The organism is Nonomuraea rosea, assembly GCF_039539705.1.
Taxonomy (GTDB): Bacteria; Actinomycetota; Actinomycetes; order Streptosporangiales; family Streptosporangiaceae; genus Nonomuraea; species Nonomuraea rosea.
The window spans coordinates 1-56,882 of sequence record NZ_BAABDQ010000057.1; the positions used below are offsets into that span (position 1 = coordinate 1).

Annotated in this window: 53 protein-coding genes and 7 pseudogenes (1 of these 60 running past the window's edge); 38 read left to right on the forward strand and 22 right to left on the reverse strand. The window is 67.4% G+C overall.

Going from position 1 to position 56,882, the window contains the following annotated elements; all coding sequences use genetic code 11:
* Positions 1-802: 802 nt before the first annotated feature.
* Complete coding sequence (locus ABEA43_RS61400) at positions 803-1,357, reverse strand: hypothetical protein (RefSeq protein WP_345577964.1); 555 nt, start codon at positions 1,355-1,357, stop codon at positions 803-805.
* Between the two features lie 373 nt (positions 1,358-1,730).
* Between ABEA43_RS61400 and ABEA43_RS61405 the strand changes: the two genes are divergently transcribed.
* Positions 1,731-2,720, forward strand: coding sequence for a WD40 repeat domain-containing protein (locus ABEA43_RS61405; RefSeq protein WP_345577967.1), 990 nt, complete (start codon positions 1,731-1,733; stop codon positions 2,718-2,720).
* Between the two features lie 90 nt (positions 2,721-2,810).
* Here the strand turns inward: ABEA43_RS61405 and ABEA43_RS61410 are convergent, their stop codons facing one another.
* Positions 2,811-3,203, reverse strand: coding sequence for a hypothetical protein (locus ABEA43_RS61410; protein ID WP_345577971.1), 393 nt, complete (start codon positions 3,201-3,203; stop codon positions 2,811-2,813).
* 9 nt (positions 3,204-3,212) lie between these two features.
* A complete protein-coding gene (locus ABEA43_RS61415; RefSeq protein WP_345577974.1) occupies positions 3,213-4,148 on the reverse strand; it encodes a tyrosine-type recombinase/integrase in 936 nt (311 codons plus the stop codon).
* Between the two features lie 289 nt (positions 4,149-4,437).
* Between ABEA43_RS61415 and ABEA43_RS61420 the strand changes: the two genes are divergently transcribed.
* The 3 genes from ABEA43_RS61420 to ABEA43_RS61430 are packed head-to-tail and all read left to right on the forward strand — an operon-like array spanning position 4,438 to position 5,933.
* Positions 4,438-4,989 (forward strand): RNA polymerase sigma factor, encoded by a 552-nt coding sequence (locus tag ABEA43_RS61420; protein ID WP_345577977.1) that lies wholly within the window; start codon positions 4,438-4,440, stop codon positions 4,987-4,989.
* Positions 4,990-4,998: 9 nt separating this feature from the next.
* Positions 4,999-5,505 (forward strand): hypothetical protein, encoded by a 507-nt coding sequence (locus ABEA43_RS61425; RefSeq protein WP_345577980.1) that lies wholly within the window; start codon positions 4,999-5,001, stop codon positions 5,503-5,505.
* Positions 5,502-5,933, forward strand: a complete 432-nt coding sequence (locus ABEA43_RS61430) for a hypothetical protein (protein WP_345577983.1) — start codon at positions 5,502-5,504, stop codon at positions 5,931-5,933. Before ABEA43_RS61425 ends, ABEA43_RS61430 begins: the two co-directional genes overlap by 4 nt.
* Before the next feature lie 91 nt (positions 5,934-6,024).
* On the opposite strand, the pseudogene ABEA43_RS61435 reads toward ABEA43_RS61430, so the two are convergent.
* A pseudogene (locus ABEA43_RS61435) lies at positions 6,025-6,223 on the reverse strand (hypothetical protein); the annotation flags it as partial.
* 161 nt (positions 6,224-6,384) lie between these two features.
* Between ABEA43_RS61435 and ABEA43_RS61440 the strand changes: the two are divergent.
* From ABEA43_RS61440 to ABEA43_RS61460, 5 genes and pseudogenes are all read left to right on the forward strand, one after another.
* Positions 6,385-6,792 carry a hypothetical protein gene (locus ABEA43_RS61440; protein ID WP_345577986.1) on the forward strand — a complete coding sequence of 136 codons (408 nt, stop codon included), beginning with the start codon at positions 6,385-6,387 and terminating at the stop codon, positions 6,790-6,792.
* Positions 6,793-6,944: 152 nt separating this feature from the next.
* Positions 6,945-7,763 (forward strand): annotated as a pseudogene (locus ABEA43_RS61445) (HARBI1 family protein); the annotation flags it as partial.
* 59 nt (positions 7,764-7,822) lie between these two features.
* Positions 7,823-8,329, forward strand: coding sequence for an SRPBCC domain-containing protein (locus tag ABEA43_RS61450; protein ID WP_345577989.1), 507 nt, complete (start codon positions 7,823-7,825; stop codon positions 8,327-8,329).
* 153 nt (positions 8,330-8,482) lie between these two features.
* Positions 8,483-8,881, forward strand: coding sequence for a transposase (locus ABEA43_RS61455; protein ID WP_345577992.1), 399 nt, complete (start codon positions 8,483-8,485; stop codon positions 8,879-8,881).
* Between the two features lie 51 nt (positions 8,882-8,932).
* A complete protein-coding gene (locus tag ABEA43_RS61460) occupies positions 8,933-9,070 on the forward strand; it encodes a hypothetical protein (RefSeq protein WP_345577995.1) in 138 nt (45 codons plus the stop codon).
* Between the two features lie 379 nt (positions 9,071-9,449).
* Here the strand turns inward: ABEA43_RS61460 and ABEA43_RS61465 are convergent, their stop codons facing one another.
* The 8 genes and pseudogenes from ABEA43_RS61465 to ABEA43_RS68505 all read right to left on the reverse strand — a co-directional run.
* A complete protein-coding gene (locus ABEA43_RS61465; protein ID WP_345577998.1) occupies positions 9,450-11,711 on the reverse strand; it encodes a WD40 repeat domain-containing protein in 2,262 nt (753 codons plus the stop codon).
* 241 nt (positions 11,712-11,952) lie between these two features.
* The gene (locus ABEA43_RS61470; protein WP_345578001.1) at positions 11,953-13,455 is read right to left on the reverse strand and encodes an nSTAND1 domain-containing NTPase; all 1,503 of its coding nucleotides are present in this window, start codon (positions 13,453-13,455) and stop codon (positions 11,953-11,955) included.
* A 688-nt stretch (positions 13,456-14,143) separates the two neighbouring features.
* On the reverse strand, positions 14,144-14,689 hold the full coding sequence (locus ABEA43_RS61475; protein WP_345578004.1) for a carcinine hydrolase/isopenicillin-N N-acyltransferase family protein: 546 nt from the start codon (positions 14,687-14,689) through the stop codon (positions 14,144-14,146).
* Complete coding sequence (locus ABEA43_RS61480) at positions 14,673-14,936, reverse strand: hypothetical protein (RefSeq protein WP_345578007.1); 264 nt, start codon at positions 14,934-14,936, stop codon at positions 14,673-14,675. Before ABEA43_RS61480 ends, ABEA43_RS61475 begins: the two co-directional genes overlap by 17 nt.
* 5 nt (positions 14,937-14,941) lie before the next feature.
* On the reverse strand, positions 14,942-15,400 hold the full coding sequence (locus ABEA43_RS61485; protein ID WP_345578010.1) for a hypothetical protein: 459 nt from the start codon (positions 15,398-15,400) through the stop codon (positions 14,942-14,944).
* Positions 15,401-15,433: 33 nt separating this feature from the next.
* Positions 15,434-16,087, reverse strand: coding sequence for a hypothetical protein (locus ABEA43_RS61490; protein WP_345578013.1), 654 nt, complete (start codon positions 16,085-16,087; stop codon positions 15,434-15,436).
* A gap of 5 nt (positions 16,088-16,092) precedes the next feature.
* Entirely contained in the window at positions 16,093-16,296 is a 204-nt protein-coding gene (locus ABEA43_RS61495) for a TetR-like C-terminal domain-containing protein (protein ID WP_345578140.1), read from the reverse strand.
* 1 nt (position 16,297) lies between these two features.
* Positions 16,298-16,483: pseudogene (locus tag ABEA43_RS68505) on the reverse strand (IS701 family transposase); the annotation flags it as partial.
* Positions 16,484-16,733: 250 nt separating this feature from the next.
* On the opposite strand from ABEA43_RS68505, the gene ABEA43_RS61500 reads away from it, so the two are divergent.
* Both ABEA43_RS61500 and hemE read left to right on the forward strand, forming a co-directional pair.
* Entirely contained in the window at positions 16,734-16,997 is a 264-nt protein-coding gene (locus tag ABEA43_RS61500) for a hypothetical protein (protein ID WP_345578016.1), read from the forward strand.
* 191 nt (positions 16,998-17,188) lie between these two features.
* Positions 17,189-18,349 carry a uroporphyrinogen decarboxylase gene (gene hemE, locus ABEA43_RS61505; protein WP_345578018.1) on the forward strand — a complete coding sequence of 387 codons (1,161 nt, stop codon included), beginning with the start codon at positions 17,189-17,191 and terminating at the stop codon, positions 18,347-18,349.
* A gap of 470 nt (positions 18,350-18,819) precedes the next feature.
* On the opposite strand, the gene ABEA43_RS61510 is transcribed toward hemE, so the two are convergent.
* The 4 genes from ABEA43_RS61510 to ABEA43_RS61525 all read right to left on the reverse strand — a co-directional run bounded on the left by ABEA43_RS61510 (position 18,820) and on the right by ABEA43_RS61525 (position 22,431).
* A complete protein-coding gene (locus tag ABEA43_RS61510) occupies positions 18,820-19,137 on the reverse strand; it encodes a hypothetical protein (protein WP_345578020.1) in 318 nt (105 codons plus the stop codon).
* Positions 19,138-19,210: 73 nt separating this feature from the next.
* The gene (locus tag ABEA43_RS61515; RefSeq protein ID WP_345578023.1) at positions 19,211-19,942 is read right to left on the reverse strand and encodes a transposase domain-containing protein; all 732 of its coding nucleotides are present in this window, start codon (positions 19,940-19,942) and stop codon (positions 19,211-19,213) included.
* A 609-nt stretch (positions 19,943-20,551) separates the two neighbouring features.
* A complete protein-coding gene (locus ABEA43_RS61520) occupies positions 20,552-21,724 on the reverse strand; it encodes a sensor histidine kinase (RefSeq protein ID WP_345578026.1) in 1,173 nt (390 codons plus the stop codon).
* Positions 21,725-21,777: 53 nt separating this feature from the next.
* Entirely contained in the window at positions 21,778-22,431 is a 654-nt protein-coding gene (locus ABEA43_RS61525) for a response regulator transcription factor (RefSeq protein ID WP_345578029.1), read from the reverse strand.
* A 134-nt stretch (positions 22,432-22,565) separates the two neighbouring features.
* Here ABEA43_RS61525 and ABEA43_RS61530 point away from each other — a divergent pair, with 134 nt between their 5' ends.
* From ABEA43_RS61530 to ABEA43_RS61590, 13 genes and pseudogenes are all read left to right on the forward strand, one after another.
* The gene (locus ABEA43_RS61530) at positions 22,566-23,840 is read left to right on the forward strand and encodes an alpha/beta hydrolase family protein (protein ID WP_345578032.1); all 1,275 of its coding nucleotides are present in this window, start codon (positions 22,566-22,568) and stop codon (positions 23,838-23,840) included.
* Positions 23,841-23,875: 35 nt separating this feature from the next.
* On the forward strand, positions 23,876-25,273 hold the full coding sequence (locus ABEA43_RS61535) for a S41 family peptidase (protein ID WP_345578035.1): 1,398 nt from the start codon (positions 23,876-23,878) through the stop codon (positions 25,271-25,273).
* A gap of 15 nt (positions 25,274-25,288) precedes the next feature.
* Entirely contained in the window at positions 25,289-25,834 is a 546-nt protein-coding gene (locus ABEA43_RS61540; RefSeq protein WP_345578038.1) for a hypothetical protein, read from the forward strand.
* Positions 25,831-26,886, forward strand: coding sequence for a peptidoglycan-binding protein (locus ABEA43_RS61545; RefSeq protein ID WP_345578040.1), 1,056 nt, complete (start codon positions 25,831-25,833; stop codon positions 26,884-26,886). The genes ABEA43_RS61540 and ABEA43_RS61545 overlap by 4 nt, the downstream gene beginning before the upstream one ends.
* Before the next feature lie 5 nt (positions 26,887-26,891).
* Complete coding sequence (locus ABEA43_RS61550) at positions 26,892-27,542, forward strand: ABC transporter ATP-binding protein (protein ID WP_345578142.1); 651 nt, start codon at positions 26,892-26,894, stop codon at positions 27,540-27,542.
* Positions 27,543-28,748 (forward strand): ABC transporter permease, encoded by a 1,206-nt coding sequence (locus ABEA43_RS61555; protein WP_345578043.1) that lies wholly within the window; start codon positions 27,543-27,545, stop codon positions 28,746-28,748. It abuts the gene before it with no gap.
* A 138-nt stretch (positions 28,749-28,886) separates the two neighbouring features.
* The gene (locus ABEA43_RS61560; protein WP_345578046.1) at positions 28,887-30,002 is read left to right on the forward strand and encodes a serine hydrolase domain-containing protein; all 1,116 of its coding nucleotides are present in this window, start codon (positions 28,887-28,889) and stop codon (positions 30,000-30,002) included.
* An 800-nt stretch (positions 30,003-30,802) separates the two neighbouring features.
* Positions 30,803-32,143 (forward strand): annotated as a pseudogene (locus ABEA43_RS61565) (Tn3 family transposase); the annotation flags it as partial.
* 648 nt (positions 32,144-32,791) lie between these two features.
* Positions 32,792-33,355 (forward strand): tyrosine-type recombinase/integrase, encoded by a 564-nt coding sequence (locus ABEA43_RS61570; RefSeq protein ID WP_345578145.1) that lies wholly within the window; start codon positions 32,792-32,794, stop codon positions 33,353-33,355.
* The gene (locus ABEA43_RS61575) at positions 33,348-35,603 is read left to right on the forward strand and encodes a tyrosine-type recombinase/integrase (RefSeq protein ID WP_345578049.1); all 2,256 of its coding nucleotides are present in this window, start codon (positions 33,348-33,350) and stop codon (positions 35,601-35,603) included. Before ABEA43_RS61570 ends, ABEA43_RS61575 begins: the two co-directional genes overlap by 8 nt.
* Positions 35,567-35,773, forward strand: coding sequence for a recombinase (locus tag ABEA43_RS61580; RefSeq protein WP_345578052.1), 207 nt, complete (start codon positions 35,567-35,569; stop codon positions 35,771-35,773). Before ABEA43_RS61575 ends, ABEA43_RS61580 begins: the two co-directional genes overlap by 37 nt.
* Complete coding sequence (locus ABEA43_RS61585) at positions 35,770-36,093, forward strand: Tn3 family transposase (protein ID WP_345578055.1); 324 nt, start codon at positions 35,770-35,772, stop codon at positions 36,091-36,093. Before ABEA43_RS61580 ends, ABEA43_RS61585 begins: the two co-directional genes overlap by 4 nt.
* A 214-nt stretch (positions 36,094-36,307) precedes the next feature.
* Positions 36,308-36,955 (forward strand): hypothetical protein, encoded by a 648-nt coding sequence (locus ABEA43_RS61590; protein WP_345578058.1) that lies wholly within the window; start codon positions 36,308-36,310, stop codon positions 36,953-36,955.
* A gap of 204 nt (positions 36,956-37,159) precedes the next feature.
* Here the strand turns inward: ABEA43_RS61590 and ABEA43_RS61595 are convergent, their stop codons facing one another.
* On the reverse strand, positions 37,160-38,050 hold the full coding sequence (locus ABEA43_RS61595; RefSeq protein ID WP_345578148.1) for a recombinase family protein: 891 nt from the start codon (positions 38,048-38,050) through the stop codon (positions 37,160-37,162).
* Positions 38,051-38,134: 84 nt separating this feature from the next.
* On the opposite strand from ABEA43_RS61595, the pseudogene ABEA43_RS68510 reads away from it, so the two are divergent.
* Positions 38,135-38,371, forward strand: a pseudogene (locus tag ABEA43_RS68510) (group II intron maturase-specific domain-containing protein); the annotation flags it as partial.
* A 314-nt stretch (positions 38,372-38,685) separates the two neighbouring features.
* Positions 38,686-39,501: pseudogene (locus tag ABEA43_RS61600) on the forward strand (transposase); the annotation flags it as partial.
* A gap of 148 nt (positions 39,502-39,649) precedes the next feature.
* Here ABEA43_RS61600 and ltrA read toward each other — a convergent pair.
* A complete protein-coding gene (gene ltrA / locus ABEA43_RS61605; protein ID WP_345578061.1) occupies positions 39,650-41,119 on the reverse strand; it encodes a group II intron reverse transcriptase/maturase in 1,470 nt (489 codons plus the stop codon).
* Positions 41,120-42,036: 917 nt separating this feature from the next.
* Positions 42,037-42,588, reverse strand: a complete 552-nt coding sequence (locus ABEA43_RS61610) for a helix-turn-helix domain-containing protein (protein ID WP_345578064.1) — start codon at positions 42,586-42,588, stop codon at positions 42,037-42,039.
* A 65-nt stretch (positions 42,589-42,653) separates the two neighbouring features.
* On the opposite strand from ABEA43_RS61610, the gene ABEA43_RS61615 reads away from it, so the two are divergent.
* From ABEA43_RS61615 to ABEA43_RS61640, 6 genes and pseudogenes are all read left to right on the forward strand, one after another.
* Positions 42,654-43,505, forward strand: coding sequence for an alpha/beta fold hydrolase (locus tag ABEA43_RS61615; RefSeq protein ID WP_345578067.1), 852 nt, complete (start codon positions 42,654-42,656; stop codon positions 43,503-43,505).
* A gap of 426 nt (positions 43,506-43,931) precedes the next feature.
* Entirely contained in the window at positions 43,932-44,093 is a 162-nt protein-coding gene (locus ABEA43_RS61620) for a hypothetical protein (protein WP_345578070.1), read from the forward strand.
* Positions 44,094-44,521: 428 nt separating this feature from the next.
* Positions 44,522-45,166: a transposase gene (locus tag ABEA43_RS61625; protein WP_345578073.1), complete on the forward strand. Its 645-nt coding sequence runs from the start codon at positions 44,522-44,524 to the stop codon at positions 45,164-45,166.
* A gap of 285 nt (positions 45,167-45,451) precedes the next feature.
* Positions 45,452-45,730 (forward strand): hypothetical protein, encoded by a 279-nt coding sequence (locus tag ABEA43_RS61630; RefSeq protein ID WP_345578076.1) that lies wholly within the window; start codon positions 45,452-45,454, stop codon positions 45,728-45,730.
* A gap of 12 nt (positions 45,731-45,742) precedes the next feature.
* A complete protein-coding gene (locus ABEA43_RS61635; RefSeq protein ID WP_345578079.1) occupies positions 45,743-46,312 on the forward strand; it encodes a site-specific integrase in 570 nt (189 codons plus the stop codon).
* A gap of 159 nt (positions 46,313-46,471) precedes the next feature.
* A pseudogene (locus ABEA43_RS61640) lies at positions 46,472-47,300 on the forward strand (DUF4158 domain-containing protein).
* A 76-nt stretch (positions 47,301-47,376) separates the two neighbouring features.
* On the opposite strand, the gene ABEA43_RS61645 reads toward ABEA43_RS61640, so the two are convergent.
* From ABEA43_RS61645 to ABEA43_RS61655, 3 genes are all read right to left on the reverse strand, one after another.
* Complete coding sequence (locus ABEA43_RS61645) at positions 47,377-47,700, reverse strand: TniB family NTP-binding protein (protein WP_345578082.1); 324 nt, start codon at positions 47,698-47,700, stop codon at positions 47,377-47,379.
* 270 nt (positions 47,701-47,970) lie between these two features.
* The gene (locus ABEA43_RS61650; RefSeq protein ID WP_345578085.1) at positions 47,971-48,549 is read right to left on the reverse strand and encodes a hypothetical protein; all 579 of its coding nucleotides are present in this window, start codon (positions 48,547-48,549) and stop codon (positions 47,971-47,973) included.
* Positions 48,550-48,562: 13 nt separating this feature from the next.
* Positions 48,563-51,931: a DNRLRE domain-containing protein gene (locus tag ABEA43_RS61655; RefSeq protein ID WP_345578088.1), complete on the reverse strand. Its 3,369-nt coding sequence runs from the start codon at positions 51,929-51,931 to the stop codon at positions 48,563-48,565.
* Between the two features lie 605 nt (positions 51,932-52,536).
* On the opposite strand from ABEA43_RS61655, the gene ABEA43_RS61660 reads away from it, so the two are divergent.
* From ABEA43_RS61660 to ABEA43_RS61685, 6 genes are all read left to right on the forward strand, one after another.
* The gene (locus ABEA43_RS61660; protein WP_345578092.1) at positions 52,537-53,124 is read left to right on the forward strand and encodes a recombinase family protein; all 588 of its coding nucleotides are present in this window, start codon (positions 52,537-52,539) and stop codon (positions 53,122-53,124) included.
* Positions 53,125-53,353: 229 nt separating this feature from the next.
* A complete protein-coding gene (locus ABEA43_RS61665) occupies positions 53,354-54,925 on the forward strand; it encodes a Mu transposase C-terminal domain-containing protein (RefSeq protein WP_345578095.1) in 1,572 nt (523 codons plus the stop codon).
* A 29-nt stretch (positions 54,926-54,954) separates the two neighbouring features.
* Positions 54,955-55,575 carry an AAA family ATPase gene (locus tag ABEA43_RS61670; RefSeq protein ID WP_345578098.1) on the forward strand — a complete coding sequence of 207 codons (621 nt, stop codon included), beginning with the start codon at positions 54,955-54,957 and terminating at the stop codon, positions 55,573-55,575.
* An 11-nt stretch (positions 55,576-55,586) separates the two neighbouring features.
* Positions 55,587-55,910 carry a TniB family NTP-binding protein gene (locus ABEA43_RS61675; RefSeq protein ID WP_345578101.1) on the forward strand — a complete coding sequence of 108 codons (324 nt, stop codon included), beginning with the start codon at positions 55,587-55,589 and terminating at the stop codon, positions 55,908-55,910.
* 142 nt (positions 55,911-56,052) lie between these two features.
* Entirely contained in the window at positions 56,053-56,220 is a 168-nt protein-coding gene (locus tag ABEA43_RS61680; RefSeq protein WP_345578104.1) for a hypothetical protein, read from the forward strand.
* Positions 56,221-56,312: 92 nt separating this feature from the next.
* Positions 56,313-56,882 carry the 5' portion of a hypothetical protein gene (locus tag ABEA43_RS61685; RefSeq protein ID WP_345578107.1) on the forward strand. Its footprint extends 231 nt past the window's final position, so the window shows 570 of its 801 coding nt (coding positions 1-570); the start codon lies at positions 56,313-56,315; the stop codon falls past the right edge of the window.

Here is a 56,882-nt window from a genome sequence, read left to right on the forward strand (position 1 = left end):
GCCTCATCCCGGGACCGGACCAGCAGCTCATCCAACAGCCGATCATCGATCAACTCCCGAATCGGACGACGTTCCTGCTGCTCACCGGCCACATCCCTCACCGTAGAGCGGATCTCACTCAGCGTGTCGACATGTGGCCGCCGACACCCTCGATTACCGTCATGACTCTCCCCCGAAGAAGTGGGCCCCCGCCCACCAATGGCTTGCTTCCCAGCAAGATCACTTCCCACACCTACAGGGATACCCCCCGGTGGTGCGCCAGGTCTGGCAGCAACTACTGCGCGAGGGGCATCGGGTGGCCCGCTGCGCCGTCAAGCGACGCATGCGCGCGCGGCCTGCAAGACGTCCGACGCGGCAAGAGGTGCGCACCAACGCGTCCGATCCAGGCACGAGCGGCCTCCCAACCAGGCTGCAGCGCGACTTCACCGTGACTGTATAGGTGGGTGCTTGAACGCCTCAGGAACACTTACAGCGCGTTTGTGCAGGTCAAAGGGATACGAGAAGAGGCGGTGTGCCCATCGCAGATACTCGATAGTTATCCGCAGTAGATCGTCACGGTGCGCACAAGCGCACGGTCCGGTTCCGATGTTCCCCAGACGCCGAACCGCCCCGTCAACCACGACCACGCCCCGAGTGTCAGGTGACATCCAGTCTGGCCACTGATCATGGCGTGACCTCGCGTTGGCCAGTTCCCCTGTCACGGGCGATGAGAGGCACGTGTCATTCAAAGTGGCCATTTTTCGGCAGGGTAGCGGTTGCCATGTCAGTCGCTGCTCGGCCAGGGGATCTGACCGATACGGGGTCAGTTGGTGAGCGCCCGGGCAACGGCGTCGCGGAGAATGTCGCCCGGAGTGATCACCCGATCTGCCACCTCCCTGTACTTCGCGTACTGCAGGGGGTCGTCACGCCAGGCGCGCAGGGCGGCAATGGTCGGCTCGCTGGTGTGCCAGCACGCGCGGTAGAGCCGCTCGGCGAGGTCACTCGGCAAGCGAACGGAGATCCGCTCGGGCCAGGAGTGGCTGCGGGTTCCCAGCCATTGGCCCGACCGGGGCGCGGTCGGGGGCGGGGCCGACCATGAATGGTCCCATCCTCGTTCGGCGAGTTCATCACGTACGGCGTGCGTCATGAGGACATCAATGGTGTCACACAGTGCCCCTGCCTCGCGCAGCTCACGCAGGTGGGCGTGGACCTGGGCTCGGATGCCAGCCCGCATCTCAGCCGACGCACGATTAGGGACCTTCCAGCGAGGATCGGCCAGGAGCTCGCGCCGCCTTGCCTTCTCCTCGCTCATCCGGGCGGCAAGGCGCTCCCGCGTGCCGTGCGGGACGCCAGTGCTTATCCGGGTTACGTCTGTCATGATCAGATGATCGAGGTGGAGCTCAAGTGGTGCAAACCAAGGCATATCCCTCCTTGGCGCACCCCGCCGACGCCTCGACGCCATCGGCAATGACGTAGGCCACCTTGAACTCGCCGATCACATTCCGTGACTTAGCGCTCACAAGTCACATCATGGCCACTTCCCCTGTCACTGGCCAACTCTCTGGCCACTTCGGTTGGCACGCGGCCAGATTGCGTGTCACCTGACACCGAGGCCCGGGACGCGGCGGGGATGCGAAACGACGCGACCGGGGGCGAACGCGGCATCCGAGAGCGCTGTTCTCAGTGCGCAACTCCGGCGAACCGGCAAGGATCGATCCATGGGGAAGAGAGGACGGGCCGGGGTAGGGGCCGTGCTGATACTGGCCGGGCTGGCCTTGGCCGGGACGGCGGCATTCTCCGGATGGGAGATTGCCGATCAGGTGAGTAGCGTGATCGCCGCAATGGCCGCACTGGCAGGGCTGTGGCTGGTCATCATCGGGCCTCCTGGCCCCGGATCGCAGTCTGATCCGGCGGCCTCAGCACCCGAAGTGTTCTCCTTGAGATCGGCGCTCACGCGCGAAGTCATGCCGAGCTCCGTGCTCACCCCCGAAGTGCTCTCCTCGACACCCGGCATCAGGGGCGGCGGTACCCGAAGGGGGAAAAGGGATCTGGTTGCTGTGCTGGCGGCGCTGGCCGTCATCGGCGTATCGGCGCTCTTCCTCATGCCAGGCCCTGCCACTCTGGACGCTCTCACCAAGCGCGAGACCCCGTACTCGCTGGTGTTCAGCCCGGACGGGCGGATGCTGGCCACCGGCGGCCAAGATGGTGACGGCTCGGTGCGGGTGTGGGACGTGGCCACCGGCAAGGCCGTTGCCACCTTCGACAGGGGCGAGGGAGGCATAGACCGTGTGCTCTCGGTGGCGTTCAGCCCGGACGGACGGAGGCTAGCCGCCGCCAGCGGTGAGCACACCGCGCGGGTGTGGGACGTGGCCACCGGCAAGGTCATCACCACCTTCACCGACCACAGCGTGCACGAGGTGGCGTTCAGCCCGGACGGGCGGACGCTGGCCATTGGCGTAAACGGCTCGGTGCTGACGTGGGAGGTGGCCACCAACAAGATCATCACCGCCCTTGCCAGTCCGCAGCGCCCTGCGGCCGTGACATTCGGCCCCGGCCTGAGGCGAGTGGTCACCGTCAGCGCAGGTGGCTCGGTGCTGGTGTGGGAGGTGGCCACCGGCAAGGTCATCACCGCCCTCAACGAAGACTTTGACGTCGCATATCCAGTGGCACTCAGCCCGGACGGGCGGACGCTGGCCGTCGGCGAGCAAGGTGGTCCCGTGTGGCTGCGGCGGCTGGGCTGATCGCGCGTTCCTCGGGCCCTGGGGTTCCATAAATCCGACCGCCCGTGAGGAGAGATCAGTTGGCACGGGGTGTCGGCGTACCCGTTGGAGTCACGGGCCGCGCTTCTTTGAGGATCTGGACGGGTGCTGACTTCGCGCTCTGGGCGCGGGCACGCTCCCTGGCGGAGCCAGGGTGGCATGCGCCGGCGCTGGAGGAGCGGCCAGTGGATCGCCTAGTCGCAGCGCTTTGATCAGACGTTCAACGCGTTCGATGGGGTTGTCGCTGTGGTGGAAGATCACTCCAGCCGCGATGGCGAGCACCCCAACTGCGAGAACGGCGAGGGCGATCGACCAGGAAGACGAGAGGACCGCCGCGGTGAGTGTGCCACCGCCGCCCAGCGCAGCCAGCAGCATCTTCATGGAGTCCTGGGGTGAGGAACCGGCGGACAGCCGTTGGCGCTGAGAAGGATCTTGGCCGCAGCGAGTGAGGTCGCTCTTGGTCATGAAGGTTCTTCAGCGCGTTGCCTGGTCGCGGCGTCGGCGTGCGGCGCGGATCTCGGCGTCGGCGACCTTATCGTCGAGCAACGCGTACAGCTGGGTGGTTTCGGTGGATGCATGGCCGAGGCGGCGGCGCACGGCCTCGATGGAGACGCCGGCGTTGATGAGTTCGGTGGCGTGGGCGTGGCGCAGCTGGTGGATGTCGATCTCGACGCGTGCGGCGGTGCAGCGGCTCTGCCAGCGGTGGTGGGCGGCGTCGTAGGACAGCGGTCCGCCGCGGCCGTTGATGCTGGCCCGGAACAGCGGCCCGGCGGTGTAGTCGGCGTGGGCCAGGTACAGCTTGAGCAGGGCGACGTAGCCGCGGTCGTCCAGCAGGACGGTGCGGACGCTGCCGCCCTTGCCGTGGATGCGGACGTGTTCGTCGTCCAGGCGCAGATCGAGATCCTCCACGTAGAGACGGCACACTTCGGAGGCGCGGGCGCCGCAGACGTAGGCGGTCTCGAACAGCACCCGATCGCGCAGCCGGTCCAGCGGCACGTCCTTGCACGGCCGCCGGGTGCAGATCGCGGCCAGGACCTTGGCTACGTCGGCGGCCGTGGCCGGGCGGGGCAGGGCCTTCGGGACCTTGACGGTGTCGATCCGGTCCATCGGGTTGGCCTGCAGCAGGTCGTGGCGGACCGCCCACTTGGCGAACGAGGCGATCGCGGCGCGCTTGCGCTTGCGACTGGCCGGAGACAGCTCGGTGAGTTCGGCCAGGTAGGCGCGGATCGGCGTCGCGGTCAGCTCACCGATCTCCTCGCCGTAGTGGGCGGCGAAGGCGATCAGGTCGCCGCGGTAGGCGCGCCGGGTGTGGGCGGAGGCGCCGGCGTTGGCCAGGTCGGTGAGGAAGTCGTCGAGATTGCGGGCGAGCGGGTGGGTGCGGCCGAGCTGCTCGGCGATGACCGGATCCATGCGGTACGCCTCCCCCATCCGCCGAGTTGCCAGATAACCGGGAAACGAAGTATCCGCGCCGTACGGCGGCTCTTCGTCAGGTGTCCTCACCGAATCTCGCGCAATCTCTTCCCGAAAGCTATCGCCGACCTGCACACCCATCCCTGCCAGCGGAACCAAAGGGATATCGCATATACCTGCCGTCTGCGGGCGGCGGCATCACCTTTCCCCCGTGTCACGGCTTTGGGGAACCCGGTGACGCCCTTCGGGAGACAGCACGGTGAAATACCTACTTCACGAAGGAGAGGCGTTGAGTGCTGAGACGGTCGAGATCGACGACGGAGAACTGATCCGTCGTTCGGCGCATCACCCAGAGCAGTTCGCGGCGCTGTTCGACCGCTACGCCAGGCAGATCCATCTGTACGCGGCCCGGCGGCTTGGCGCGCAGGTCGCCGACGACATTGTGGCCGAGACGTTTCCGGCGGCCTTTCGCCGGCGCGGGACGTATGACACGTCGTTCGCGCTGGCCAGGCCTTGGTTGTACGGGATCGCCACCACGTTGATCGCCAGACATCGGCGGCAGGAGGAGCGGCTGCTGCGGGCGCTGAGCCGTACCGGGGTGGACCCTCTGCCTGAGGCGCTGGCCGACACCGTGACGCGCCGGGTGACGGCGCAGGGCAGGGATCGTGAGCTGGCGGGGGCGCTGGCGTCGTTGCCCCGTGGGCATCGGGACGTGCTGCTGCTGGTGGCGTGGGAGGACATGTCGTACGAGGAGGTGGCGCGGGCGCTGGACATCTCGGTGGGGACCGTACGGTCACGGCTGCATCGCGCGGAAGAAGGCCAGGAACGTACTCGGGGATGAGGAGCTGTGATGAACGCGATCAAGGAGTTTCGCCGGGGCACCCCGGCGATGACCGCCGAAGCCTCAGACACGGCCAAGGCACGGCTGATGACGGCCATCCACGAGCCGGGGGCCGCACGGAAGCAGGCCGCGACCGGCGCGAGAAGGCTCGGCTGGCGGGTCGCGGTGGCTGCGGCGCTGGCCCTGGTCGTCGGCGGGACCGTCGTGACGCTCAGGGACCAGCCGGGCATGGCACCGGTGGCCAGCGTGGCCGAGCTGGGCGAGCGCGCCGCCCGTGCGGCCGAGAACGACGCTACGCCCGCCCCGGACCCCGCCCAGTGGCTCTACACCAAGGAACTGCAGCTGACCGGCGTCGAAGGGGACGTCGACCGAGACCGTCGCGACACCTGGGAACGGTGGACCAGCGTGGACGGCAAGCGGTCGGCCTGGTACCAGAACGGCAAACTGATGTTCCAGGGCAGCGCGGTGATGAACCCGGCCGAGCTGGCCAAGCCCCCTGTCACCCAGCCGGGGTGATCGCCAGGATCAAGGCGGCCATCCTCGACGAAGACCGCCGGAGGCAGCAGGAGCTGAACGGCCACGTCCCGCCGGCGATGCTTCTCATGGAGATCAACCAGCTCATCACCGATCAGTGGCTCGCCCCGGATGTACGGGCCGCGCTCTTCCGCGCGCTGCCCACGATCAAGGGCATCACGGTGACCCAGGACGTGCCCGTGGCCGACGGACGGCGAGGCGTGGCGTTCAGCCTCACCGACGCTGAGGCACGCAGCTACCTGATCCTGGACCCGGAGACCTTCCGCTACCTGGGCACCAACTCAACGCGGCTGAAGGACCGGACCTACGAGTGGGCCGACGGCAGTAAGGAGACCTTCAAGGCGGGCACAGTGGGCCTGACCGCGCAGCTGGAAGCCAAGATCGTGGACCAGTCCGGCCAACGCTCCTGATCGCAGCAGAATCAGGCCGACGACGATGACCAGGGCGGCGGTCCAACCGACGCCCTGGTGCACGGCACCCGCGATTCGAACGGTCCGCGCTTCAGACGCCGTCCTCGTCCACGACAGCGGTAATGGCGGGCGGCACTGGCCTCGGGCAACTCCGCCGCTTCGAGCGGCCGCAGACCCTTGTCCGGGGCCGAGGAAGCGATCGCGTAGCGGCCCAGGCAGTTGAGGTGGGCGTGGCCCAGCGGGGACAGCCGCGCCACGTCCTCGTCCTTGACCGGCACACCCTGGGCGCGATGACAGATGTGTCGTCAACCCGGTGACGCTCCCGGCGAATCTGAAGGGGACGTGACATGCGGCCGCCAGCTGGGTCTCCGTGATCGTGCACGGGTACGACAAAGCACCTCGCCCCCTGCAAAGGCCTTGACCAGCCCGTTGGCAGGGGTTCCTCGCGCACGTGACCGAGACCTGCCCCGGCGACGGCCCCAATGTGATCACGGACGTGGTCACCATGCCCGCGACCAGCGCTGACACCGAGGTCCTGCCCGGCATCCACGCCCGGCTGGAACGCCGGGGCCTACGGCCTGAGCAGCACCTAGTCGACGGTGGCTACACCTCCCTGGTCCTCCTCGAACAGGCCGAACGTGAACACCAGATCACCGTGGTCGGACCGCTTCCAGGCAACCCCACCCACCAAAACCGCCAGGGTGAGGGTTTCGCCCGCGCCGACTTTCGCATCGACTTCGACCGCCAGGAAGTCACCTGCCCGCAGGGCCAGATCAGCAAGGGCTGGCACGGCCCGTATCCGACATCCTCGCTGACCGCCGTCCCGTTGATCGTGGCCCGCTTCAACAAGAGCCAGTGAGCCATTCCGCGTAACGATGGGTGACGTTGGGTAGTCGGTCGCGCTTCTTGGAGCGACACGCCGGACCCGTTGTGCTGCAGCAAGAAGACGCAGAGCTCAGGTATGAAGGTGGCCCTCTCACAGATCAACTTCATAAGGGTTCTGCGTCGACGATGAGTGTCACATACACGGCGTTGCTGCCGGTACGCGCTGAGACGGTGGACTTCCTGGCCGGTCTACTGGCCGACGAACGGGTTCGACGGGGCACCCGCGCTGACACCCGCTCGCTGTGCTGCCACGAGCAGGCGATACCGATCCTGCGCTGGTTCTACGACGGCACCCGGATGAGCCAGCTGGCCCGGGACAACGCCATCAGCAAGTCCACCGGCTACGACTACCTGCACGAGGGTATCGACGTGCTGGCCGCGAAGGCACCTGGCCTGCATGGGGCGCTGCTGGCGGCGAAGTCGGCTGGCTACAGCCACGTGAACATCGACGGGACGCTGATGGAGACGGACCGGTGCCGCACCCCCGCGCCCACCCCGGGGGTAGATGTGTGGTGGTCGGGCAAGCACAACAACCACGGCGGCAACGTCCAGGTCATCACCGTTCCAGACGGCTGGCCGATCTGGACCTCGGACGTGCGCCCCGGTCGTGAGCACGACACCACCGCGATTACGCGCCCACACCGAAATCCTGCCCGCCCTCGCCCACGCAGCCGATGACCTGCGCGTTCTGGGCGACCTGGGCTACGACGGTGAGTCGGACACGATCACCGTAGCCTTCAAGAAACCCAAGAGCGGCCGGCTCACCCCCGTACAACAGCAACTGAACAAGGCCCACAACAGCGTCCGCGCCATCGGCGAACGAGGCAACTCCCTGCTGAAAATGACGTTCAAAGCGCTGCGCAACATCAGCCTCGACCCCTGGCGAATCGGAAAGATCGTCGCTGCGTGGCCCTCGTCATCCTCCACCACGACTACGCCCGCACCACATGCGCGGAATGGGTTAACGCCTACCGCCGTGCAGGGAACCCAGCACAATTGCATTCATGACCGGAGCACACGACAAGCTCGCCATCTTGGACGAGGCCCAAGACGGCTCGCTCGTACTGCGGTTCGACCGCACATACCCCTGCCCCCAAACCAAGGTCTGGCACACGATCACCGATACGAACGAGCTCAGCAGATGGTTCGACCCGTGGATCGACTACGAAGCCTCGAGCCTGCATTTCACGGAGGGAGCCCGCCTTTCCTTCGTGGCACACGACAGCCACATCCTGCACACCCAGTCCGGCGAGGTCACCCGCGCCGATCCACCGCACCTGCTCGAGTTCGCCCGGGCATCACAACTACTGCGATGGCAGCTGACGGCGGACGGCGGCGGCGCCTGTCAGCTCACTTTGACCATCACTGACGACTGGCGCACCGGCCTGACCGCCAACGCCCCACGCGTGCATGCCATGCTGGACGCCCTCCGCGCGAGGCTGTCTGGCACCCGACCCCCACCCCCCGATCTGGACAAACTACGACGGGCGTACGAGCACACGTTCCGCTGAGCCTTTCCACGTCCGAACCGCGGGTTCCTTCTCGCAGCACGAAGCCGACACATGGAAGGACCACTTCATGCCAGGTCTGCGTCTTCTTGCTGCACCACCCCGGACACATCGACGCAGTGATCGACTACCTGGCGTCACCCACCGTCACCCGGAATGGCTCAGTGCCAACCCTGCCCGGTCCGAGCCAAGTGCACCACCTGCCGCGATGGTGCGCGCAACGTGGGCTTTCCTCCGCGAGAACTACACGAGCTGCAGCTGCGCAACCGCGCGGAGCAGCGAGAACCGGACTGGCACAAGCGCTACGCGGTGCGTTCCGGCATCGAGGGCACCATCTGCGAGTTCGCCCATGGCCATGGCATGCGGCGCTGCCGCTGCCGCGGGCAAGCCAAGGCCCACCTGCAACACGTGCTCACCGCCATCGCCGTCAACGTCGAACGCCTTAGCCGGCACCCTCCTGGAGAAAGCGCGCCCCCACGACCGCCGACAGCCTTCCAGGACTACCTCGACCAGCAAGGCATCCCGCGCTTGCGTTCCTGGCATGCCGCCAGCTGACCCAACAGCGAACAAGATCCCCAACCGAGTCAAGCTCAGGGGCCTTCAGGCATGTCAGGTGCACTGCCTCGGTACTACCGGCCTGAGCGGGCGGTGGCCGCTGACGAGTCGGTGTTGTGGGTAGTGGTGGACGAGGATCGCCGGGGCGGCGCGACGGGGTCTGCGGAGGCGATGCTGGACGGGATCTGAGGGCAGGGCCGCGCATTCTTGATCACGAAGATAGCGGAGAGCTCAACCCGCTCGGCTCACCGGCCAGGCATGCTGCTGGGCTTCCCCGCGGTCAGTCCAGGACGTCCCAGTTCCAGGGAGCAGCGGCGCTCCCGTCAGGGTCACAGCCGAAGCGGTGGAACCGCTCTGGATGATCACCAATCCATTTGTGCTGATCGAACAGTTCCGCAGCAGATAACCGCCCAGTGGGCGCATAGCTCGGCTCCGGCGTGCCGAACCTGATCTTCGGCCCCGGCCTCCCGCAGGCGGTCCAGCAGCATGCCCACCCCGAGCGGGTCGTTCAGGGCGGCGTGCCAGCCATCGACCCGGCCGGCAAAAAGCTGAGACCGCGTCGGCGCGCTCAGGAGCGAGAGGACTCGGCGAGGCTCAAGCTGATGATTCCGATGCCGGTGCCCACCGCCAGTTCGTCGGGTCCGGTGGGGACCACGCCGGTCACCGGCACGCCGAGGTCGATGCATCGCCCCGACCGGTCAGGGTGACCGGCAGCGTCCCAGATCCGCACCGTGCCGTCCCGGCTGCCGGAGACGACGGCTGACCCGCCGCCCACCTCGCCGAAGGCCACCGAGGAGACCGTTGCGGTGTGACCACGCAAGGTCTCGCCGACCGGAGTACCGGTCATCAGGTCCCACACGCGGACCGTCTCGTCGGCACCACCCGAGACCAGCAAGGTGCGGCCTTCCACCTCCTTGACCGCCATGGCGACCACGCTGCCGGTGTGACCTCGCATGGCTTCGCCGATCGGGGACCCGGTCGCGGCGTCCCACGCACGCAGTGACTGGTCTTCGCGCCCGGAGACGATCAACGTGCGGCCCCCCACCTCCACCACGGTCAGCGACGCCACGCGATCCGGTACAACTCGGGGCTCACCTATCGGGGTTCCCGTGCCCACCTCCCACAGCTGCACCGCCTTCTTCCAGGTTTTGCCGGCGTCGTCATAGACGGCACCAACGGTGACGATCACCGATCGACCCGCCACAGTCCCCACCGCGATCCTGTTGACGGATTGATTCGGCAGCTCAGCGACAAGGGCGCCGGTGACCGCGTCCCATATCCGGACACTGCCCCATGTGAGAGCAACCAGCAGCACATGGCCATCACTGGTGTGCCCCACCGCCACCGAATGCACCGCGCCGATGCCATTGCCCAGCGGCTCGCCGACCGGAGCACCGGTCGTCGCGTCCCACATCCGTATCGTGCCGTCGTTCCCACCGGAAATGATCACGGAGCGGCCGTCGACGACGCCGGGCGCCAACGAGAGCACCTCGTCGAGATGACCCTGCGGGAGGTCCGCCGTCGTGTCCCACATCCGCACCACGCCGTCACCGCCGCCGGAGACGATCACCGCCCGGTCCTCGACCTGGCCGACCGCCACCGACTTCACCGTGTTGTGATGGAACGACTTCTCCGCGGTCAGGTGGCCGCGCAGGGGTCCGATCGGGGAACCGGTGACCGCGTCCCACACCCGGACCTTATTGTCCGCACCGCCGGAGACGATCACCGCTCGACCGTCGATCCGCCCGATCGCCACAGACTGAACGGCACCGGTGTGGCCTCGGAGAGGTTCATCGACCGGAGTTCCGGTCGCCGGATCCCAGAGCCGAATCGTGCCGTCGTCGCCCGCGGAGACGACGATCACCCGGCCGTCGACCTCCCCGATCGCCACGGACCGGACGGCACCGGTGTGGCCGCGCAGGGGTTCACCGATCGGGGAACCGGTGACCGCGTCCCACAGTCGTACCTCTCCGTCGCCTGTCTCTTTTCCTAACTCGTCGAATTCGACAGCGTGGCCGGAGACGATCACTCGTCGGTCGCCGACCAGCCCCATCGCCACCGAGTTCGCCGTCCTCGACTGGCACTCGATGGGCCTGCCCAGCAGGGCACCCGACGCGGCGGCCATACGCTCAATCGTGTAGTCGAAGCCACCACCTCGGACGATGACCGGCGGGACACGCTCATCATCGGGCCAGATCGTCACCGCAGCCCGGCCTTCGCACAGGGAACGCCAGACTCGGCGGCGGCGCGGGGACTCCTCAGCGAGGCGGTCCCACACGACTGCGGTCGTGTCGCCACAACCGGCCACGATCACCGATCGCCCATCGATGCGTCCGATGGCGACTGAATACACCTCATCAGTGCGCGCCCCGTACCCCGACGAGTACTCGTCGGTGGCGCAGTCGAGGGGGGCACCGATGGGAGCACCGGTGGCCGCATCCCACATGCGCACCCTGCAGTCGCTTCCACCAGACACGATCGTCGCGCGGCCTTCCACATCGCCGATCGCCACGCAGTTGGAGTGCACGAACATCCCGTCTTCACGAAGCGGTAGCTGAGGCGGCGGAAACGCCGCCCACCGGGTCACCCACGCCACCGGCAACCCGGAGGCCAACACCGACGAGGCCAGTTCCCCGGCTCCGGCCGCCCGAGCCGCGACCACCACCCACGCCGCCCGCTCCGCTCCGCCAAGCCGCTCCCAGCCGACCGATGAGGGCACTCCTTCGAACACCAACCGCGCCAGCCGTCCCCGCTTCGACCGCAACGCGGCCATGACGGCCGGTAACCGCTTCCGGTCCAGCGCCCGCAGGAACGCCGGCTCCGTCATCATCGCCCCCCGACCCTTAGGCAGCCATGCCACCTTCAACTCGTCTCGCCTGTCCGACCCGCCGATGCTGCCCGAGCCACGCACAACAGATCTCCGTCCATCCGATCTTGCCGGTCTGGGGGGACACCATAGACGTCATCGGTGACATTGGTGTCCCGAACGCGGGTCAACAATGTCAGTGGCGGCCCGCGCTCGTTGCCGTCGATGAACGTACGCGCAAGCCCGCCGGGTCGTGTGTTGCTGGTCAACTCCGCGACGAGCCACTCCCGCTCCGCAGGCGGTACGACCACCTCTCGGCCTCGGCCGGCCTCTCAGGGCCGGGTGGCGACCAGGGTCGGCGTACGGCGGCGTCGTGTGCCTCCTCCAGCCGTGATCCTCGATAGAGGAAGCTGGAGTTGCGGCCGCGCTGGTCCCATTCGGCGGCCTCATGCACGATCCGGCCGTGCATGATGCGGGCGGCCTGGTCGTCGGCGAGCCAGGACCGCAGGCGCGGCCAGGCGGTAAGCAGTACATCGTGAGCCAGTTCCACCGTCCCGGCCAATCCGCCCGCCGACGCTTGTTTCCGCGCTGGCGGTGGCGACGTGCGGGGCGGTGCTGCAGGAGAGTCCGGCTGCGCCGATCCGGTCCCGAGGTGGTGTGGCGGCCGGTCGGAGGTGCCGGCCGGGCCCATGGCCACCATGAGCCGGGCGCTGGTAAAGGCCTCCACAACCTGCAGCACCTGCCGGGCCGGGCCGCCGGAGTGGGAGGCGTGCTGGTCGTGGCCGTGATCGTGGCCGGGGGCGTGCGGCGGAGCGAGCACCCTCCTTTCGAGAGGGCCGGTCAGCTCAGCGAGTTCGGTGAGGGAAACACGGCGTCGGCTCACCTGCCCGCCGATTCCGGTGACGGCAAACGCCATCAGGATGCGCTGGGCGATCGGCCGCTGCTCAGGATCCAGGAGCCTCCAGGCCTCCTCGGCGGTGTCGGTGACGGCGGTGGCGACTCCGCCGCCGCGATCGTAGGCAGCATGGGTCAGCCGGTCACCTTCCCGGTTGGCCCAGGTGCGAGTCACGGCCCTCGACAGCAGCGGCAGCGCGCCGGCAACTGCCGCCCCGGCTGGGCTATCCCGCTGCAGGACGGCCGAGGTGCGCAGATGGTCGGCCAGGTCGGCGTCGATCTGCTCGGCCAGGCCTTCCTGCAGCCGCAGCTCGGCGGCTGCGGCCGGCCCGGTGATGGCTCGGCGCAGTTCGTGCTCGTTCATCGGGCTCAGCACGACCGCCCGTTCCTCCAGCGCCTGAGCCAACATTGTGCAGGCCGAGCATCGGTCCAGGAAGTCACCGCGCACCGCCAGCACCACGACCCCCGCCGGCAGCCGCTTCGCCCAGTCGGCGGGAGCCTGGTTGCGCATGCCGCCCGCCGCGGCACCGGGCTCCGCTGCGGCCGGATCGTCCGGGCGGGCAGCCAGAGCCTCCAGCGCGGCGAGGAATGTCGCGGCCTCCTCCGGCTTGTTCACATCCTCGTCTTGCCTCGCGTGCGCGCCGGGCCCGCCAGGACCGGCGGTGTCAGCCAGGGTGAACAGCTCCTCGAACTGGTCGACCACCACGATCAGCCGTTCTGCATACCCCTGTTCCCGCGCGCGTGCTCCGCGGGCGGGGACGGCGTGAATGTGTTCGGCGGCCGGGATATCCCGTCTCCAGGCGCGTTGGGCGGTGCAGATATCGCGGATGCCAGTCTCTCCCACTTGGAAGTCCCACAAGTCGGTCGCGACCACTTTGCCGCCACCGACTGGTGTCCCGCCGAGTGGTGGATCAACGATCTTCGCGTGAGGCTCCTATCAGGACGAATGGGGCTGCGTGGACTGAAGAAGTACACGGCTCTGCGGGACGGCGGTCGTCCGGGCTGCTGGGCGGCATGCCGAAGGCCTTTCCGAGTCGGCGGGGCTGGGCAGATTCGGAGCCTGTGGTCGAGCGCGACAGCCTCCAGGCCCTTCTTCGTGATCCTCTCGCTCCCTGCCAGGAGCGCGTCCAGGGCCGCGCCACGGATCAGGTGGGACAGCGAACCGATCATGCTGCCGGTGCGCTGGTGCGGGTAACGGTCCAAGGCGGTGAGGGTACCGGAGCGGTGCGCGCGCAGGCGGAGGGCGTTCTCCAAGGTGGCGAGCAGTTGGCGAAGTCCAACTGGGAGCTGGAGCCGCCACCCTGCAGCAGGCATAGACTGCCGAGGCCCGCGCTGCTGACCTGGTGCAACTATGGGATATCAGCGCACTTGAGTGCTATCCAAAATCGCGGAGGTCCCTCGCCAAACGCCTGGACCATCGTCGCCCGGTTCCCGTTCACGGCCGCCAATGAGGCCGAACAGGTGGCTGGCCCGGGCGAGCAGATCACCATCAGTTGCCCCAGAACGCGAACGGCACACGTTGCTGGAACGAGTCCGTCGCATCACGCACGTGACGCCGAGGGTCACGGCGCATGAGGTATCGCAGAGAGCCGGGTGCCGGAGTGGCCTTCAACGATCACTACGGAACCGTCAGAAAGATCAGGACGAGGACCGTCGGACAGGGCACCCGCAGACTCGCAGGGATTCCCCAGGAGGGCGAGCGCGACGCCGTCGTTGATGCGCATCGTCACTGAGTAGAGGGTTTGCGACTTGCCGTCCGGACCGGGGTGACGGCAGATCGACGACTGAGGATAACCGTCGTGATCGGCAGCGAGTCCAGCCAGCCCCTCGAACGTCCAGTCAGTGTGCTTATTCAGTAGTTGCGTGGCCCGCTGGTAGCGATGGTGAGTTGACGGATACTCATCCAGCGTCGGCGCGACATGCCGGAGTTCGGGAACGAGATTATGATTGGTTCGGACAGCTGTCCTTCCCGGCGAGGTTACGTACTCCCGATCAGGGGTGGCGTCGAAGACTCGGGTAGTCGATTTGTCGGCAGCGACGCAGATGAGCGGTATCAGCCAAGGTTGACGGCTGAGGTTGCGCGCGAATTCCTCAACCGACGTACTCACTCGAAGGAGCGGACCGATGTTGGCCGGGCGACTTGTCGGCGAAGCGCGGCGAGTCGAGCACCGCGAGGACCTGCTCGCGCTCGGCGTCGGACAGTTCGGCCGGGTGGTGGAACGGCCGGCGCGGCCCCTGCACGGGCGGGCGCGGGTTGCGCCGGCGGTGCACCGTGGCCCGGGATTTCCCGAACACCGCGCACGCCCGGACCGTCCCGACCGACTTTTCCAAAGCCGGGAAATACTCGTCCGGCACCTGGTTCAGTTCGTGTCGGAGTCCGCGCTGCTTGAGATGTCCTGAAGCAGCGCGAATGCTTTTCCCGCGATGTCCAGCGCGGTTTTGGTCTTGCCCAGTTCGCCGGCCAGTTTCTCGTTGCGGGACTCGAGTTTTGCGGTGTCGGCCTTGAGTTTCTTGTTCTCGGCTCGTAGCCGGGCCAGTTCCTCCGACTCGGCGCTCTTGTGCGGCTGGCCGGACGTGGCCGGGAGCCTTCCGTGCTCGGCCTGCTTCCTCCAATGCACGATATGGGAGTGATACAGCCGTTCCTTGCGGAGCAGGGCGCCTCGCTCGGGGCTGCCCTCGGGCAGCGCGTCGAAGGCAGCCAGGATACGTGCCTTGTATGCCTTGGTGAACGTCCGTCGTTTGGGCCGGGCCGGCTGCTCATCGGTCACTCGACCATCCTGCCCCGTTATGGCGCTCTGGTCGGCGAGGGTCATCGTCACTGTCTCGATCGTCCTGTCTCACCCTGCTTCACATCAGAAGGACCCATCTGTCCCATGTATCACAGCAGTCTGACAGAGAGGGCTCCGGCAGCCGGCCGTGGTCGCGGGGCATCGCTTCCATCCATCGGAGGTGATCTTCCGCCGTCGCTGCATGCCGATCCGCTCGTGCTGCCCCCGCATCGACCGCCTCCACCAGCGCGGACCTAGCCGGCCCACTGCGGTCGACCTCACCGACACCCGGCAACGAGCCGCCCACCCTGCGGCCAAACCTCGGCCGGTCGATCGCGGTCTTGGAGCGGGCGGGGTCTGGCTGCCGGGTGCCGCCAGTCGCTTGGCCCAGGCGGGCACGGCTGGTGTGGTGTGGCTTCGCTGTTGGCACCAGGCCAGCCAGGACAGTACGGCGGCGCGGCGGGCGTTCCAGGTGTTGACCGCCGCCCCGCCCCACAGTGTTTCCAGGACCTCGCCGATCTCGTCGTCGGCCACCGCCGCGAGCGGGCGGTGCTCGCCGAGCCGGAGCGCGATCTTGCCGACGCCAGCGGCGTAGGCGCGCACGGTGTTGGGGTTGGGCAGGGTGTCGAGGAAGGCGTCGGCCGCAGCGGGGACCGTCAGATGCTGGCCTGTCGGCAGTTGCGCCACGATGGGCACCACGTTGGCGGGCGTCATCTCCTCCTGCGGCACATCGTCCAAAGGGCTCAGGCCGAGGATCGCCGCGTCCCCGGGTGGCGTGCATGCTCCACGTCGAGCCCCAGTGATCTGAGCAGGTCGAGCAGTTCGGCGTGATAGAGCTTGGCGGGATCGCCGGTCTGCGTGCCGAGATGACCGTAGACCTCCAGGGAAATCAGACCGTGCATGCAGCCCCACATGCGCAGCGCGAGGGCGACGGCGGCCGGGGGCAGGTCGGTTCAGCAGCCGCTGGGTGGCGGCCTGGGAGCGGTCCCCGGCGTGCTTGGCGATCGTCCAACCATTGCGTTTGGGCAGGTCGGACATGACGGCACGGATGTACTTGGCGGCCTGCAAGCGGGGCTCGATCCGGGCGAACATCGGTGCCAGCGCGTTGAGCAGCTCGTCGGTGTTTCGTTGCACGCGCCGCGCTTCTAGGATGAGCGCGGCAGCCGCTCTCGATCTTGTACTCGTCACACAGGCATGATCACGAGCGGCTGCTCTCGTTGTGCCTGCTTCCGATCTCAAGATCGCAACGGACTATTGCCCATCCGCGCTGGTCACAACGTGAATGGTGACTGCCGTACCAGGGGAGTAAGAGCCGCCGCTCCCGTACTTCACGCCACGAGATTCCCGATGGTCTGCGCCCCACGGACACGTTGACCCTCAATGCGTGTTCGTTGCCTGGTGGGACGCCGGGCTGGTCAATTTCGATGGCGACATACCGGACTCCGTTAGCCAGGTTGCAGGCAGCGCAGTCAACCGGACCCCGGCTCAGTTTGTTACCGCACTCGGTGCGGATGAGCCGGTCGTAGGCGGCGTCCACCACTCGCCAGAGGCGCCTGTTGGGCTCGTCGATCACCGTCTCGGCGATGTCGCGCTCATCCAGGGCGGCCAGGGTGCCGAACTCCTGCGCGACGAACCCCCGCCATCCTGATTCGAGGGTGCCGCTGGGACGGCGTGACACAAGCCAGGTTCTCCAGCATTGGACCGATCCAGTACGGTTCGACGCCTGCCGGGCAGCCCTGGACCGTGCGCCACTACGATGGCAACGCCCTCCTTACCCGGGTTGGGGCCTGCTCACCGGACCGCCTCGAAGCGCGGGGCAGCTCAACAGGACGGAACAGCGTGGACATCGGCACACAGGAAGAGATGAGTCCGAAGCAGGCGCCTGGCCGCGCCCGGCCCAGGAAGCTGCTCCTGCGCGCGCTCGCGGGAGAACGGACCGAGCGGCCGCCGATCTGGCTAATGCGGCAGGCCGGACGCTACTTGCCCGAGTACCACCGGATCCGCGAGGCCGCCGGCGGCATGGTCGGGCTCTGCAACTCGCCCGAGCACGCTGTCGAGGTCACCCTGCAGCCAATCCGTCGTTTCCCGCTCGATGCCGCCATTGTCTTCGCTGACCTTCCGCAGGTTGCCGCCGCGCTCGGCCAGACCTTGGACTACCGCGCCGGCGATGGGCCGGTACTGACGCCTCCCGTCCGCTCGGCAGCGGACATAGCCGACTTCCTGGGCGTTTCCCGTCTCCATGAGGAACTGGCCCCGGTATACGAAACGGTCAGGCAACTTACCCGTGACCTGCCTCCCGAGGTGACACTGATCGGGTATGCCGGCGCGCCGTGGACCATCGCCACCTACATGGTCGAAGGACGCGGCGGCGGCCCGTCAGAGCACGCCGTCGTCAAGCAGTGGGCCCTGAGCGACCCGGAGGGGTTCCAGCCCCTGATCGACGTGCTCACGACTGCTGTCATCCAGTTCCTGGGCCGCCAGATCGAAGCGGGCGCGGAAGCGGTCCAGTTGTTCGACACCTGGGCCGGGATCCTCCCCGACGCCCTCTTCGAACGCTGGTGCGTCAAGCCAGTCGCCGCCATCATCGCAGCGCTGAAGGGCAAATACCCGGGCGTTCCCGTCATCGCCTTTCCCCGAGGCGCAGGACTCGCCTACGACGGCTTCGCCGAGGCGACCGGCGCGGACTGCATCAGCCTGGACGCCACGGTCCCCCTTAACTGGGCCGCGCAAAATCTACAGCGCGGCCTCGGCCGCTGCGTGCAGGGCAACCTCGACCCCCAGCTCCTGGCCGCCGGCGGCCAGGCACTCAACGCCGAGACAGACCGCATCCTGCGTGCCCTGAGCGGGGGGCCGTTCGTGTTCAACCTGGGACACGGCATCATCAAGACCACGCCCCCGGAGAATGTTGCCGCCCTTGCCGAGCAGGTGCGCTCCTGGACCACGCCCGTCCCGCCGCACCCGCTGGGTAATCACACGGGGCACCGGCCGCCCAGCGAGTAGACCGCTTCGCGGAACTGGCGACAACTCTCATTTTGGCAGTTGTCACTGTGCTAGGCACAAAACTGTTGCTCTGCGTATATAGAGCCGAACGTATCGTGATTTCTACCTGGCGCGATGATGCCACTGGGACGGCGTAACACAAGCGAGGTTCTCTCGCATGACTATGACCTCCCGGACCTGATCGTCGGAGATCCAGGGGCTGTGTCGTGGGCCGAGCTGGGCCGGAGCATGAGCCCGGACTGGTCCAGGAGATGGACAACGTCGATGCGGGTCAACGGCGCGGAAGTGGTCTGCCCCGTCCGTGACTTGACCTCGTTCGAGGTGCGTTGGGCCGAGCCAGTGCGCCGGTTCACCTGGCGGACGGGGCAAAGACATCGGCCCGGGCTGGCCTTCATGGTCAGTACGGGGTTGGCAGGCTGGATTTGAACAAGCGCCGCGCGTGGCCCCTCGCCCTGAGGTTCGGTTGCGTGTCAGCGCCTTCCCTGCCAGGAGTAGAAGGCGCCCTCCAAGTGCTCGAAATAGTGATCGACGTGATCCTCCGACCACTCCACGTCCTCGAGGATTGGAGCCGGATCGCCCTGCGGACTCCAGGCGTAGCCGTAGGGGCTGAACAACTCCTCCCCTTGCTGGAAGACGACGACGCCGTGCTCGCGGCGGATCTCCTCAAAGTCCATCCCGCCGACGGTGCGAGGGCTGACCCGGTCGCCTTCCCTCACTGTGCGTGCGAACGCCTCCATCCCTGCCGCCGAGCGGATGAATCGCTGGTCATCGGTGCCGCGAATGGCCACGATTGCCACTATCACCAGGACCGCAGCCCGGTACCTGTCAAGAACTTTGAGACAGTTTCCTGCTATTTGGACGCTATGAGCGCTTGTGGGGTTGGTGGGTTGATCCACGCAGTGGTCGGCAGCGGTGGCGGGCTGGGTGGACGGCCGAACCGAGTGGGATTGGCGGCGTAGGCAGCGGCCAAGACCTTGGCCCGCTGCTCTTGAATCTGCGCGGCCTGACCGAAGTAGGCCTCCCAGTCAGGCGCGGGGCGTAGGTGGTCTCACCCGAGGTGGTCGGGCCGAAAACGGCGTCGATGAGGGTGCGGGTGCCGCAGGCGACCAGGGCGAGCAGCCGGACTTGCGGGTATCCGGTGCCGCCGTGGTTGCCCGCCTGCTTGGTGAACCGGGTCAGAACCGCAGGGGTGTCGGCGACGGTCAGGGTGGTGCCGTCCAGCGCGACCACCAGCAGTCCCCGCCAGCGGGCCGCTGGTGGGTGCAGGGTGGGCGCCGGGCCCCTCAGCAGGCCGAACAGCCATCGCAGGGGCTCGGCACCGATACGTCGGCGGGCCTGGGCCAACGCGCTGGCTGTCGGCGCGGCCAGCGGCAGGCCCGACAGCGCGCCGGTGAGCTTGCGCCATACGGCGGGGTATCCCACCTCTGGGAACAGGCAGGCGGCCAGAACCAGGTACACCACGACCCGGGAGGGCAGATCCCGCAGCCGCGACTGCACGGTCCCGGTGGCGCTGAGCGCCTCATCGACCATCTCGAAAGGTATGAGCTGGGTGAGTTCGCCGAGATGACCGGGCGCGAACCGGCCTCCGGCCACCGTGATGACACGTGTGATGGCAGACTGTCCGGACAGCGGAGCCTCCGGTCTTTGTGAACGGCTTGTCTTGGTCGACTGCCAGTTCTACCGGGGCTCCGCTCCTCACGTCCGACGAAACCGCAGCTTGCGACCGCTGGACAACCCCACCCATCCACAAACTTCACGGCCTTGCTGCTAGCCGGGGTGAGGTCCGGTACGACCAGCGTGGCCGAGATGTTCGGCCGTAGCGGCGAGGAACTGGTGAAGAAGACGCGGGTGGCGCAGGTTCTTCGCGCGGTTCCTGGGCGGGCCGGCGAGGGTCGCGGCGCTGATGGCCGTGTCGGGGGTGGCTGAGAAGCGCCGGGTCGGCGAACTGACCAAGCAACAGCGGGAGCGTCTGCTGCAGGCATTGGCCGGCTGATCGCCGAAGATCAGCCGAGTGCGGGCCTCCTCTGCAGGGGTGAGGCCCACTCCTCGGTACCGGTTCAGCCTCACGGCGGTGCTGCAAGCGCGCGCGAAAGGCGTCGCCTTAGCGATCAGCCAGTCCCGCCACCATGCTGCCCGTTTCTGCCAGTGCGACTTACAGGGGGCGCTCAAGGCGGTGATGACGGTGGGGTGTCCAGAGGAAGGCTAGGTGTGCGCTGGAAACGTCACGGTGATGCGTATGCCGCCTTCCGGGTTTGGCCGGGCGTCGAGTTGTGCGCCGTGGGCGGCGGCGACAGCCTTGACGATGGACAGTCCGAGTCCGAGTCCGCTGTCGTGGCCGGCTCTGGCGGTGCCGGCGCGCTGGAACGGCTGGAACAGTCGGCCGAGCTCCGTTTCGGGGACACTGGGCCCGGTGTTGACCACCGTGAGCACGGCTTGTCCGTCCGCCTGGCCGGTGGTGACGTGGAGGGTGCCGGAGGGGACGTTGTGGCGCAGGCCGTTGTCCACCAGGTTGGTCACCAGGCGTTCGACGAGGCGGGGCGCGCCGGAGGCAGGAGCGGGATTGAGCGTCGTGGTGAGGCGAACGCCTCGGTCGGCGGCTTCGGAGGCGCGTGTGCGGATGATGTGATCGGTGATGTTGAATAGGTCGAAGGGTTCGTGGTGGTCGAGCCCGGTCTCGCTGCGTGCGAGGGTGAGCAGCGCCTCGATCAGCCGTTCCTGCTGGGCGTTGGCCGACAGCACCCGTTCGTGGGCGGCGCGCAGGGATTCGACGCCGGCGTCGGGGTTGGCCAGAGCCACCTGCACCATGGTGCGCTGCCGGGCCAAGGGGGTCCGTAGCTCGTGGGAGGCGTTGGCGATGAACTGGCGCTGGGCGTTGAAGGAGGCCTCCAGTCGGCCGAGTAGTTCGTCGAAGGTGTTGCCGAGCTCTTTGAGTTCGTCGTCCGGTCCGCCGAGTGCCAAGCGCGCGTGCAGGTTCGTCGCGGAGATCTGGCGTGCGCTCCTGGTGATCGTCCGTAGCGGGCTCAGGGCTCGGCCTGCGACGATCCAGCCCAGGACGATCGAGAGGACCGACATGATGGCCAGGGCGATCGCGGACTGGGTGAGGAGCTGGCGCAGCTCGGCCTCGTGCTGGCGCACGGCCTGGGCGCGCATGCGGCCCGCCTGCGCCTGGACCTGCTCGGGGGTGAGCCCTTCTGGCACGCTGAGGATGTGGGGGCTGACGTCGGCGGCGCTGCCGGGCTGGCCGATCAGGTGGCTGCCGTCCTGACCGTCGAAGACGACGGCGCTGGTGGCATGGGCTACCAGCACGTAGGTGATAGCGAGCAGGCCGGTGCCGGACAGCAGGAAGAGGGCGCCGTAGATCAGGGTCAGGCGCATGCGGAGGGTACGGCGAGGCGGGCGGGAAGGACTGGTGGCTGGCATGGGAACCTTCACACGCGGTAGCCGGACTTAGCCACGGTCTCGATGATCGGCGGATCGCCGAGCTTGGCCCGGAGCCGGCTGATCGTGGTCTTGACGGTGTGGCTGAACGGGTTGGCGAACTCGTCCCATACCCGTTCCAGCAGCTCTTCGGCGGACACGGTCCGCCCTTGGGAGGCGAGCAGCAGTTCCAGGACCCCGAACTCCTTGGGCGTGAGCTCCAGCGGCCGCCCGGCCCGGTAGGCCAGGCGCTGTGCGGTGTCCACCACGAGATCTCCATGGCGCAGGGTCGGCGGGACTGCGGGGTGGGCGCGCCGCGCCAGCGCGCCGATGCGAGCGACCAGCACCGGGAAGTCGAACGGCTTGGGCAGGTAGTCGTCGGCGCCGATGCCGAGCCCGTCGATGAGGTCCTCGTTGGTGGCCGCGGCGGTGAGCATGAGTACTCTGCTCCGGCATCCGGTGGTGATGAGTTCGGCGCAGATCTCATCGCCGTGCATGCCTGGCAGGTCCCGGTCCAGCAGGATCACGTCGTAGTCGTTGTCCAGGGCGCGGGTGAGCCCGCCGGGGCCGTCGAGCGCGACGTCCACGGCCATCCGCAAGCGGCGCAGGCCCTCGGCGATCGCCTCGGCCATCTCCTCGTCATCCTCGATCACGAGTACCCGCACATCGGTTCCTCCCTCGTTGTCCTGGGCGCAGGGTGGCGTGCCGGGGGTTACGGGAAGGTATCAGCGCCTGGCCTCCGGCGGCTCCGGCTCGACGATACCTTTCTGTAACCGCTGCCTCGGTAGACCTCTCTGCCATGGAAGATGACATGCACAGCGCCGCCTTCAGCCGGCGCGGACTCCTGACGGGGGCGGCGGGTCTCGCCCTGGGACTGGCGGTGGCGCCGTCCACGGCTGCGCGGGCGTCCGCTGGGCGGCTGAGGCTGCCGGCGCCCACAGGCTCCTACGACATCGGCACGGTGGCGCTGCGTCTGGTGGATCGTGGCCGGCGGGATCCATGGTGGCAGACCAAGCACGACCGCGAGCTGATGGTCACCCTGTGGTACCCCGCCAAAGGCGGCGCAGCGACCACTGTCTGGATGCAGCCGAAAGAACTGGCCCACTATCGGATCACGGTCACCAAGAACCTGCTGCAGACCGCCAAGCAGATGGAACTGGGCGAGGTGGACATCGATCTGAGCAAGGTGCGCTTCCCGCTCACCCACGCCCGTAGCAGCGCGCCGGTCAGGCCCTCCTCGTCCCGCCCCTATCCGGTGGTGCTCTACTCGCCGGGCGCCGGAGAGTCCCGCTGGCTGGGCACCACACTCGTGGAGGACCTGGCCAGCCGTGGTTACGTCGTCGTCGCGATCGACCACACCTACGACGCCGGCGCGGTGCAGTTCCCCGGCGGACGGGTCGAGACCGTCAGGCCCGGCCTCGACGAGAACGGCGCCTACAGCGTGATGAAGGTGCGCATCGCCGACACGAAGTTCGTGCTCGACCAGCTCATCGCGAACCGCTCGCTGCCGAAGGGACTGGCCGGCAGCTTGGACCTGGACCGGATCGGTATGTTCGGGCACTCCCTGGGCGGTTCGACCGCGGCCCAGGCCATGGCGAACGACTCACGGATCAAGGCCGGGATCAACCTCGACGGCCACGTCGTCCCGACCGTCTCGGTCGATCCGTCGAAGACGACACCGGAGCAGGCGGCCGAGTTGGTGGGCGAGGTCGCCACCAAGATCGGCAAGCGGCCCTTTCTGATCTTCAGCAGCAACGGCAAGGGACCCGAGGAGCTCGGCGTCCTGATGTCCGGCTTCTGGAACAAGCTGCGCGGTGAGCGGCACTACCTGTCCATCGTCGGCACGACTCACGCCAGCTACACCGATGTGAAGTCGATCATTCACCAGCTGGCGGCGATGAAGGTCATTCCCGAGGCTCTGACCCAGACGGTGGGCACGATCAGCGCGGAACGGGCGGCCGCCGCCGAGCGCGCCTACATCGCCGCCTTCTTCGACCGCCATCTCCGCGGCGGCGACGGCCGCTTGCTGAACGGGCCGTCCGAGAAGTACCCCGACGTTCGGTTCTTCCAGTGAAGACCTCTGTGCCGACGATCACACGTCTACTCGCCGTGTCCCTCGGAGCACTGCTCCTGGTGCCGGGCGCTGCGGCGCAGGCCGAGCAGGGCACAGCGGTGCGGGCCGTGCAGGACACGACGGCATGTGCCGCAGCCAACGGCCCGGGGCAGCCCGAACCGCTGAAGGCCACCACGATCACCACCATCGAACAGGTGTACCGCTGCATTTTCGACCACTACTACGGCAGCAAGGCTCTCGACGGCCGCAAGCTGTTGGTGGCGGCGTTCGCCGCGTTCGCCCAGGAGCTGCACCGTCGCGGACAGGACCGCCCCGAGGCGGTGATGCCCGCGCTGACGGGCGACCGCAGCGGTGACTGGGACGCCTTCGGCGCCGTATACCAGCGCGTGACCGGCTCGCTGCCGCAAGACGCCGTGCTGCGGCAGGCACTGGCTGCGGCGACCCTCGGCGGCATGATCCGCGCTTTGGGTGACAACCATGCCAGGTGGCAGCGCACCGAACTGCCGCCCGGCTACCAGCCGGGCCAGGAGTACGGCTTGGGCATGACCACCTTTCCCTCCAGCGGCTTGATGAACGGTGCGCCGCAACAGGCGCTGCCCCCCTTGTATGTCCGCAGCGTGCTCGGTGGAGCGGCCGCCGAGCACGACCTGCGCCCCGGCGACGTCATCGAGACGGTCGACGGCGACACGCCGTTCGCCGGCGGCGTCCTGTCGCCGGGCGTGGTGAACCTGCTCTACCCGAGCTACCCGCGCACCTCCGCGGTCCACCTCAAGCTGCGCCGTCCGGCCACGGGCCGCACCTGGACGGTGGCGCTGAAGCCCGCCTTGTACGAGCCCGCCGCCAAAACCGTGGCCGCCAAGCTCCTGAACGGCGACATCGCCTACGTCAAGCTGACCGGCTTCGCGCCGAAGGCCGCCGACGCGGTGCTCAAGGCGATCACCGACCTGGGCACGCCGAAGGGCGTCGTGCTCGATGTGCGCGGCAACCGCGGCGGCTCCTCGGCCGAGGTCGACCGGCTGCTCGGCGCGTTCGCCCACGGCAAGGTCACCGCCTACCTGTGCGACGGCGCGGGTGCGTGCACCGCGAGCCGCACCGACGACACCGTCCCGCTGCTGAACCTCCCCCTGGCCGTGCTCACCGACCGTGACTGCGCCTCGGCCTGCGATCACTTCACCTCCGCGGTCAAGGCCAACGGCCTGGGCGCTCTCGTCGGCACACGTACCGCCGGCATCGTGTCGGGCCCGGCCACCGCATACGCGCTGGACGACGGCAGCGCGCTGCTCCTGCCCGCCCTCTACCACCTCGGGCCCGGCCGCGAGGTCATCGACCGCAGCGGCACGCCGCCCCACCACTACGTGCCGACGACCGCGAAGGACATGTCCACCGGGCGCGATCCCGTGCTGGCCAGGGCGCTGACTGTGCTCGCCGGCTAGAGAAGGAGACGTTTCATGCGTATCACCACGGTCATGGCGTACGGCTTGCTGACCCTGGTTCTGGCTGCTTGCGGCCAGAACCAGGAGACCGGCGCCTCAGTCGCCTCGGCGGGAAGCCCCGCCGCCACGACGAGCGCCGCCAGTACCGCCTCGGGCAATGACGGCGGGCTGAAGTTCGCGCAGTGCATGCGCGAGAACGGCATCGAGATGCCCGACCCGGAAGGGTCCGATGGGCGGATCCAGGTCAGGCTCCCGGAGGGAGCCGACCCTCAGAAGGCCAAGACGGCGATGGAGCAGTGCAAACAGCACCTGCCCAACGGCGGCGAGCCGGAGCAGGCCGACCCGCAAAAGCTGGAGCAGCAGCGCAAGTTCGCCCAGTGCATGCGGGACAACGGCGTGCCCAAGTTCCCCGACCCAGACGCGAGCGGCGGCTTCAAGATGGGCCCCGACACCGGCATGGACCCCAACGACCCCAAGGTTCAGGCGGCCCGCCAGACGTGCGCCAAGTTCCAGCCGGCCGCGCCATCGGGCGCCCCGACCGAGACTTGGAGCGGCGGGTGAGCAGATGGCTGTTCGCGGGTCTGGCCGCGGCGGTGCTCGCCGCCGCGGCCTGGCTCTGGCTGGGCGGCGCCACGGCAGGCGCACCGCAGCAGACGGCGGCGGGCGGCCTGCCACCGGCCACCACGAAGGTCACCCGGCAGACCCTCGTGGACACCCAGACCAAGGCGGGCACCCTCGGTCACGGCCCGCAAACGGTCCTGTCGAGCAAGCTGGCCGGGACCCTGACCCGCGTGCCCGCCGTGGGGGCCACCGTCAAGCGCGGCAAGACCGTCTACCGCGTCGACGACACCCCGGTCATGCTCCTGTACGGCTCGCTGCCCGCCTACCGCGCGCTGTCGCCCGGCGTCGAAGGCACCGACGTCGAGCAGTTCGAGCGCAACCTGCGCGCACTGGGCTACGACGGCTTCACCCTGGATGAGACCTACTCCTCCCAGACCGCCACGGCGGTGCGGGAGTGGCAGGAAGACCTCGGCCTGCCGCAGACGGGGACGGTGGAGCTCGGCCGGGTCGTGTACACGGTCGGACCGGTACGAGTGGACGCCCACAAGGCCACCGCCGGCGACGCCCTCCAGCCGGGAACGGCGGTGCTGGCCGTCACGGGCACCACGCGCGTGGTCACCGTGGAACTGGAGGTGTCGGAGCAGCATCTGGCCACGAAAGGCGCCACGGCAGCCATCGAGCTGCCCGACGGCAAGACCATCAAGGGCAAGGTGGCCAAGACCCAGGTCGTGATCGACACAGGCGACGACGGCGGCGGCGAGACGGCGGACCCGGAGACGAAGATCGAGGTCACGATCACGATCAGCGGTAAGAAGGCCGCCTTTGACCAGGCTTCGGTGGACGTCGCGTTCACCGCCTCCAGCCGCAAGAACGTGCTGACCGTGCCGGTGGCCGCACTGCTCGCCCTCGCCGAGGGCGGCTACGGCGTCCAAGCGGTGGACGGCACCGCCACCCGTATCGTGCCCGTGCGCACCGGTCTGTTCGCCGGCGGCCGGGTCGAGGTGACGGGCGGCGGCCTGAGCGAAGGCCTGACGGTGGGGATGCCGTCATGAGCGCCATGGTCGAACTCGAGGAGGTGACCAAGTCCTACCCCGGCGGCGTGACGGCCCTGGGCGGCGTCACGTTGTCCATCGGGCACGGAGAGATGGTCGCCATCGTGGGCCCGTCCGGCTCGGGCAAGTCGACCATGCTGAACCTGATCGGCACCCTGGACCGGCCCACCTCCGGCACGGTCCGCATCGACGGTCACGACGTGGCCGCGCTGGCCGACCGTAGGTTGTCGGCCCTGCGCGCCCGCCGGATCGGCTTCGTCTTCCAGCAGTTCCATCTTGCCCCCGGCTTGTCCGCCCTGGACAACGTCGCCGACGGGCTGCTCTATACCGGCCTGTCGAAGCGGCAGCGCCTGCGCCGGGCCAAGGAGGCGCTGCTGCGCGTCGGGCTCGGCGACCGGCTCAGTCACCGGTCGCACGAGCTGTCCGGCGGGCAGCGGCAGCGGGTGGCCATCGCCAGGGCGGTGGCCGGCGAGCCGGGACTGCTGCTGGCCGACGAGCCGACCGGGAACCTGGACTCGGCCTCCGGGGCCGGCGTGATGGCGCTGCTGCGCGAGTTGCACACCGCCGGCACCACGGTCGTGGTCATCACCCACGACCGGGAGATCGCCGCGAACCTGCCCCGTCAGGTGGCCATGCGCGACGGGGCGGTGATCTGAATGCCCGCGGACATGATGTCGCCCGCCCGGTTGCGTCCGCGCGACGTGCTCAGCGTGGGCGCGTCCGGATTGCGCACCCGCCCGCTGCGGGCGTTCCTGTCGGCGCTGGGCGTCGCGATCGGCATCGCGGCGATGATCGCCGTGGTCGGCATCTCCTCCTCCAGCAGGGCCGAGCTGGATCGCACGCTGGACGCGCTCGGCACCAACCTGCTCACCGTGTCGCCCGGCGACACGGTGTTCGGCGAGGACGCCACGCTGCCCCGCGAGGCCGTCGAGATGATCTCCAGAATCGGCCCCGTGAAGCAGGTCGCCGCCACCGGCAAGGTCGCCGACACCCGCGTCTACCGCAACGACCGCATCCCCGAGGCGCAGAGCGGGGGCATCTCCGTACAGGCCGCGCACCTGGACCTGCCGCGGACCGTCGGCGCCGCCATCGCCCACGGCACCTGGCTCAACGCCGCGACCGCACGGTACCCGGCCGTGGTTCTGGGTGCCACGGCCGCCCGGCGGCTCGGCGTCGGGGACGCGGGAGAGCACGTTCAGGTGCTGCTCGGCGGCAGATGGTTCACCGTCGTCGGCATCCTGGCGCCGGTGCCGCTGGCCGCCGAACTGGACTCGGCGGCGCTGATCGGCTGGCCGGCCGCGGCCTCCTACCTCGGCTTCGACGAACGGCCCACCACCGTCTACACCCGCAGCGCCGACGCCGCCGTGGAAGCGGTACGGGCGGTGCTGGCGGCCACCGCCAACCCGCCGGCGCCCAACGAGGTGAAGGTCTCCCGGCCGTCGGACGCGCTGGCCGCCCGCCAGGCCACCGACCGCGCCTTCACCGGGCTGCTGCTCGGCCTGGGCGGCGTCGCCCTGCTGGTCGGCGGCGTCGGGGTGGCCAACACCATGGTCATCTCGGTCCTGGAACGCCGCGCGGAGATCGGGCTGCGCCGCTCACTCGGCGCGACCCGGGGCCAGATCCGGCTGCAGTTCCTGACCGAGTCGCTGGTGCTCTCCGCCCTCGGCGGCCTCGCCGGCGTCCTGGCCGGAGCCGCCGTGACCGCCGTGTACGCCACTAGCCAGACCTGGCCCGCCGTCGTGCCCGTGTGGACGATGGCGGGCGGCGTGGCCGCCACCGTGCTGGTCGGCGCGATCGCCGGCCTGTACCCGGCCATCCGCGCTGCCCGTCTGGCACCCACCGAAGCCCTGGCCGCGGCCTGAACCTGTTGTTCGCCGCACGGAAGCGCGGGACGACCGCAGACCGTGCGGAGAAAGACCTCAACGTTCCAACGTCGCAGGAAACCACGGCATGAGCCGAGCTTCCCCCAGCGACGCATTCCCATCGAAAAGGACGACAAGATGTCTCGTGTCAAATCCGCCGCCATAGCCGGCCTCGCCTGCACGACGCTGGTCCTGGGTGTCGCCGCGCCCGCCACCGCCGTGCGGGCGGGTTTCTCGTGGACGGCCGCAAGCATGGCACCGACCAGCGCCGAGGTGCAGCGTGCGGTGAACGAGTTGGCCAAGCGGTCCGGCGTGGTAGGCGTCATCGCCGAGGCCTACTACGACGGCAAGCGCGTCGCCCGCGCAACCGCCGGCTCCCGCCTGCTCGACGGCAAGGGCGGCATGATCCCCTCCGGATCCCGCTACCGGGCCTGGTCCCAGACCAAGTTCATGACCGCCGCGGTCCTGCTGCAACTGGTCGACGAAGGCAAGCTGGGCGTCGACGACAAGCTCAGCGACGTCCTGCCGATCGTGGCCGAGAAGGATCTCGTGGAGCGCGCCGACGAGATCACCGTACGCCAGCTCATCCAGCACACCTCCGGCATCCCCGACTACCCCGGCCAGATCCAACCCTTCGACACCACCTACAAATCCCCACTCGACCTAGTGAAGATCTCCCGCAAGCTGCCCCGCAAGCAGGAACCGGGCGAGAAGCCCGCCTACTCCAACACCAACTACGTCCTGCTCGGCCTGATCGTGGAGAAGCTGACAGGCAGGACACTCGGCCAAGAGTTCGGCCGGCGGCTGTTCACCCCCTTGAAGATGACCCGCACCTACCTGCCCACCAAGCCCACCCAGGGCATCAAGGGACCGCACGGCCACGGCTACCACCCCGACGAGCAAGGCGAGCTACGCGACGCCGACGGGGTCAACGCCACCGACCCGTGGGCCGCCGGCGGCGTGGTCTCCACCGCGCACGACCTGTCCGCCTTCTACCGCGCGTTCCAGCGGGGCAAGCTGCTGCCCCAGGACTTGCAGAAGATTCTCATGCCCCGCCCGGGCGGCCAGGCGGCAGACCCCGCACGATGCGCCGACCCGTTCATGGGCGCCGGTCCCGGCTCCCTCTCCGTGACCTCCGCCTCCCCCGACGGCCACCTCCAACTCGCCGTGTCAGCCACCCTGTCCACCGACCAGCCCAGCCTGGGCCAGGCCATCGCGGAAACCTCCCGGGCGGTGCTGTGCCCCACGCAATAGACCTGGTCACCTGAGCAGCAGGGACAAGGATGACCAGATGATCACGACCGCCAGGTCATCGAGCTCCCCGCATCAGGCGTCTGTATCGCGACGTTTCAGCGGCGATCCGGGGCGGCCCGCCGCCCCGGATCGGCAGGCGAGAGCCGGCGACGAAGGACTCACCCTCCGGGTGCGTGGTCCGTCGAGCCGGCGTTCGCAGCGATGGGGAGTCGAGGTCGCCCCCAGCGCGGTCAGGAGCGCTTCAGCGGCTCCATCCTGGCCCTGTAATCGCTTACTGATGGTGCACGATGCGGCGACATGTGTTGTCACGAGCCATTGAATCCGGGTGGCGGGCCCGGGCGATGAAGATGTACCCCTCGGACTTCGAGGCGGCGCCGGCGCCGATCCGCATCACGCTGCTGGCCGCGTTGTGCCATGTCCGGCAGGCCGAGATCACCGACGGTCTCGTGGAGCTGCTGGTCCAGCTCGTCCACAAGATCAGCGTGCGGGCAGAGAAGAAGGTCGAGGGCGAGCTCAACGCCGAGTTCCGGCGGGTGCACGGCAAGAGCGGCATCTTGGTGAAGCTCGCGACCGCGGCGTTGGGGCTGCCGGAGGAGATCGTCCGCAAGGCCCTGTACCCGGTGGTCGGCAAGCGGACGTTGGAGGACATCATCGCCGAGGCCAAGGCGAACGAGAAGGAGTTCAACACCCGGGTCCGGACCAAGCTGCGCGGCTCCTACTCCCACCACTATCGGCGCGGTCTGCCCAAACTGCTGCGGGCGGTGACGTTCGGGTGCAGCAACGACACCTTCCGGCCGGTGATGGACGCGCTGGACCTGCTGGAGCGGTACGCCGATTCCGACGAGGACTTCTACGCTGCCTCCGAGGTGGTGCCGTTGGAGCATGTGGTGCCCGAGGACTGGAAGGAAGCGGTGGTCGACCCCGACACCTGGCTGGTCGAGCGGATCCCGTATGAGCTGTGTGTCCTGGTGGCGTTGCGCAAGGCGATCCGACGCCGGGAGATCTTGGTGGAGGGCGGCAACACCTGGCGCAATCCCGACCACGACCTGCCGGTCGACTTCGAGGACAACCGGGACGTGCACTACGAGGCGCGGGCCAAGCCCCGCGACCCCGCCGACTTCATCGCCGACCTCAAAAAACGGCACGTCGCGGCGCTGGACCGGTTGAACAAGGGGGTGAAGAAGCACGCCACCGGCGGCGTGAGGATTACGAAGAAGAAGGGCGAGGCGTGGATCAGCGTCCCACCGGTCGGTACGAACATGGGGATCAGACGGGTCGCCGACGGCACGGCCGCAGTCGCGGGGATGGAGGCCGACACCGAGGTCGCGCTGCGCCGCACCCGCCGGATGTTCGTCAACCGCGACAACCTGCGGGCCGCGATCCGCACTGTGGTCAACAAGACGCTGGAGGCACGCGACATCTCCCGGTGGGGGCCGGGCACCGCGTGCGCGTCGGATTCGCGCAAGTTCGGCTCCTGGTCAGCGAACTTCATAACCGAGTAGCACCAACGATATGGAGGTGCCGGAATTATGGTGTACTGGCACGTAGAACGCAAAAATGTGTGCATCTACAGCCAGGTCCGGTCCACGACGGACTCCGAGGTCGCCTCGATGATCGAGGGCCTGCTCCGGCACCTGACCAGCACAGAGATCGACCGCCAGTACACAGATACTCATGGAGCTTCGGTCGTTGGTTTTGCCTTCTCGCATCTGCTGGACTTCAAGCTGCTGCCCCGGCTGAAGAACATCGGCTCGGCCCGCCTGTACCGGCCGGGCCTGACCGAAGGCGAGGCCTGGCCGGAGCTGGACAGCGTCCTGTCGGGCAAGAGCATCGACTGGGAACTGATCGCCAACCAGTACGACCAGATGATCAAATACGCCACCGCTCTGCGGCTGCGCACCGCCGAGGCCCACCAGATGCTGCGCCGCTTCACCCGCGGCGGCCCCAAGCACCCCACCTACCGGGCCATCGAGGAACTCGGCCGGGTGATCCGCACCGTCTTCATCTGCGACTACCTCGCCGAGGAAGAACTCCGGCGCGAAATCCACGAGGGCCTCAACGTGGTGGAGAACTGGAACTCGGCCAACAAGGACATCTTCTCCCTGTTAACTGCACTTCTATCCCACCCCTCACAGGGGAACCAGGAGAGGAGAGCAGTCCTTGGACGACGTACGCACGGCTCTGTTGGAAGGGCGGATCGACCTGCCCCGCATCGGCGAGGTTCGAGCAGGAACCCGTCCGTCCTTGCCCTTCCTCGTCCTCGACGCCAGCGAGACCGAGATCGATCCGATCAGCAAGTACCTGCAAGATCTCGTACTTGGCGACGCCAGTCCGCTGACGTGCCGGTCCTATCGCATGATCTATTGCGCTGGTGGCGGCTGCTCGATCTCCTTGATGTCAGCTGGGAACGGGCGATGAGCGGAGAGGTGACCGTGCTGGTCGGCTGGCTGCGTACGGCTCGTAACCCGCAGCGGCGACGCTCCTCCAGCCTTCGGCCAGGCACGGTCAACCTGCGCACCGGCAAGGCGGCCCTGCCGGAGGGATACGCACCCTCGACGATCAACCACACGTTGTCGGTCCTGTCGAGTTTCTACGCCTTCCACGCTCACTACGGACGAGGCCCGGCGATCAACCCAGTGCCGGACCAGCAGGGTCGCCGGGCGATGCTGGCGCACCGCAGTCCGCTGGAGCCTCACCGGCTCGCGCCCCGGGCACGGCTGCGCCAGAAAGTCACCGATCAAGCTCCACGGTCCATCCCCGACCGGTTGTGGGGTGAGCTGTTCGAGGCGATGACCTGCGATCGGGACCGAGCGCTGCTGGCCTTCTACGTCTCCAGCGGGGCCAGAGCCAGCGAACTCCTTCAGCTGCGGCTGGAACACGTGGACTGGGCGGGCATGCGGATCTGGGTCGTGTCGAAGGGATCACAGACGCTGCAGGAGGTCCCCGCTTCGCCGGAGGCCGTCGCCTATCTTGCCCTCTATCTCGACGAGCACGGGCTGCCGCAGGATGACCAGCCGGTCTGGCGGGCCTTGCACGGTCGGCCCCGGCCGCTGACCTATTCGGCGATGCGCGCCGTGTTGAACAGGGCCAACGTCAAGCTGGGAACCAACTGGACGTTGCACGACCTGCGTCATACGGCGGCCGCGCGCATGGCCGGCGACCCGGAGCTGAGCATCGTGGAGGTCCAGGCCGTGCTGCGGCACCGGCATCTGTCCACTACCGAACGCTACACTCGCATCCGAGTCGAAGAACTGATCGACAAGCTACAGGAGCACTACGCCAGACCGCAGGTCGAGCGGCACTTCTCACCAGGCTATGACCCCGCCGACATCCAGGCGGTGTTCGGTGGCTGAGACCAAGGCGTGGCGCACCAAGCCCCGGCCCGTGGCCCCCGACCAGGAGATCCCTGGACGGTGGGGTGGCATCTTGCGCGCCGTCCCGGCCAGGCCCACCATCCCACCGCAGCCCCGTGGTGACCTGACCCAGGCGACACCCGAGGAGATCGCCGCGGTGTCGCAGTCCACCTGGGACGACTGGCGAACCCGCGAGTATCGGCGCGAGGCGGCGATCAAACGACTGCTGCACCACCTGGAGCAATTCCCTGGCGAGACCTGGCAGCAACGCTGGGAATCCAGCGGGCTGGACCTACCCGGACAGTTGGTTCGCGACCTGGAGAGGCCCGAGGACCGAGGACGGTCCACGATCACTGGCGGCCTGGAAGCGCTGCTCTGCCTGCGGGTGATCCGGCCGAGTCTTCCAGCGATGCGCTCCAACAAGTTCCTCTCCTACGCCAAGACGTTCCGCGTCGCGCAGGACGATCCACTGCTGGACCGCTTCTTCAAGCAGACCGAGGCCGCCGAGGTCAGCCACCTCTACCGGAACCGGGCGCTGCTCGACGTCTGCTGCGCACTGACCACGCAGGGCATCGTCCTGGCAGACCTGACTCCCGAGGCGTTCCTGCACTATGCCAAGGAGTGTCGTGAGCTGGCGGGAGTCGTCAACACCTCGACCACCCGGTTCACCGGCCACCTGGCCTGGGAGGTCCTGCATGAGATGGAGCACTTCCCGCCGCAGACCCCGCGGACGCTGCGAACGGCGTTGCGGGCCGGACGTCTGTCCGTCGAGCAGTTGGTCCGCCGCTACCCGGTCGCCAACCCGCAGATCGCCCAACTGTTCATCGACTACCTGAGCCGTCGCCAGCCCGGCCTGGACTACAGCTCCATCGAGGGCCTGTCCCGGGAACTGGTCAACACCTTCTGGTGCACCGTCGAGAAGATCAACCCCGACCAGGCCGACCTGCGCCTGTCGGAGGAGACCTATCAGCAATGGCGCGCCGAGCTGAAGTTCAAGCCCGACGGATCACCGCGGCTCTCCCAAGACAGCGCGCTGATGGCCGTCCGGGCCTTCTACTACGACCTGCAGGCATGGGCCGCCGAAGAGCCCGGGCAGTGGGCACGGTGGGTGGCGCCCTGTCCGATCCGTGATCCAGAGACCCGCGGCAAGGCTGCCCGGCGCCGCCGCAGCTCCGAACGAGTCGCCGATCGCACCCGTCGTCGGCAGCCTCTGCTGCCCGCGCTCGTTGCGCACATCGAGGACAAGTACGCGCGCTTCGCCGAACTCCTGGCCGCCGGCGACGCGGCGGCACCCGGCGAAATAGTCACCGTTGACGGCCGCGCCTACCAGCGAGTGTTCACCGACTATGATCGCCGCCGCCAGACCGAGTTCGGTCAAGCCCACGTCCGAGTACGCGACCAAGAGACCGGCGAGCTCGTGAACGTCTCTCGCAAGGAGCAGAAGGCCTTCTGGGAGTGGGCGATCGTGGAAACCCTGCGTCACAGTGGCGTCCGCGTCGAGGAGCTGCTGAAGCTCACGCAGCTGAGCGTCCGCCAGTATCAGCGGCCCAACGGCGAGGTCGTCGCCCTCCTGGTGATCGCACCCTCCAAGACGGACCGGGAGCGTGTCATCCCGATGTCGGCCGAGCTGTTCCACGTCATCGCGGCCATCATCCGCCGCCACACCCGCGACCGGCCGACCATCTCCCTGGTCACCCGCTTCGACCCGCACGACAAGCAGACCAGCTCACCGCAGCCGTTCCTCTTTCAGCGCGTCGTCGGTTCCCGCCGCGAGGCCTTCAGCTCGACCACCGTGGTGCACATCCTCGGCCAGCTCTGCGCAGACCTCGCCGAACAGCGCCGAGAGTTCGCCGAGGCCAAGTTCACCCCGCACGACTTCCGGCGGCTTCTGGCCACCGACCTGGTCAACAGTGGCCTGCCCATCCACATCGGGGCAGCGCTACTCGGACATCTCGATCTTGGGACCACCCGCGGCTATGTCGCGGTCTTCGAGGAGGATCTCGTCCGCCACTATCAAGCTCACCTGGCTCGGCGCCGCAAACTACGCCCGACCACGAGTATCGGCCGGCCAACGAGAGTGAATGGCGAGAGTTCGAGGAACACTTCGACAGACGCAAGGCCGAGCTCGGCAACTGCGGCCGCCCCTACGGAACCCCTTGCCCGCACGAGCACGCTTGTTTGCGATGTCCCGTCCTGCAGATCGGTCCCAAGATGCTGCCCCGCCTCGACGAGCTCGAGACCGACCTGACCGCACGCCGCAGCCGAGCTGAACACGAAGGCTGGCTGGGTGAGATCGAGGGCATCGACCTCACCCTCACCTTCCTTCGGCAGAAACGCGAGCAAGCCCAGCGGCACCGGCGCACCACCGTCGCTCTCGGCCTGCCTACTCGGCCGAGCATGCCGAAGACGAGTTCATGATCAAAGTTGCGAAGTGCAGAGAATACGGCAAGGCCGGTGATCTGACCGGCGACGACCGCGAACACGTCAAGGTCTCCGCCCTCGCTCTTCACCTGGTCCAGGCCGCGATCGTCTACCTGGTAAACACCAGGATGGTACAGATCGTCCCCGCCGAGCCGAAGTGGCAGAAGAAGCTCACCGACGCCGACCGGCGCGGCCTATCGGCCCTCTTCTGGAGCCACCTGAACCTGTACGGCAAATTCGAACTCGACATGAGCAAACAGCTCGACCTCGGGCCGGGGCCGAGCGCCGAGGTTCAACAGTCAGATGATCCGCTCTGAGTGACGAATGACCCCTGCTGGACGACGCGGCTGGCTGCGGGAAGGGGAGCCAAATTGTCACCTCATGGGCGTCTGGGCTCCGGCACGTGCGGCCAACCGGGTCAAAACCGTCGTACGTCAGGAGGGAGGTAAATAGGCTGACCGAATGGATCAAGACTTGTTTACCTCCCCAGGGTCCGACGAACCACTTCGTGGTGTCATGATCGGACCGCCCATGGGTGGCTACATCGCGCTGTGGGGCGAGGATGACGTCAGCTTCTGGCGGCTGTCCGGCTCACCGCCCAGCATGCTGGGGGCAGGTGCGATGATCCGGGTGGATGACGAGACCGGCCGTTATCGCGAGCTCGGCCTCCTCAACCGGGAGGCTGGTCTGCTGGTGCTGCGCGACCGTGAGCCGGGTCCGGGAGCGACGCCCGTGGTTCAGCTCGTTCCGCTAGCACCGGTCACGATGGAGGAGGCGAAGGCCGAGTCCGTGCGGGGCGACATCACCGTGGATGAGTGGCTCGGGGAGACGGCCGTTGCCGCCGCCACCCGTGGCGAGTGGCTGGCCATTCACCGGGGCAGCTGGCAAGGGCCCTTCGAGCCGATCGTCGTGGTCGAGCTCCTGCGGGACGCCGACGGCGCGTGGCAATCTGCGGTACGCGCGACACCGGTTCCAAGGGGCGCGGAGTTCTGGAGTGAGCATACGGTCGGGTCTGATTGGTTGGCTCAACAGATCGCGACACCGGCGAGCTACAAGGCGTTGAGCGACAGCGGGGTCATGGCCGTCGCGGCGTTCTTATCGTGGGGAATTCACCCGCTCATGCTCGGTATAACGTTCGGCCCGAATCCGCTCGGACCTTGGTCGGAGTCGGCTCGCTGACCGTCAGGTGGCACGTCGGCATGTCCGGCTAACTCAGCGCGCGTGCGCCGTGGCCGGTCTGGTCACGCCCTGGTCGTGCGTCTGGATCCAAAGGAGATGAGCTGTGCACAGCTGGTGATCGCGCTCACCGAGCGACACCAACGCCAACGCCCGCTGCACCGCTTTCAATGCCACCGGCGTCGCCCTCTACCAGGTCAGCATCGCTCAGGTCCTCGGCGACAGCGGCACCGCCATCGAACACGCCAGACGGTGAACCCCGCTGCCCATCCTCACCGCCGAGCGTGGGCCGCTACTGGGTGACGTCGCCAGAGCTTTTACCAGTGGGGCGACTCCCGCACTGCTACCAGGCGCTTCTGGCAGCCGAACGCGCTGCACCGGCCGAGGTCCGCTACCGGCCACCCGTGCACCGCATGGTGGCCGACCTGATGCACACAGGCCGATGCAGCGCGCTACCCAGACTCGACGCCTTCGCCCAGCGCATCGGGATTCCCGTTTAGGCCGCACGCGCGGAGTGCTGATCAGCTCACCCCCCGGCGACGTCGCCGTTGGCCAGCACGCGGTAAACAGTGGCGACCGAGGGGTGCGGCCCTTGTTCTTGCCGGTGGGGATGACGAGCTTGCGAGCAATGTCGGGCACGGCCACGCCTCGCTCGCGCAGCGACTGGGCGTAGGCGATCATATCGTCGTCGAACACCTGGGGCCGCCCGCCGTGGCGGCCGCGCTCGCGCGCCGAGGCCTGGCCCTCCAACGACTTTTCCCGGATGTACTCCCGCTCGGATTCCGCCATCCCGGCGAAGAACGCGAACAGGGCGGCGCCATGCCCGCTGGGGTCGTAAACGCCCTGCAGCGGGCCTGTGAGCAGTTCGAGCTCGATATCGTGATGGCGTAGTTCCTCGGCGATCGCCAGCAGTTCGGCGGCGCCGCGCCCCAGGCGTTTCATCTCGTGCGCAGTGAAGATCACCCGCTGGTGCGGAACGGCCTTCTTGATGGTGAGGGCGTATTCCATCGCCTTGGCGAACTCCGGCCGCACCTTGATCCGGGTACTGATCTTCTCGGAGAAGATCGGATCACAGCCTGCGGCCTCCAGCGCGTCCAGTTGGGCTTGGTGCTGTCACCGGCCAAGACCCAGATCGTCCATCTTGCAGACGGGTTCGACTTCCTCGGCTTCCGCATCGTTTGGATGCGCAAGCGGGGAACGGACAAGTGGCACGTCTATATCTTCATCGCCGACAAGCCGGTCGAGACGCTGAAGCGGAAGATCAAGGCACTAACCCAGAGGTTGTCGCATCTCGACTACAAGATCGCGCTGATCCAGATCAACCGGATCCTGCACGGCTGGGCCAACTACTTCAAGCACGCAGTCGCCAAGCACACCCTGCAACGCCTGCACACCTTCGTCTGGTGGCGGCTGATCCATTGGGTGATGCACCCGGCACCGCATGACGTGGACGGCCATCCAGCGATGGCTCCGCACTCCGCAAGGACACTGGAAGCCCATCGAACTGGACGGGATCAAACTGTTCGACCTCGGCAGAGTCACGGTCTCTCGTTACCGCTACCGGGGCATCAACGGGATCTCCAACCCTTGGCCGGAGGCCCTGACCGGTCCGCTTCCAACGGCATGATCTCGTGGAGAGCCCGGTGCGGTGAGAGTCGCACGCCGGGTTCGGCGGGCGGGTCGGGGAAACCCATCGGGAGTAATCCCGGCAGGGCGCCCCGGCCCGACCCATCAATTTCTGCGACCAGACCCTCGCTGAGGTTCGCTCCCACAGTGCCTGCTGGGCCACGGTCAACCCGCCCCGGTCTGCCGGCGTTCGCGAACAGAGCACCCGTGAGCGCTGGCGGCAGATCCATGACCTGCTGGGCAAGAGCGTCGGCCTCCTGGAGTGCGCCCGCCGGCTGAACGTGTCCCTCAACACCGTCAAGCGCTACGCCCGCACCCGCGAGCCCGAGGCTTTGCGCCGCGCTCCTCGCTACCGGCCCACTCTCGTCGATCCTTACCGTGATCACCTGCGCGAGCGGCGCGCCGCCGACCCGGCCGTTCCCGTGCAGCAGTTGTTCCGCGAGATCAAAGAGCTCGGCTACACCGGCAGCCTCAACCTGCTCTACCGCTACATCACCCAAGGCCGAGCCGAAGGAGAGCGGCCCGTCATCACCCCGCGCCGCCTGGCCCGTCTCCTGCTCACCCACCCCGACCGGCTGCGTGAAAGCGACACCCAACTGCTACAGGAACTCACCGCCGCCTGCCCCGAACTGGCCGAACTCGCCCGCCATGTCCGCAGCTTCGCCGAACTCCTCAGCCCAGCCGAAGGCAACGACGCCAAGCTCGCCGCCTGGATCACCACCCTCCGAGCCGCTGATCTACCTCACCTGCACGGCTTCGCCAACGGCCTCGAACTCGACCGCGACGCCGTGAACGCCGCCCTTACCCTCCCGCACCACAACGGCCGAACCGAAGGCGTGAACACCCGCACAAAGAGGATCATGCGCCAGATGCACGGCCGCGCTGGGTTCGACCTATTGCGTCACCGCATCCTGCTGCAGTGAAGATCGCTTAACGCCACCACCGATTACGGGACAGAGTCGAGTCGGCTTGAGGCGCGGTGCCCAGATTTCCCTGAACCCGTCTCCTCAAGCCGCTCGCCGAACCCGCCGTGCGCCTCTCAACGCAACGGGCTCTCCACGGTTTCTGCCGTCATGCGGGTGTGGCCCAGGGGTTGGGGATCTTGTTGCTCCGCCAGCGATATCGGGTGACCGTGACCTTGGCGATGTCGAACAACTCGGTCCCGTCCGTCGCCGTGATGGGCAGCCACCGCCCGGTTGGGGTGGTGAACTGGCGTCGGACGTCCTTCCAGCTCCAGCAGTGCCGGACTTGCAGCATCCGGATCAGCCTCCACCACACGAACTGGTGAAGGGCGGAGAACCGGTCTTTGGCCACGGCGTGCTTGAAGTAGTTGGCCCAGCCGCGCATGATCTGGTTGAGCCTGATCAGCACGGACCTCAGGTCTTGTTGTGACTTCCTGTGGGTCAGGGCACGGATCTTGGCCTTCAACGACCGGATGGGCCGGTCAGCAATGAAGGTATAGACGTACCACTTATCGGTTCCCCTCTTGCGGCGCCACTGGATGCGGAACCCCAGAAAGTCGAACCCGTCGCTCAGATGCACGATCTGGGTCTTGGCCGGTGACAGCCGCAGTCCGATCGGTTCCAGCACTTTCGCGACGTCCTCGCGCACCACTTGCGTGTCGTGCTGGGTCCCATGGACCAAGACGACGAAGTCGTCGGCGTAGCGGACCAGCCGCCATGTCGGCCGACCCTTGCGGCGGCGGTGTCCGCGTTTGCCCTCGCTCGACATCGTCCCGCCGGGCTTCCATGGCTCCATCAGGTGCTCATCGAGCACCGACAAGGCGATGTTGGCCAGCAGCGGAGACAGGATGCCGCCCTGCGGCGTCCCGGTCGTGGTGCTCTTGTTCTCACCGAGCTCAGTCAAGATCCCGGCTTTCAAGAACGCTTTGACCAGTGCCAGAACGCGTTTGTCCTTCACCCGGCGACGCACCCGCTCCATCAGGGCCGTGTGGTCGATCCGGTCGAAGCACGCCTCGACGTCCGCATCCAGCACCCACCGATAGCCTCGGGTGCCGAAATGATGAATCTCAGCGATCGCATCCTGAGCACGCCGGTTGGGCCGGAACCCATAAGAAACCGGCTCGAGGTCAGCCTCGAAGATCGGTTCCAGCACGAGTTTCAGCGCGGCCTGCACGACCCGGTCGGCCACCATCGGAATCCCGAGGGCACGGACCTTGCCTGCCCCACCCGGTCTGGGAATCTTGCGTTCTCGCACCGGCAAAGGCCGGAACGAACCATCCTTCAGGGAGGTTCGCAGGTCGTTCAGGAACCCCGGAACACCGATGCGCTGCTCGACGTCGGTGGCCGTCAGGCCGTCCACGCCGGGAGTGCGTGCTCCGCGGTTGCCCGCAACCCGATCGAACGCCACCAGCAGCGTCGCCGGGTCATGCACGAAGTTGAACAGGTCGTCAAACAGGCGGCCAGGATCAGCCGCCGCCCAACGGTGAAGCTTGGCCTGCATCTCCGATACCCGCCGAGTCGGCCCCAGTGGAACCGCCTTTGGCCAGGCGCCGCCATTCAGCGGCGCGTCTTTCGGCATTGCAGCCTCCATCCCTTCTCGAAACCGCTGCCGCCCTTCGCCATGTGACCGGCTCTCCCGATCTCGGACTACTACGGCGGCTCCGCCCCACCCAGCCCGTTCAGTGGTCGCTGCACCTATCCCGGCCAGTGGGCTGGATGCCCATGGCCTGGAGTTGCGACCGGGTGGTTCCCGTGTTCACTGTGATTCGCTCGACGAAGGAGGAGCCCGACTTTGTCCCTGCGGCCTCGCCATGAGTACGCCGCAGACCTTCCTCATGGCCTCCCTGCCAGCAATGGCAAACCAGCCCAGGAGTTCCCCGCCAGCCTCGGCCCGCGGGTGCGCGCCGCGTCCTGCCCAGATCCGCCAGGTTCGAGCAGGCGTCCAGTGGAGGGACGTAACGACGTCGGTTCCTCTCGTACTCCTCTCCATCACGCTCACCGGACCCCCACCATCTGGCAGTACTGGCACGTCCCGGCTTTGTCAGGGCTGCTCCCGCCCTCCCCGGCATCACCCGGATCAGGCTGCCCTCAGCTACACCGACCTGCTGCGACAGGCCGAAGGCGAAGGTCTCCCACCTCCGCTCAAATCACAGCGCCTCACGGCGCACGCCGAAAACTGGACACACCCCCCGAGCCCGGAATGGCGATGTTTGTGCCGGTAGAGTCGAAGAAGTCCTCACAGAAGGCCCGGGCGTGCTCGATCGAGTCGAAGTACCCGGGGAAGTCGAAGCGGTACTTGAGGGTCTTGTTGTGAACACGAACGCGGGAGGTGGAGAAGCGATGGCGCTCCGCTGAACGCGGTGCTGTGTGAGAGATGGAGGTTTGTTGGCCCTCCAGAGCCGCTCTGCGGGGAGAGGCTCTAAACCACCCCAGGGTGTTGGTCATCGCTGGTGATAGTTACGAGAAGAAATGGTCGCTGGGCCAGGTGCTGAACAGCTAGCGACCGGGTCCGTGCGCCCGGCGATTGCTCGTAGGGAAGAAGATCGCGCTGAGTAGATACGGTGTGCGGCCCGACGCGGGCGTGTTGGCCAGCCGGTCGCGCACTACCGCGAGCAGGTCGGCCATCATCTCGGTGAGCTCGTCTGGGCTAAGCCACAGCGTGCCCTGCCGGTAGGAGACCGTGTCGGCGGTGGGGTCGGCGCCGTCGCGGTCCAGGTAGGCGTTGAACTCGGCGATCAGGACGGCCATGGACGCGGTGAATGCCCGGCGGTGGTCGTCGAGCGACATCGCGGCGGCGGCGTCAGCGTCGATTGTGGGCCGGTCTTGACACAGCCGGTAGCGGCGCTCGACGGCGCCGCGTACCCGCTGCTCGCCGTCCACCTCCAGGAACCCTCCCTCGGTTAGCTGTGCGACCTGGCGGTAAACCGTGATCTTCGGCACCTCGGGCATGCGGGCGCACATCTGCGCGATCGTCAGCGTGCTTGCTGCGGACAGGGCATGCAGGATGCGCAGCCGCACCGGATGCAGCAGCTGCTTGACAGGGTCCATGGCCCAACGATTTCATATACGATACTATTATCCAAAATGAAAACGTTGAGGCGGAGGTGGGTGGCATGCGGGAAGTGCCGGGGCGGAGGGTGCTCGTCAACGGTCGGCACGTCTATGTCGAGGAGTCCGGCCAGGGGCCGGATCATGTGGTCTTCGAGGCAGGCATGAGCTGCGGTCGGACGTGCTGGGATCCGATCCTGCCGCTATTGGCGAACCAGGCGCGGCTGGTGGCCTATGACCGCGCCGGCCGCGCGCGCACCGGCAGCCACGCCCAGCAGTGGAGCGTCGACGACATGGCCGCCGACCTCGTCGCGATGGTCGAGGCCGCCGTCAGCGGCCGGTTCGTGCTCGTCGCGCACAGTATGGGCGGCCTGATCGCGCGGCGCGCGGCCGAGAGCCTGGAGGGCCGGCTCCAGGGACTGCTGCTGATCGACCCGACCCCGGAAACCGCCCCGATGTACGACACCTGGGACCAGATCGCCAAGCAGATCGACCGCAACTTGGCCGTGGCGCAGAGGCTCACTTACGTCCGCCCACTGGCCGGGCTGGCCGGCCGCAACATTCGGGGCCTGTTCTCCCGAGACACCTATAAGACCATCGTCCGCGAGGACTTCACCCCCGCCGGCGTCGCGCAGATGCGCAACGAGAACGGTGCCGTGCTCGGCGCCATCCGTCAGTACCGCATCCAGCCGCCCCGTTCCCCGAAGTGCCCGACCATACTGCTGGCCGCCACGCGTCCGCCAGCGAGCACACCGCGCGGGCAGCGACTGGCCGAAGGCCGCGTGCACCAGCGCGGTTATGTCGAGAACCTGCCCGACGGACACTACGAGGAGGTCGACTCAGGGCACTTCATACAGGCCGAGCAACCACACCTCGTCGCCGACCGGATACGCCAACTCCTCGGGCGCAACTCCTGATCACGAGGCCGCCATAACTCATTACCCTTACCCTTGAGTCTTTGTATCGCTGCGTGACGCCGGTTCCGGCGTGAAATGCAGTGCTGACCCGCCTACCCGAAGGGTCCGGCTGCCGTGCGAGGTTCGATCGGTTTCGGCGATCGTCGTGGTGGTGCAGGGTTCCTGCGTCACGATGGTCGGGCGCGCAGCCTGCGACGTCGAGTGAACTTGGCGCGGTAGAGCCCGTCCTTGAGTCTGACGCCGGGTACCGATCTTTCTAGGCTATTCCTTGTCGCTACGTGCACGCGGGCCAGATTTTCCGCTCGCCCCGGTACCCCGGGCGGCGTGCTCCGTACCCCCGATCAGGAATGAGGCCACGTGGAGGATGTTGAGGACGAGCCACTGTACCTGGGCCGGGTATGAGGGCTGGACGTCGCCAAGGGCCAGGTGGATGCGTGTATTCGGGTGCCCGACGACAAGAACCCCAAGCGCCGCGCTCAAGAGGTCCGTACGTTCGGCGCCACCAAGAGAGAACTGCTCTCGCTGGCGGACTGGCTGCGCATGCACAGCGTCACCGATGTCGCGATGGAGGCAACGGGCGACTACTGAAAGGCGCCTTTCTTCCGGTTGGAGGCCGAGGGCTTCGACTGCGTTCTGGCCGACGCTAAGCAGGTCAAGCATCTACCTGGGCGGCCGAAGACCGACAAGGCCGACTGCGTTTGGCTGGCCAAGGACTTCGAGCGAGGCATGATCACAGCCTGTTTCGTGGCCACCAAAGGAGTTCCGGACGATCCGGCTGCATACCCGCTACCGGCGGAACCTGACCAAGGATCGGACCAGGAAGAAGCAGCAGGTGGAGAAGCTGCTCGAGGATGCTCTGATCAAGCTGTCCTGCGTGCTGACCGATGTGCACGGCGTGTCCGGCCAGGCGATCATGGAAGCGCTCATCGCGGGCCAGAAGGACTCGCGGACGCTGGCAGAACCGGCGGTTGGTCGGGCCCGCAGCAAGGTCCCCAAGCTGGTGGAGGCCCTTGACGGTGCCGACACCTTCCAAGAGCATCACGCGTTCCTACTGCGCAAGATGCTGGACCGCATCGATCGCCAGAGCGCCGACATCGACGACGTCGACGACGTCACCGCGCAGATCGACGTTTCTCCTGGCCCTCTACGAGGAGCAGCTCACCCAGATCGACTCGGTTACCGGATTCGGGCGACGCAGCGCCCAGGACCTACTCGCCGAGATCGGCATCGACATGTCCAGGTTCCGCACCGCTGCCCACCTGGTGTCGTGGTCCGGCTTCTGCCCGCTGATGAAACAGTCGGCCGGCAAGCTCATCGGCCGCAACGCCCGCACCAAGGGCAACCGGTACATCGGCGCCGTGCTCGGCGAATCGTCCACAGCAGCCGGACACACCAAAACCCGGCTCGGAGCCCGATACAGATGCCTGGCCAAACGCCGTGGCAAGCCCAAGGCCCAGGTCGCCACCGGCAACACTCACCTCAAGATCATCCATAGTCTGCTGTCCAATCCCGGCATGCGCTACGAAGACCTCGGCCCCGACTACTACGAGACGCGGATGCACCACCCCAGGCAGGTTCGCAACCACGTCAAGAGCCTGGAGCGCCTCGGCTACACCGTCACACTTGACGCCACCCACCCAACGGAAGAAGAGGTGGCCTAACCCTCAGACCTCAACCGATACCCGGCTCCGCTGACGCTCCGCCGGGTGCTGCCGCGCGCCCAGCTGAGGTTCTATTTTCGGGCCAGTTCCTTCGGGGTTCTTCGGTCTCTTTAGCCCGAGGACCTGGGGCTATCTGCTGGCGCTCCGGCTTCTTCGGTTGTTGATGAGATTGCGGGGATTTTGAAGGTCTATCGTCCTGGTCATTCGTCTTGCTGTGATGGTGAAGGATCTTCGGATGGCGCGGGCCCGGCCACCACGGAGGACCTGGAGGCGCTGGAGACCGACGTGCTGGCCGGGTTCGTGCTGGCCCAGGCGGCAGCGGGACTGTCGGACGGGACGATCTCCTCCGACGTGGTGCATCTGGAGCAGGCACGGGCCTGGTTCGGCCGGCCGCTGTGGGAGATGGACCCAGCCGACGCCGATGCGTACTTCGGCAAGGTGCTGGGCTCCGCTGCGAAGGGCACCCGGCTGGCCCGGGCACAGGCGATCAAGACGTTCTTCCTGTTCCTGGAGCTGCGTCACAAGGTCGAGATTCACCAGATGACCGGCCGCGTGGTCGAGTGACCGATCGATGAGATGAACCGGCCGCGTGGCGGTCCGCTGGGCAAGCTGCGTATCCCGCCCACCGTCGAGCAGGTGAGCCGGTTGTTCGCCGGGTGGCGGCAGGAGCTGACGAGTTGCCGGAAGTTCGCCCCGACCGCCCGCAATTACACCGCCTGCCGCCTGATGTCCGAGGTCGGGCTGCGCGTGAACGAGGCGTGCAAGCTGGACCTGGCCGACATCAAGTGGGATCTGGGCCGCTTCGGCAAACTGCACGTCCGTCACGGCAAGGGCGCCCGCGGGTCGGGACCGCGCGAGCGGATGGTGCCGCTGATCAACAATGCCGCGGCGACACTGCGCTGGTTCGTCGAGGACGTGTGGGGCCAGTTCGGCGACGACCACCCCCGGCCCGGAGTGGCGCTGCTGCTATCGGAGCGCAAGAACACCGACGGCTCAGTGGCCCGCGTCGGCGACGAGACGCTGCGGGCCGCGCTGGCCAAGGCCGCCGCCGCGCACCTGCCCGAATGGGCTGACGTCCTGACCCCGCACGTGCTGCGGCACTTCTGCGTCTCCCAGCTCTACCAGCAGGGCATGGACGGCCCTTGAGCAGCAACCAATCGGCCAGTGGCGGTAGCGGGTTACACGCGGGCAGGGTTACCGCCATCTGGCGCGCCGATACAGGCGGGCGGCACGCTGGCGATGGACTGGGTAACGGTTCAACTACTGACGGTTGGTTGAGGGCTGGTAGGCCTTACTTTGCGGCGTATGCCGGTGGTGGAGTTCCTGACTGATGGCGAAGCGTCTGCGTACGGCCGGTATGCGGAGGTGCCGTCGCGGGCGGACCTGGAGCGGGTGTTCTTCCTCGATGACGAGGATCGGGCGCTGATCGAGCGTCGTCGTGGTGAGCACATGAAGGTCGGCTTCGGCCTTCAGCTCGTCACCGTTCGGTGGGCCGGGACGTTCCTGGAGGATCCGCTGGACGTGCGGACCTCGTCGACTTCGTGGCCGAGCAGCTCGGCATCGCCGATCCGTCGTGTGTGAAGCGATACACCGAGCGGACCAAGACGCGCTTCGACCATCAGTGGGAGATCGGCGGGTGTACGGCCTGCAGGAATTCGGGACCGTGGAGACGGAGCTGCGGGCGTGGGTGGCGGCCCGCTCATGGACGACGGGGGACGGCCCGAAAGCGATCTTCACCGACGCGGTGGGGTGGCTGCGGGATCGCGATGTGCTGCTGCCGGGGGTGACGACGCTGGCGCGGCTGGTCACGCATGTGCGCGATGAGACGACTCGGCGGTTGTGGGGCGTGCTGGAGGGACTGTTGACGGTGGGCCAGCGGTATGTGCTGGACCAGTTGCTGGAGGTGCTGCCGGGCTCGCGGGTCTCGGATCTGGAGCGCTGGCGCAAGGGCTCGGTCCCGCGCGGGTCCGGGCCGACGATTATCAAAGCGCTGGATCAGGTCGCGGAGGTCATGGGGCTGGGCATGAGTGAGTTGGGCGCCGACCATTTGGTGCCGCCGCGCCGGTTGGCTGTAAGTTCCGGCGATAAATGGCCAGGAATCTCCGGCGCTACGTGGCCAGACATGATCCTTTGACGGCAAAAGGACGGCCCCGCCATGTGGCGGGGCCGGGGGTGTCGATGTGGTGGGTCGCGGGTTCGAGGCGGGAGGCTCACATGACGCCGATGATCAGGTTCTCGCGGGCGGCTTCGACGACTTCCTTGGTCACGGTGGTGAGCTGGTTGATCTCCAGCACGCGTTCGATCTGGTCGACGAGGCGGGTGATGAGGCGGAAATTGCCGCTGGTGATGCGGGTGATGGCGGCGATGGCCTCGGTGGTGGCGAAATCGTCGCTCGCGCCGAAGCCGAGGTGGGGCCACTTGCGGTCCAGGACGTGAGCCTGTTCGTCGATGGACAGGGGCTTGTAGTGGTGGATGAAGCCGACCCGGGAGTAGAGCTGGGGGTAGCGGGCGAGGCGCTTTTCGATGCCGGGCATGCCGATGAGGATCACGCCGATGCCGGTGCGGTCGTGGTGGTCGCGGAGTTGTTCGAGCCCGGCCGTTTGAGCCGGTCGGCTTCATCCACGATCAGGAGCTCGGCACCGGTGGAACTGGTTCCCGGTGCAGGGTTGTCGCCGTTGCCCCGGCCGGTCTGCAGACTTGGAGGGGGGCCTGCGCGCAGAGCGGCAACGACCTGGATCACATGCGGAGCCGGTCACGAATGGCACACACGAGTTGCGCCTGACTGGCCATGTTGTGGCCGGGGGTCACCAAAGAAGGGTGGGTTCGCCTCCCTCGTTCACGAGGCGACTGATCCGATCCACGATGCTGTAGTTGAGGCCGAGGCGTAGGGCTGGTTCACCATGGCCGATGTCGGCAGTGACCAAGGGTGTCACGCCGTCTATCCGGAAGAGGGTCTGCGTCGACCGATGTGATAACCGCACCTCCAAGAGGTCGCCGCTCCAGGAACGTCCGTAACTCGTCCAGGGGTCCACCCCATAGGCCATCATTTTCATGATCCAGGCATGTTGGAGCAGGGACGGGTCGTCGTCGTCGGGCATGCCGAGGGTCCCATCGTCCGCTGGGGCCGCGCGGAGCGGGACGCCTTGCGCGGCGAACGTGTCGCGCAAGGCGTCCCGCGATGAGAGTGAGTAGTCCACATGGCAATCGACGGCGGAGCGGCCGGCCGGTATGACCGTGCACTGGCCGCTGTCGCCGTCGAGCCGGATCGACGCGAAGGTCAGGCCGTCGTCGGCGTTCGCCCGCTGCGTCGCCGCCAGGTTGTACAGCAGGCGCAGACGTGCGATCAGCTCGGGCTGGTCCTCGTCCCAGGCGTCGATCCGCATGTGAAGTCCTAGATCATCCGGGGACCGGCAGGAGAACCGCTCCGAAAGAGTGCTTCATCCAGGGAGGGCACAGCCACTGGTTGTTGCGAGTTTCGCAAAACGCGGTGACGACCCCAAAGGTGCCCTGGTATTTGCTCGACTGGGTATTGAAGTCCACGACCGTTCTGGTGTCCCGCTTTTCTGACACGTAGCACTCCTTCCACCACAGGAAGCCGTCGCACTCATGGCGGTAAGCCGTCGCCAGATAGTGGTAGCGCGTCATGATGAAGCTGTCAGGGGCTATGCCCCGATGCGGGTGTTTGGTCATCTGATGCGCGGACATGACATTCAGGTCATGCTTCTGCACGATCTTAACATTGCCGAAGCCCTCGTCACGGGCCATGTCCCAATAGCCCTTGCGATAGTTGATCCGTTTGCCGTCCTGACTGTCCCAGTAGGTCATAAGATCGAAGGCGCCCGGAGGCTCCACGGCGAGGGCGCTGGTCGCCGGGGTCGTGGCGTTGTCCCCGGCGACGTCGGCCGATTGCCACTTGGACCACGTGCCGACGGCACCGCCCGTCGTGGCGCGAGCCCGCCAGGTCACCTGTTTGCCGGTGACCTGGCCGGGCGGAATCTGAAGGCGCGCCACCGTGCCTGCCGCCACACTGTTCACGACGCCGGACCACAGGAGCTTCGAGTTTTCCTTGGCCGCGCTCCGGACCTCAATGGTCACGTCGGAGGTCACGCGCTGCGCGTCATCCAGCTCAACCATCAAGGTGCGCCCGTCGGGACGGGTCCAGGCACGCTGGACGGTGGGCGCGTCGGCCTTCACGGCGGTCTTGCCGGCTCTCTGGGCGCTTGCCCAGTATTCGCCGAAGCTCCAGTCGTAAGGGTTCATCGTGTTGCCCGCCGCGTCCTTCGCCGTGGACACCGTGACGACCATGAAGGAGTCCATCCACGGCTCGGACGGGGTGAATGTCGCAACGGTGCCGGCCGCGTTCATGCTGACCGAGCCCGGTACCTCCTCTTCGAACTGCAGGTCGTAGACGGATATCTGCGTGCCGGTCACCGGCTCGCTGAACGTCACGGTGACGGGCGAATCCGCCGGCACGCCGGTCGCCCCTTCAGCCGGATTGACTGTCACAACGGTGGGCGGAGTCGTGTCGCCGGTGGTCGGTGTCGGTGTCGGGGAACCGCTGCCTGCGCCGCCGGCGATGGTCACCTTGAGCACGGGAGCCTGCGTGCCCTCCGACGCTTCGAAGCCGCGGTCGTACATCGTGGCTGTGGCTGCCTCGTCTGCGGCTCGCAGCAGCACACCGTGGTTGGGCTGTCCTGACGCCCACGCCTGGGCAATGCCGGTCATCTGCCAGGACCAAAGGGCTGGCTCGGCGGGACAGGCGCTGGTTTCGGTGGCGCTGCTCTCTCCGTCGGCGGTGGCAGCCGGTTGGTTGCCCCAGTCGAGCGTTGGGGCATCCCAGGCGCTGGTGACACGCTGCGCCTTGATCGCCCCGCCGCACCCGTAGGAGGCGTTGTTCCACAGTTCGAGCCGTGCGTCCGTGATGGTCTTGCCGGCGAGAGCCGCCGTGTCGAACTTCAAGTACGTGCGCTCGGTGACGGAGAAATCTTCGGCGTCGTACTTACCCGCCCACAGGGTCTGATCACTCGGCCCAGAGGAGCCGAAATCGTCGATCCAGGTGTCCACCTGCAGCGGCAGGGTGATGGTCTGCCCGCCCGACGTGGGTGAGGGGGACGGTGAGGATGTCTCCTCCGGCGGTTCGCCGTCTTGGAGTTCGTAGTACTTCGGTGACGCCTCCCAGTCGCCTGAGAGCGGCCACTCGGTTGCCGCCTCTGTCAATGACGCTTCCCGTGTCACCTGACCGGTCTGCGCGAACTCGGACAGATCTTCCTCGCGCATGCCTGGGATGTTGAGCAAGGAATAGAAGTCGTAGGACGTGCCGTCGAGCGGGACCGAGGCCGCGCCCTGATAGGTCACGAACTCGACGCGCTGCGGACCGGGGTGGGTGAACTGGATGAAGAGCACAGGTCCAGTCGCGGCGCTCTCGGAAGAGCGGTACATCCGCCAGTTGGTCGTGTCCGACTCGTCCGTCGCGCGTAGCTGGAAACCATAGTCCGCAGCGCCGTTCGCCCAAGTTTGGACGATGTTCTCCACCGAGTAGTAGAGCTCGGCCTCGGCGCAGCCCGGGTCGCCGGTGGCGGTTCCCAGCACGACCGCCCCGGTCGTGGTGGTCGAGGGCTGGGTGGACATGGTCAAGGTGCTCGACGCCCAGTCACTCGTGATGCGGCGCACCTGGATGCCCGACCCCACCGAGGAAGCGCACGTGTTGGACTTGTAATTCCACAGGCGCAGGTCCGCATTCATAATCGTCGCGCCGCGCAGTGGTAGTCCCGCGTTGAAACGGATATACGTTCTGGCGGTCTTCGAACCGCTGCCGAATTTGCCCGCGTGGAGCCACGTGGCCGTCGTCTGCGAGTTCGGATAGTCTGAACTGATCATGGTGTCGACTTTGAGCCCGGCGCCCACCCAGTCGGACACGGCGAGCGTCACCGGGTAGCTGATCGCGTCGTTGGCGAGAAACTTCTGATCCGGCCGCAGAATCAGCGTGCTTCCAGCGCTGGTCTGCTGAATTTCTACGGGGACCGCTGAGGTGGCGCCGGAATCCGGCGTTTCGAGGGATTTGGCGTCGCCCAGCCTCAGCGGCGGTGACGTGGCCAGAACTTTGCCGTCGGAACCGACCAGGTCGAGCCTGCCGCCGCTGGCCTTGCGGTACTTCTGGCCCTGGGAAAGAGCGACCGGAATAGAGATCTCAAGGGCCTTGCTCGGCCTCTCGCGCAGCACCACCGCCTGATTGAAGCCAGTAGGGGTGGCGGTCAGGACAAGGTCTCCGCCGGGAACAGCGTTCCGGTAGACGGCCTGGTTACCGTTGATCTCCGGGCTCGGGAGGGCCTGCGCCCAACCGATCGTGCGGGAGGTCGTGCCGTCATTGAAGGTGGCGAGGGGCCCGGTACCACCGGGTGAAAGGGTGGTCTCGTACTTGGCGGCCTTCGGTTTCAGGCGCCCGTTCTCGAGGGCGAGAGTGGTGTCGACCGGGACGTAATCCTGCCCTCTCTTGACACGGATAGGACCGGCATGCATTTCGACGGAGAAAGAGCCGTCGGGCATCGCGTAGAGCGTGGAATCCTCACGTCTCGCGGATACCACCTCCACCGGCGAGCCCTTTTTCTTGGCGGCGTCAACGGTGGCGGTGAGGTCGCTTCGCGTTTTGCTCGGCGGGGGTTCGGCGGTAACCGGACTCCCGTTGACGAGGAATGCTGTGGCCGCGAGGATGAGCCCCGATGCGAGTGCGAGCGTGCGATGTCTGTCCGATAACAAGGTACTGCTCATGCGGTTTTAACCTCCGCTAGGGGTAAACGGCACGAGCAAGATTACCTTCATTGCTATCTTAATGTCTATTTTACAATGTGTGGGCCGAATGGATAGAAACCAAAAAGTTAACTCTTGACGTTTTCGCCATTCTCGAGGTGAAATTTCAGCAGCCGGAGACGTCGGTCCGGACGGGTCGGGGGAAATGGCGTACGTCCGCCTGGAAAATGTCTCTCCGGGCGGTGGTGTTGACGGTGATCAAAAAGGGAGTCCAGGTAGGATGATCACCTTGGATTGGATCATCGTCAATACCCGAGAACCTCGCGACTGCCGGAATATTGTTCTGGTGTGCCGGTTTGCCTTGGGTTCGAACGTCAGGCGCCGGGCGGTTGCCGCTGCCATGCTTCGCGTCCAGGGCATTGCAGTCCGGGCGTGAAGCCCTGCTTGGGGTTTGGGTTTGAGTGCGCGTTCGGCGACCGACCCCCTTCGGAGTGTCCGTTAGGGGAACCTCCACCGGACACCGCCGATCAGGAACTGGTGAAGATCCCGACCAGCGGCGGAGCCGTCTCATATAGGTGGTCCGGTGAAGTGTCCGGTGAAGGGGTGTCAAACGTTACGCTGCTGCGGTGACCGCCACCTTGATCGGCTACGCCCGCTGCTCCACCGACGAACAAGATCTCACCGCCCAACGCCAGATCCTGCTCGGCCTCGGCGTCGCCGACGAACGCATCTACCTCGACCACGGCCTGACCGGTACCAACCGCGCCCGTCCCGGCCTCGACCAAGCCCTGGCCGCCGTCCGCGCGGGCGACACCCTGGTCGTCCCCAAACTCGATCGGCTGGCCCGCTCCGTCCCCGACGCCCGCGACATCGGCGACTCCCTCGCCAACCGCGGCATCAAACTCTCCCTCGGCGGCACCCTGTATGACCCCACCGACCCGATGGGGAAGATGTTCTTCAACATCCTGGCCACCTTCGCCGAATTCGAAGTCGACCTGCTGCGCATGCGCACCCGCGAAGGCATGGCCGTGGCCCGCGCCAAGGGCAAGCTCAAGGGCAAGAAACCCAAGCTGACCGCCCGCCAGCAAGGCGAGCTGTGCCGGATGCACGCCAGCGGCGACTACACCATCGCCGACCTGGCCGAGCTCTTCACCGTCTCCCGGCCCACCGTCTACCGGGTCCTGGACCGCGCGAAAGCCCAGCAGAGCGCATGAGCGGCAGCCCGGCCGGCGAACCCAGCTCTACGCTGGCCAGGCAGTTCAGGATCAGCGACGAGAGCGTGTACGGCTACCTGCGGCCCCAGCCGGTTGCTGCCTCTGCCGGCGACCGCTGCCGGCGACCGCGCATGACTGTGTGAACTGTCGGCGAGTTTCGTGAGCGGGGCGGGAATACTCCGGACGGGACCAGCGCAGTGAGGTCATGGCGGTCAAGAAGGGTCGGTTGATGGAAGCAGCCGCGCAGAATGGGGACAATGGGGACTCCGCCGCGCTGACGGGCTTCAGCGAGGCTCAACGCCGGGCGGCGATCGAGCGCTGGCGGCTGCTGCGGCCCCACCTCGAAGACGATGTCCCGCTGGCCCACGTCGCCGCCTCATGCGGAGTTCCCGAGCGGACGCTGCGCCGCTGGCGTGCCGCCTACCGAACTGGCGGCCTGGCCGCTCTGGTGCGCCGGCCGCGCGCGGACCGCGGCCGGGTCAAGATGCCCGAGCCGTTGCGGCTGCTGATCGAGGGCCTGGCGCTGCGTCCGCCCCGCAGAAGTGTCGCGGTGATCCACCGGCAGGCCGCCAGCGTCGCCACCGCACAGGGGTGGCCGGTTCCCGGCTACTCCACCGTGCACGAGATCGTCCGCAACCTCGGTCCGGCGCTCGTCGCGCTCGGGGTGGAGGGCACCAAACGCTACCGGGAGGTGTATGAGCTGGTGCATCGCAGGGAGGCATCCAAGCCGAACCAGGTCTGGCAGGCCGACCACACCGAGCTGGATCTGTGGGTCGTGGACCCCAAGGGCCGGCCGGCCCGGCCGTGGCTGACCGCCATCGAGGACGACCACTCCCGCGCGATCGCCGGGTACGCGGTCAACCTGGAAGCGCCCTCGGCGCTGTCCACCGCGCTGGCCTTCCGGCAGGCGATCTGGCGCAAAACCGAACCGGGCTGGCACGTGTGCGGCATCCCCGAGGTGTTCCACCTCGACCACGGCCCGGATTTCACCTCCTCGCATCTGGAACAGGTGATGGCCGACCTGCGGGTGCGGCCGATGTTCAGCAAGAAGGGCCAGCCGCACGGCCACGGCAAGATCGAACGGTTCATGGAGACCATGAACCAGATGTGCCTGGCCCACCTGCCCGGCTACGCCCCCAAGGGCAGCAAGGACCGCGCCGCCCAGGCCAAGCTCACCCTGACCGAGCTCGACGCCGCGATCGGCCGATTCATCCGCGAGGTCTACAACCTGCGGCCGCACTCCGAAACCCGCCTCCCGCCGCAGGCCCGGTGGGAGGGCGGCGCGTTCATCCCGCGCATGCCCGACTCCCTGGAGCAGCTGGACCTGCTGCTGTGCACCGTCGCCAAGCCGCGCAAGGTGCACACCGACGGCATCCAGTTCCTGGCCCTGCGCTACATCGACCCGGTCCTGGCCGACTACGTCGGCGAACAGGTCACCATCCGCTACGACCCCCGCGACATCACCGAGATCCGCGTCTACCTGCGCCACCCCGACGGCACCGACAACACCTTCCTGTGCCGGGCGATCTGCCCGGAACTGTCCGGCGAGACCGTCAGCCTCAAAGAGATCACCGCCGCCCGCAACGCCCGCCGCAAACAGCTGCGCGGCTGGCTCGCCACCCGCAGCACCGTCGTCGACACCCTGCTGGCCCTGCACGACGAACCGCTGCCCGCCGCCTACCCCGCAACGACCGGGCTGCGCCAGTGGAACACCTCCGACCAGGCCGCCACCACTCACGACACAGGCGACACTCCTACCCCTGCTGACGGTCCGCGACTCAAACGCTACTGGAATGAGTGAGCGGCGCTCCGGCCGGAAAGACACCCGGCGTGGATGAGCCCTCTGCCCCAGGCGACAGCACTCCCGACCCTCACCCAGCCCCGCCCCCGGCCAGCCCGCCCAGCGCCCCCGGCCCCACGGCACGCGCCTACACCACCGACCGTCCCGCGCCCGGCCCCGCCCCGGCGAACCGATCCGAGCCGGCGCCCGCGCCGCTCATGGTGACCAAGGAGCACCGCAGATTCGGCGAGTTCGCCGAAGCCGTCCGCCGCAAGCGCTACATCGGCCTGTGCTACGGCGGCCCCGGCGTCGGCAAGACCGAATCCGCCCGCGCCTACACCCGCTGGGACCAGCTCGCCCCGCACCTCAACGGGCAGGGATCGGCCGCCGCTCCCGAGGCCGACGACGTCCTGGCCGTCCGCGCCGTCATGTACACCCCCAAAGTCCACAGCACCCCGGACAAACTCGACAAAGAGATCTCCCTGCTATGCGACCGGCTCGGCCGCACCGTCGACCTCATGCTGCAGACCGGCCGGGGCAACGGCGACAACCCTCCACCAGGAACCAGCTCCACCGGTGCCGAGCTCCTGATCGTGGACGAAGCCGACCGGCTCAAACGGCCGGGCTCGAACAACTCCGCGACCACCACGACCGCACCGGCATCGGCGTGATCCTCATCGGCATGCCCGGCATCGAAAAACGCCTCGCCCGCTACCCCCAGCTCTACTCCCGGGTCGGCTTCATCCACCACTACAAACCCCTGTCCATCGACGAACAGGCTCACGTCCTGGACCGCAAATGGCCCCACCTCGGCCTCGGCGCGAGCGACGATTTCGCCACCACCGAGGCCATCGCCGCCATCACCCGCATAACCAGCGGCAACTTCCGCCTCATCACCCGCCTCGTCGACCAGATCGAACGCGTCCTGGAGATCAACCAGCTCACCACCGTGACCAAGGAAGTCGTCGAAGCCGCCCGCGAGAACCTGATCATCGGCGTCATGTGAGCCTCCCGCCTCGAACCCGCGACCCACCACATCGACACCCCCGGCCCCGCCACATGGCGGGGCCGTCCTTTTGCCGTCAAAGGATCATGTCTGGCCACGTAGCGCCGGAGATTCCTGGCCATTTATCGCCGGAACTTACAGGTTGGCGGAGCTGGCCAAGTACGGGATGAGCGCGGATGCCTCGCAGATCCGCCGCCATCGCGATGGCCGCCGGTTGGCGACGCTGCTGGCCACGGTCGCGTTCTTGGAGGCCAAGTCGGTCGACGACACCCTGGAGTTGCTGGACCTGCTGATGAGGCCGAGCTGCTGAACAAGGCGCAGACGGCCGCGGACAAGGACAAGGTCCGCAAGCACCCGAAGCTGGCCAGAGCCTCGGCCCGGCTGGCGGTGGCGGTGGAGGCGTTGTTCGACTCCGACTCGTGGGGCGGTGAGGAGGAAGAGCCGCGGGTGTCGGAGGTGTGGGAGGCGATCGAGGCGGTGATCTCGCGGGCGGAGCTGCGGGCCGCGCTGGTGCTGGTGAATGAGAACGTACTGCCGGCCGACGCGGCAGATCCTGAGGACTGGCGCAGCGAGCTCATCGGCCGCTACAGCACGGTATCGGGGCTGTTGAAGCTGCTGCCCAAGGTGATCAGTTTCGGCGCGAACGCGGAAGGCGCCCCGGTGCTGGCGGCGATGCGGCGCCTGCCCGGCGTGCTGGCCTACCGCGGCCGGCTGCCGGCGCCGCTGATCCCCGCCCGCCTGATCGAGGCGGCCGTGGTGACCGGCCCGTGGAAGCGCCTGGTGTTCGGCCACCCGGCTTTCGAGGACGGCGGCGCGGTGAACAGGCACGCGTATACCTTCTGCCTGCTGGAGCAGTTCCATCGGCATCTCAAGCGCCGCGAGATCTACGCCGAGGCCTCCACCAAGTGGCTCACCCCCCAGGCCCGGCTCCTGGACGGCGAGACGTGGGAGGCGGTCCGGCCGGACGTGCTC

What these genes read in the sequence shown, in the direction of transcription:
- ABEA43_RS61560 (WP_345578046.1), top strand. Translation starts at nt 28,887, where the DNA reads ATGTCTCGTGTCAAATCCGCCGCCATAGCCGGCCTCGCCTGCACGACG.
- ABEA43_RS61650 (WP_345578085.1), bottom strand. Translation starts at nt 48,549, where the DNA reads ATGCGGATCGACGCCTGGGACGAGGACCAGCCCGAGCTGATCGCACGT.
- ABEA43_RS61675 (WP_345578101.1), top strand. Translation starts at nt 55,587, where the DNA reads ATGCCCGGCATCGAAAAACGCCTCGCCCGCTACCCCCAGCTCTACTCC.
- ABEA43_RS61615 (WP_345578067.1), top strand. Translation starts at nt 42,654, where the DNA reads ATGCGGGAAGTGCCGGGGCGGAGGGTGCTCGTCAACGGTCGGCACGTC.
- ABEA43_RS61550 (WP_345578142.1), top strand. Translation starts at nt 26,892, where the DNA reads ATGGTCGAACTCGAGGAGGTGACCAAGTCCTACCCCGGCGGCGTGACG.
- ABEA43_RS61580 (WP_345578052.1), top strand. Translation starts at nt 35,567, where the DNA reads ATGCTGCCCCGCCTCGACGAGCTCGAGACCGACCTGACCGCACGCCGC.
- ABEA43_RS61425 (WP_345577980.1), top strand. Translation starts at nt 4,999, where the DNA reads ATGAACGCGATCAAGGAGTTTCGCCGGGGCACCCCGGCGATGACCGCC.
- ABEA43_RS61635 (WP_345578079.1), top strand. Translation starts at nt 45,743, where the DNA reads ATGAACCGGCCGCGTGGCGGTCCGCTGGGCAAGCTGCGTATCCCGCCC.
- ABEA43_RS61555 (WP_345578043.1), top strand. Translation starts at nt 27,543, where the DNA reads ATGCCCGCGGACATGATGTCGCCCGCCCGGTTGCGTCCGCGCGACGTG.
- ABEA43_RS61655 (WP_345578088.1), bottom strand. Translation starts at nt 51,931, where the DNA reads ATGAGCAGTACCTTGTTATCGGACAGACATCGCACGCTCGCACTCGCA.
- ABEA43_RS61460 (WP_345577995.1), top strand. Translation starts at nt 8,933, where the DNA reads ATGTCAGGTGCACTGCCTCGGTACTACCGGCCTGAGCGGGCGGTGGCC.
- ABEA43_RS61570 (WP_345578145.1), top strand. Translation starts at nt 32,792, where the DNA reads ATGACCTGCGATCGGGACCGAGCGCTGCTGGCCTTCTACGTCTCCAGC.
- ABEA43_RS61455 (WP_345577992.1), top strand. Translation starts at nt 8,483, where the DNA reads ATGGCTCAGTGCCAACCCTGCCCGGTCCGAGCCAAGTGCACCACCTGC.
- ABEA43_RS61645 (WP_345578082.1), bottom strand. Translation starts at nt 47,700, where the DNA reads ATGCCCGGCATCGAAAAGCGCCTCGCCCGCTACCCCCAGCTCTACTCC.
- ABEA43_RS61415 (WP_345577974.1), bottom strand. Translation starts at nt 4,148, where the DNA reads ATGGATCCGGTCATCGCCGAGCAGCTCGGCCGCACCCACCCGCTCGCC.
- ABEA43_RS61610 (WP_345578064.1), bottom strand. Translation starts at nt 42,588, where the DNA reads ATGGACCCTGTCAAGCAGCTGCTGCATCCGGTGCGGCTGCGCATCCTG.
- ABEA43_RS61590 (WP_345578058.1), top strand. Translation starts at nt 36,308, where the DNA reads ATGGGTGGCTACATCGCGCTGTGGGGCGAGGATGACGTCAGCTTCTGG.
- ABEA43_RS61520 (WP_345578026.1), bottom strand. Translation starts at nt 21,724, where the DNA reads ATGCGCCTGACCCTGATCTACGGCGCCCTCTTCCTGCTGTCCGGCACC.
- ABEA43_RS61530 (WP_345578032.1), top strand. Translation starts at nt 22,566, where the DNA reads ATGGAAGATGACATGCACAGCGCCGCCTTCAGCCGGCGCGGACTCCTG.
- ABEA43_RS61585 (WP_345578055.1), top strand. Translation starts at nt 35,770, where the DNA reads ATGATCAAAGTTGCGAAGTGCAGAGAATACGGCAAGGCCGGTGATCTG.
- ABEA43_RS61665 (WP_345578095.1), top strand. Translation starts at nt 53,354, where the DNA reads ATGGAAGCAGCCGCGCAGAATGGGGACAATGGGGACTCCGCCGCGCTG.
- ABEA43_RS61465 (WP_345577998.1), bottom strand. Translation starts at nt 11,711, where the DNA reads ATGATGACGGAGCCGGCGTTCCTGCGGGCGCTGGACCGGAAGCGGTTA.
- ABEA43_RS61450 (WP_345577989.1), top strand. Translation starts at nt 7,823, where the DNA reads ATGACCGGAGCACACGACAAGCTCGCCATCTTGGACGAGGCCCAAGAC.
- ABEA43_RS61400 (WP_345577964.1), bottom strand. Translation starts at nt 1,357, where the DNA reads ATGACAGACGTAACCCGGATAAGCACTGGCGTCCCGCACGGCACGCGG.
- ABEA43_RS61540 (WP_345578038.1), top strand. Translation starts at nt 25,289, where the DNA reads ATGCGTATCACCACGGTCATGGCGTACGGCTTGCTGACCCTGGTTCTG.
- ABEA43_RS61410 (WP_345577971.1), bottom strand. Translation starts at nt 3,203, where the DNA reads ATGACCAAGAGCGACCTCACTCGCTGCGGCCAAGATCCTTCTCAGCGC.
- ltrA (WP_345578061.1), bottom strand. Translation starts at nt 41,119, where the DNA reads ATGCCGAAAGACGCGCCGCTGAATGGCGGCGCCTGGCCAAAGGCGGTT.